The organism is Meiothermus sp. (assembly GCF_037443965.1).
Lineage (GTDB): Bacteria > Deinococcota > Deinococci > Deinococcales > Thermaceae > Meiothermus.
The window spans coordinates 56,126-113,310 of the sequence record NZ_JBBINI010000001.1; the positions used below are offsets into that span (position 1 = coordinate 56,126).

The 57,185-nt window shown below is 60.2% G+C and carries 52 protein-coding genes and 1 tRNA gene (2 of these 53 running past the window's edge); 31 read left to right on the forward strand and 22 right to left on the reverse strand.

What is annotated here, in order from left to right; translation table 11 throughout:
- A protein-coding gene (locus tag WKI89_RS00290; RefSeq protein WP_337867214.1) for a DUF815 domain-containing protein crosses the window boundary here: on the forward strand, positions 1-1,051 show its 3' portion. Its footprint begins 14 nt before the window's first position; the window shows 1,051 of its 1,065 coding nt (coding positions 15-1,065); its start codon lies off the left edge, out of view; the stop codon is at positions 1,049-1,051.
- A gap of 125 nt (positions 1,052-1,176) precedes the next feature.
- On the opposite strand, the gene WKI89_RS00295 is transcribed toward WKI89_RS00290, so the two are convergent.
- Positions 1,177-2,826, reverse strand: a complete 1,650-nt coding sequence (locus WKI89_RS00295; RefSeq protein WP_337867215.1) for a CTP synthase — start codon at positions 2,824-2,826, stop codon at positions 1,177-1,179.
- Positions 2,827-3,117: 291 nt separating this feature from the next.
- Between WKI89_RS00295 and WKI89_RS00300 the strand changes: the two genes are divergently transcribed.
- Positions 3,118-4,113 carry an MBL fold metallo-hydrolase gene (locus tag WKI89_RS00300; RefSeq protein ID WP_337867216.1) on the forward strand — a complete coding sequence of 332 codons (996 nt, stop codon included), beginning with the start codon at positions 3,118-3,120 and terminating at the stop codon, positions 4,111-4,113.
- A gap of 99 nt (positions 4,114-4,212) precedes the next feature.
- Positions 4,213-4,425, forward strand: a complete 213-nt coding sequence (locus tag WKI89_RS00305) for a dodecin (RefSeq protein WP_337867217.1) — start codon at positions 4,213-4,215, stop codon at positions 4,423-4,425.
- 1 nt (position 4,426) lies between these two features.
- Here the strand turns inward: WKI89_RS00305 and WKI89_RS00310 are convergent, their stop codons facing one another.
- The 3 genes from WKI89_RS00310 to WKI89_RS00320 all read right to left on the reverse strand — a co-directional run bounded on the left by WKI89_RS00310 (position 4,427) and on the right by WKI89_RS00320 (position 8,973).
- Complete coding sequence (locus WKI89_RS00310; RefSeq protein WP_337867218.1) at positions 4,427-6,016, reverse strand: gamma-glutamyltransferase family protein; 1,590 nt, start codon at positions 6,014-6,016, stop codon at positions 4,427-4,429.
- A gap of 15 nt (positions 6,017-6,031) precedes the next feature.
- Positions 6,032-6,796, reverse strand: coding sequence for a TIGR00282 family metallophosphoesterase (locus tag WKI89_RS00315; RefSeq protein ID WP_337867219.1), 765 nt, complete (start codon positions 6,794-6,796; stop codon positions 6,032-6,034).
- 158 nt (positions 6,797-6,954) lie between these two features.
- Positions 6,955-8,973 carry a thioredoxin domain-containing protein gene (locus WKI89_RS00320; protein ID WP_337867220.1) on the reverse strand — a complete coding sequence of 673 codons (2,019 nt, stop codon included), beginning with the start codon at positions 8,971-8,973 and terminating at the stop codon, positions 6,955-6,957.
- A 36-nt stretch (positions 8,974-9,009) separates the two neighbouring features.
- Here WKI89_RS00320 and WKI89_RS00325 point away from each other — a divergent pair, with 36 nt between their 5' ends.
- From WKI89_RS00325 to WKI89_RS00345, 5 genes are all read left to right on the forward strand, one after another.
- On the forward strand, positions 9,010-9,486 hold the full coding sequence (locus WKI89_RS00325; RefSeq protein ID WP_337867221.1) for an RDD family protein: 477 nt from the start codon (positions 9,010-9,012) through the stop codon (positions 9,484-9,486).
- 6 nt (positions 9,487-9,492) lie between these two features.
- On the forward strand, positions 9,493-9,789 hold the full coding sequence (clpS, locus tag WKI89_RS00330) for an ATP-dependent Clp protease adapter ClpS (RefSeq protein ID WP_337867222.1): 297 nt from the start codon (positions 9,493-9,495) through the stop codon (positions 9,787-9,789).
- 82 nt (positions 9,790-9,871) lie between these two features.
- Positions 9,872-10,516 (forward strand): hypothetical protein, encoded by a 645-nt coding sequence (locus tag WKI89_RS00335; RefSeq protein WP_337867223.1) that lies wholly within the window; start codon positions 9,872-9,874, stop codon positions 10,514-10,516.
- Between the two features lie 57 nt (positions 10,517-10,573).
- Entirely contained in the window at positions 10,574-12,814 is a 2,241-nt protein-coding gene (clpA, locus tag WKI89_RS00340; RefSeq protein WP_337867224.1) for an ATP-dependent Clp protease ATP-binding subunit ClpA, read from the forward strand.
- A gap of 38 nt (positions 12,815-12,852) precedes the next feature.
- Positions 12,853-13,818: an NAD-dependent epimerase/dehydratase family protein gene (locus WKI89_RS00345; protein ID WP_337867225.1), complete on the forward strand. Its 966-nt coding sequence runs from the start codon at positions 12,853-12,855 to the stop codon at positions 13,816-13,818.
- On the opposite strand, the gene WKI89_RS00350 is transcribed toward WKI89_RS00345, so the two are convergent.
- On the reverse strand, positions 13,807-14,967 hold the full coding sequence (locus WKI89_RS00350) for a Xaa-Pro peptidase family protein (RefSeq protein WP_337867226.1): 1,161 nt from the start codon (positions 14,965-14,967) through the stop codon (positions 13,807-13,809). The genes WKI89_RS00345 and WKI89_RS00350 overlap by 12 nt on opposite strands.
- 45 nt (positions 14,968-15,012) lie before the next feature.
- The gene (locus WKI89_RS00355) at positions 15,013-16,257 is read right to left on the reverse strand and encodes an amidohydrolase family protein (protein ID WP_337867227.1); all 1,245 of its coding nucleotides are present in this window, start codon (positions 16,255-16,257) and stop codon (positions 15,013-15,015) included.
- Between the two features lie 118 nt (positions 16,258-16,375).
- On the opposite strand from WKI89_RS00355, the gene WKI89_RS00360 reads away from it, so the two are divergent.
- Both WKI89_RS00360 and WKI89_RS00365 read left to right on the forward strand, forming a co-directional pair.
- Positions 16,376-18,199: a 2-oxoacid:acceptor oxidoreductase subunit alpha gene (locus WKI89_RS00360; protein WP_337867228.1), complete on the forward strand. Its 1,824-nt coding sequence runs from the start codon at positions 16,376-16,378 to the stop codon at positions 18,197-18,199.
- A 22-nt stretch (positions 18,200-18,221) separates the two neighbouring features.
- Positions 18,222-19,265: a 2-oxoacid:ferredoxin oxidoreductase subunit beta gene (locus WKI89_RS00365; RefSeq protein ID WP_337867229.1), complete on the forward strand. Its 1,044-nt coding sequence runs from the start codon at positions 18,222-18,224 to the stop codon at positions 19,263-19,265.
- Positions 19,266-19,314: 49 nt separating this feature from the next.
- Here the strand turns inward: WKI89_RS00365 and WKI89_RS00370 are convergent, their stop codons facing one another.
- Positions 19,315-20,100, reverse strand: a complete 786-nt coding sequence (locus WKI89_RS00370; protein ID WP_337867230.1) for a YdcF family protein — start codon at positions 20,098-20,100, stop codon at positions 19,315-19,317.
- 84 nt (positions 20,101-20,184) lie between these two features.
- On the opposite strand from WKI89_RS00370, the gene WKI89_RS00375 reads away from it, so the two are divergent.
- Genes WKI89_RS00375 through WKI89_RS00390 form a run of 4 tightly spaced genes read left to right on the forward strand, consistent with a single transcriptional unit; the run spans position 20,185 to position 23,609 of the window.
- Positions 20,185-21,306, forward strand: coding sequence for an acyl-CoA dehydrogenase family protein (locus WKI89_RS00375; RefSeq protein ID WP_337867231.1), 1,122 nt, complete (start codon positions 20,185-20,187; stop codon positions 21,304-21,306).
- A 43-nt stretch (positions 21,307-21,349) separates the two neighbouring features.
- A complete protein-coding gene (locus WKI89_RS00380; RefSeq protein ID WP_337867232.1) occupies positions 21,350-21,952 on the forward strand; it encodes an NAD(P)H-dependent oxidoreductase in 603 nt (200 codons plus the stop codon).
- A 23-nt stretch (positions 21,953-21,975) separates the two neighbouring features.
- Positions 21,976-23,016 (forward strand): serine hydrolase, encoded by a 1,041-nt coding sequence (locus WKI89_RS00385; protein WP_337867233.1) that lies wholly within the window; start codon positions 21,976-21,978, stop codon positions 23,014-23,016.
- A 32-nt stretch (positions 23,017-23,048) separates the two neighbouring features.
- Positions 23,049-23,609 carry a 5-formyltetrahydrofolate cyclo-ligase gene (locus tag WKI89_RS00390; RefSeq protein ID WP_297561124.1) on the forward strand — a complete coding sequence of 187 codons (561 nt, stop codon included), beginning with the start codon at positions 23,049-23,051 and terminating at the stop codon, positions 23,607-23,609.
- Here WKI89_RS00390 and WKI89_RS00395 read toward each other — a convergent pair.
- The 10 genes from WKI89_RS00395 to rph form a co-directional block, all read right to left on the reverse strand.
- Positions 23,596-24,006, reverse strand: a complete 411-nt coding sequence (locus tag WKI89_RS00395; protein WP_337867234.1) for a VOC family protein — start codon at positions 24,004-24,006, stop codon at positions 23,596-23,598. The two genes, WKI89_RS00390 and WKI89_RS00395, sit on opposite strands and share 14 nt — an antisense overlap.
- 12 nt (positions 24,007-24,018) lie before the next feature.
- Positions 24,019-25,524 (reverse strand): 4-alpha-glucanotransferase, encoded by a 1,506-nt coding sequence (gene malQ / locus WKI89_RS00400; protein WP_337867235.1) that lies wholly within the window; start codon positions 25,522-25,524, stop codon positions 24,019-24,021.
- Between the two features lie 175 nt (positions 25,525-25,699).
- The gene (locus WKI89_RS00405) at positions 25,700-27,040 is read right to left on the reverse strand and encodes an aminotransferase class III-fold pyridoxal phosphate-dependent enzyme (RefSeq protein WP_337867236.1); all 1,341 of its coding nucleotides are present in this window, start codon (positions 27,038-27,040) and stop codon (positions 25,700-25,702) included.
- A 175-nt stretch (positions 27,041-27,215) separates the two neighbouring features.
- Positions 27,216-28,250, reverse strand: coding sequence for a S1C family serine protease (locus WKI89_RS00410; protein ID WP_337867237.1), 1,035 nt, complete (start codon positions 28,248-28,250; stop codon positions 27,216-27,218).
- A 255-nt stretch (positions 28,251-28,505) separates the two neighbouring features.
- Positions 28,506-29,708 (reverse strand): maltose ABC transporter substrate-binding protein, encoded by a 1,203-nt coding sequence (locus WKI89_RS00415; protein WP_337867238.1) that lies wholly within the window; start codon positions 29,706-29,708, stop codon positions 28,506-28,508.
- Between the two features lie 419 nt (positions 29,709-30,127).
- The gene (locus WKI89_RS00420) at positions 30,128-30,829 is read right to left on the reverse strand and encodes an SDR family oxidoreductase (protein WP_337867239.1); all 702 of its coding nucleotides are present in this window, start codon (positions 30,827-30,829) and stop codon (positions 30,128-30,130) included.
- A 62-nt stretch (positions 30,830-30,891) separates the two neighbouring features.
- Positions 30,892-31,302, reverse strand: a complete 411-nt coding sequence (locus WKI89_RS00425) for a thrombospondin type 3 repeat-containing protein (RefSeq protein ID WP_337867240.1) — start codon at positions 31,300-31,302, stop codon at positions 30,892-30,894.
- Positions 31,303-31,314: 12 nt separating this feature from the next.
- The gene (locus WKI89_RS00430; protein WP_337867241.1) at positions 31,315-31,689 is read right to left on the reverse strand and encodes a hypothetical protein; all 375 of its coding nucleotides are present in this window, start codon (positions 31,687-31,689) and stop codon (positions 31,315-31,317) included.
- A 263-nt stretch (positions 31,690-31,952) separates the two neighbouring features.
- Positions 31,953-32,564 (reverse strand): RdgB/HAM1 family non-canonical purine NTP pyrophosphatase, encoded by a 612-nt coding sequence (gene rdgB, locus WKI89_RS00435; RefSeq protein WP_337867242.1) that lies wholly within the window; start codon positions 32,562-32,564, stop codon positions 31,953-31,955.
- A 556-nt stretch (positions 32,565-33,120) separates the two neighbouring features.
- Entirely contained in the window at positions 33,121-33,837 is a 717-nt protein-coding gene (gene rph / locus WKI89_RS00440; protein ID WP_337867243.1) for a ribonuclease PH, read from the reverse strand.
- A 100-nt stretch (positions 33,838-33,937) separates the two neighbouring features.
- Here rph and WKI89_RS00445 point away from each other — a divergent pair.
- Positions 33,938-34,012, forward strand: a tRNA-Thr gene (locus tag WKI89_RS00445).
- Positions 34,013-34,168: 156 nt separating this feature from the next.
- Here the strand turns inward: WKI89_RS00445 and WKI89_RS00450 are convergent.
- The gene (locus tag WKI89_RS00450; RefSeq protein ID WP_337867244.1) at positions 34,169-34,993 is read right to left on the reverse strand and encodes a metalloenzyme; all 825 of its coding nucleotides are present in this window, start codon (positions 34,991-34,993) and stop codon (positions 34,169-34,171) included.
- A 127-nt stretch (positions 34,994-35,120) separates the two neighbouring features.
- Here WKI89_RS00450 and WKI89_RS00455 point away from each other — a divergent pair, with 127 nt between their 5' ends.
- The 3 genes from WKI89_RS00455 (at position 35,121) to WKI89_RS00465 (ending at position 36,934) form a co-directional block, all read left to right on the forward strand.
- Positions 35,121-35,540 carry an OsmC family protein gene (locus tag WKI89_RS00455; protein WP_337867245.1) on the forward strand — a complete coding sequence of 140 codons (420 nt, stop codon included), beginning with the start codon at positions 35,121-35,123 and terminating at the stop codon, positions 35,538-35,540.
- A 201-nt stretch (positions 35,541-35,741) separates the two neighbouring features.
- Positions 35,742-36,296, forward strand: coding sequence for a sigma-70 family RNA polymerase sigma factor (locus tag WKI89_RS00460; RefSeq protein WP_337867246.1), 555 nt, complete (start codon positions 35,742-35,744; stop codon positions 36,294-36,296).
- Positions 36,293-36,934 carry an anti-sigma factor gene (locus tag WKI89_RS00465; RefSeq protein ID WP_337867247.1) on the forward strand — a complete coding sequence of 214 codons (642 nt, stop codon included), beginning with the start codon at positions 36,293-36,295 and terminating at the stop codon, positions 36,932-36,934. Before WKI89_RS00460 ends, WKI89_RS00465 begins: the two co-directional genes overlap by 4 nt.
- A gap of 104 nt (positions 36,935-37,038) precedes the next feature.
- On the opposite strand, the gene WKI89_RS00470 is transcribed toward WKI89_RS00465, so the two are convergent.
- Positions 37,039-38,640, reverse strand: a complete 1,602-nt coding sequence (locus WKI89_RS00470) for a succinic semialdehyde dehydrogenase (RefSeq protein WP_337867248.1) — start codon at positions 38,638-38,640, stop codon at positions 37,039-37,041.
- A 212-nt stretch (positions 38,641-38,852) separates the two neighbouring features.
- Between WKI89_RS00470 and WKI89_RS00475 the strand changes: the two genes are divergently transcribed.
- From WKI89_RS00475 to WKI89_RS00510, 8 genes are all read left to right on the forward strand, one after another.
- Entirely contained in the window at positions 38,853-40,205 is a 1,353-nt protein-coding gene (locus tag WKI89_RS00475) for an ABC transporter permease subunit (protein WP_337867249.1), read from the forward strand.
- Positions 40,205-41,533 (forward strand): sugar ABC transporter permease, encoded by a 1,329-nt coding sequence (locus tag WKI89_RS00480; RefSeq protein ID WP_337867250.1) that lies wholly within the window; start codon positions 40,205-40,207, stop codon positions 41,531-41,533. The genes WKI89_RS00475 and WKI89_RS00480 overlap by 1 nt, the downstream gene beginning before the upstream one ends.
- A 238-nt stretch (positions 41,534-41,771) precedes the next feature.
- The gene (locus WKI89_RS00485; RefSeq protein WP_337867251.1) at positions 41,772-42,161 is read left to right on the forward strand and encodes a HEPN domain-containing protein; all 390 of its coding nucleotides are present in this window, start codon (positions 41,772-41,774) and stop codon (positions 42,159-42,161) included.
- Complete coding sequence (locus tag WKI89_RS00490; protein ID WP_337867252.1) at positions 42,109-42,468, forward strand: nucleotidyltransferase domain-containing protein; 360 nt, start codon at positions 42,109-42,111, stop codon at positions 42,466-42,468. Before WKI89_RS00485 ends, WKI89_RS00490 begins: the two co-directional genes overlap by 53 nt.
- 32 nt (positions 42,469-42,500) lie before the next feature.
- Entirely contained in the window at positions 42,501-44,240 is a 1,740-nt protein-coding gene (locus tag WKI89_RS00495; protein ID WP_337867253.1) for a glycoside hydrolase family 13 protein, read from the forward strand.
- Positions 44,241-44,586: 346 nt separating this feature from the next.
- Entirely contained in the window at positions 44,587-46,839 is a 2,253-nt protein-coding gene (locus WKI89_RS00500; RefSeq protein WP_337867254.1) for an endonuclease MutS2, read from the forward strand.
- 111 nt (positions 46,840-46,950) lie between these two features.
- Positions 46,951-47,625: a response regulator transcription factor gene (locus WKI89_RS00505; protein ID WP_208015319.1), complete on the forward strand. Its 675-nt coding sequence runs from the start codon at positions 46,951-46,953 to the stop codon at positions 47,623-47,625.
- Between the two features lie 310 nt (positions 47,626-47,935).
- Complete coding sequence (locus WKI89_RS00510; protein ID WP_337867255.1) at positions 47,936-49,357, forward strand: HAMP domain-containing sensor histidine kinase; 1,422 nt, start codon at positions 47,936-47,938, stop codon at positions 49,355-49,357.
- A gap of 140 nt (positions 49,358-49,497) precedes the next feature.
- Here WKI89_RS00510 and WKI89_RS00515 read toward each other — a convergent pair whose 3' ends face one another.
- Both WKI89_RS00515 and yqeK read right to left on the reverse strand, forming a co-directional pair.
- A complete protein-coding gene (locus WKI89_RS00515; RefSeq protein ID WP_337867256.1) occupies positions 49,498-50,757 on the reverse strand; it encodes an LCP family protein in 1,260 nt (419 codons plus the stop codon).
- Between the two features lie 211 nt (positions 50,758-50,968).
- Positions 50,969-51,532, reverse strand: coding sequence for a bis(5'-nucleosyl)-tetraphosphatase (symmetrical) YqeK (yqeK, locus tag WKI89_RS00520; RefSeq protein ID WP_337867257.1), 564 nt, complete (start codon positions 51,530-51,532; stop codon positions 50,969-50,971).
- A gap of 473 nt (positions 51,533-52,005) precedes the next feature.
- On the opposite strand from yqeK, the gene WKI89_RS00525 reads away from it, so the two are divergent.
- The 3 genes from WKI89_RS00525 (at position 52,006) to surE (ending at position 54,306) form a co-directional block, all read left to right on the forward strand.
- Positions 52,006-52,212: a cold-shock protein gene (locus WKI89_RS00525; protein WP_119340863.1), complete on the forward strand. Its 207-nt coding sequence runs from the start codon at positions 52,006-52,008 to the stop codon at positions 52,210-52,212.
- 130 nt (positions 52,213-52,342) lie between these two features.
- The gene (locus WKI89_RS00530) at positions 52,343-53,422 is read left to right on the forward strand and encodes an acyl-CoA desaturase (RefSeq protein WP_337867258.1); all 1,080 of its coding nucleotides are present in this window, start codon (positions 52,343-52,345) and stop codon (positions 53,420-53,422) included.
- An 83-nt stretch (positions 53,423-53,505) separates the two neighbouring features.
- Positions 53,506-54,306: a 5'/3'-nucleotidase SurE gene (surE, locus tag WKI89_RS00535; protein WP_337867259.1), complete on the forward strand. Its 801-nt coding sequence runs from the start codon at positions 53,506-53,508 to the stop codon at positions 54,304-54,306.
- A gap of 364 nt (positions 54,307-54,670) precedes the next feature.
- Here surE and WKI89_RS00540 read toward each other — a convergent pair whose 3' ends face one another.
- Complete coding sequence (locus WKI89_RS00540) at positions 54,671-55,075, reverse strand: NADH-quinone oxidoreductase subunit 15 (RefSeq protein ID WP_337867260.1); 405 nt, start codon at positions 55,073-55,075, stop codon at positions 54,671-54,673.
- Between the two features lie 302 nt (positions 55,076-55,377).
- On the opposite strand from WKI89_RS00540, the gene uvrC reads away from it, so the two are divergent.
- Entirely contained in the window at positions 55,378-57,174 is a 1,797-nt protein-coding gene (gene uvrC / locus WKI89_RS00545) for an excinuclease ABC subunit UvrC (protein WP_337867261.1), read from the forward strand.
- Positions 57,175-57,183: 9 nt separating this feature from the next.
- On the forward strand, positions 57,184-57,185 hold a 2-nt sliver of the coding sequence (locus tag WKI89_RS00550; protein ID WP_337867262.1) for a site-specific DNA-methyltransferase. The gene runs 925 nt beyond the window's last position; only 2 of the gene's 927 nt are visible here; its start codon straddles the right edge of the window (only 2 of its three bases are visible, at positions 57,184-57,185); the stop codon falls past the right edge of the window.

Below are 57,185 nucleotides of genomic sequence, written 5' to 3' on the forward strand. Positions count from 1 at the left end.
TTCGCTCTACGACACCCCTCTGGCCGAACTTTTTCACACCAAACTGCCTGCGGGAGAGCCCTGGGCTTGGTTGCTTAGCCAGCGAATTCTAGCGGACGAAACCCTGGCCCGGCGCCTGCTGAGCGAGCGCTTGAGCCCTGGAATGGCCGATTGGATCAGCCAGGAGTTGGGACACTTGCGGCGGGAGTTGGAGCGCCTCAGAAAGCAGTACCCCTTTTCGGACTTTGGCAATCGTGCTCCCAGCGCGGCCGAAAGCGCTGCTCAAAGGGTACTTTTAGAGGGATCCCCTGCCAGCTTGCAAAACCTGTACCAGACCTACGGCTATGGGATCTACGCTCACCACACCGCCTTCATATACAGCGACCGGATGCAAGCCATCGAGAAGCCCGACCCCGCCCGCTTTGACGACCTAGTGGGCTATGCCCGGCAAATCCAGACCCTGCGCGCCAATGTGGAGCGTTTTTTGGCTGGAAAACCTGCGGTTCCAATGCTTTTGTATGGAGCCCGGGGTTCCGGCAAATCCACCTCGGTCAAGGCCCTGCGCACCCACTATGCCGACCAAGGCCTAAGGCTGGTAGAAGTGCTTTCGGACGGGTTGGAACAACTACCGGCGCTTCTGGAACTGCTGGCTCCCTTGCCCTTCCGGTTTGTGCTCTACATGGACGATCTGGCCTTTGCCAGCGATGACGAACGGTTCCACAAGCTCAAGGCTTTGCTGGAGGGTGCAGTCTACGCACGGCCTGTAAATGTACTGACCGTCGCCACCTCCAACCGGCGCAACCTGGTCGCCCAGCACTGGTCAGATCGGCCCGAACCGGGTGCGAGCGACCCCGCTTCTTGGGACACCTTGCAGGACAAGCTGGCGCTGGCCGATCGCTTCGGGCTGGTGCTGACCTTTCCCCCGTTTGACCAGCAGCTCTACCTGGAAGCCGTGGCCCACATCTTGGGACGGGAACTTGACGAAGCTACCCGAAAGGCCGCCCTGCAATTCGCTCTGGATGGCAGGGGTTTCTCGGGTCGCACCGCACGGCATTTTGCGGATCAGCAATAACCCTGATAGCCGATATTGAAAGATTTACGGCAGCTTTGGGCCTCGAGCCTGGGCAGACCCAAGGGCTCAGGCCTGCGAAAAGAGCAATCTCTGTTCAAGTATCTTTACGAGGTGGGGTTCCACCATCAGGAAGAGCTTTCAATGGACTGGAACAGGGCTTGGCGCTTGCGCTCGAGTGCTGCACCAATAAACCCGTTGAAGGGCGGTGAGACCCGCATGGGGCGGCTAGAGAGCTCGGGGTGGGCTTGCAGCCCGATGAAGAAGGGGTGGTCAGCCAGCTCGATGGCCTCCACCAGCCCTTCCCCCCGTCCCTGTACGCCGGGTGTGACCGCCGAGACCGTCAGGCCACCCTCCATCAGCCGCTGCACATACTCGGGATTTACCTCGTAGCGGTGGCGATGCCGCTCGTGAACCAGTTCCTTACCATAAAGCTTGTAGAGGAAGGTCTCGGGGTGAATGCGCATGGGCCAGTTACCCAGCCGCATGGTACCGCCCAACCCTTCGACCTCGAGCTGCTCGGGCATCAGGTCAATCACCGGGTGGGGGGTGTAGGGGTCAAACTCGGTGCTGTTGGCCCCCTCGAGGCCCAGCACATTCCGGGCATACTCGATCACCGCGATCTGCAACCCTAGGCAGATGCCAAAGTAGGGCAGCCGGTGCTCGCGGGCATAGCGGGCCGCCAGGATTTTGCCCTCCACGCCCCGGATGCCAAAGCCGGGCCCCACCAGCACCCCGTCCACATGGCCCAGCAGCTCGGCGGCCTTGGCCAGGTCGGTAATCTCCTCGGCGTTGACCCACTTGACATTAACCCGCGCGTCGTGGGCGATGCCAGCATGGCGGAAGCCCTCCAGGATACTCAGGTAGGCGTCGGGCATCTTCACGTACTTGCCCACGAAGGCCACCGTCACCTCGTCTTTGGGCTGCTTGAGCTTGCGCACGGCGTTCTGCCAGAAGCTCAGGTTGGGCTGGATGGGCTCGAGGCCCAGCTTTTTCTCCACCACCCGCCCCAGGCCCTGCTCCTCCAGCACCAAAGGCATCTCGTAAAGGTACTGCACGGTAGGGCTGCTAAACACCTCGCCCGCGTGCACGTTGGTGAACAGGGCCACCTTTTTGCGCACATCCTCCGGCACCATCTTCTCCGAGCGCAGCACCAGCACATCGGGCTGGATACCTACCCCGCGTAAGGTGGAGACCGAGTGCTGGGTGGGTTTGGTTTTGAACTCCTCAGAGGTGGCCAGATAAGGCACCAACGTCAGGTGCAGATACATGATGTCCTGATCGTCTTCGTCGAACTGAAACTGGCGGATCGCTTCTAAAAAAGGCAAGCTTTCGATATCGCCCACCGTACCCCCCACCTCTACCACCACAATCTCGGCGTTTTGCTCCTGGGCGGTGCGGCGGATGCGGTCTTTGATCTCGTCGGTGATGTGGGGAATGACCTGCACGGTCTGGGAAAGATACTCCCCACGCCGTTCTTTCTGAATCACCGACAGATACACCTGGCCGGTGGTGATGTTGTTGGCCCGCGACAGGTCAATGTCGAGAAAACGCTCGTAGTGGCCAATATCTAGGTCGGTCTCGGCCCCGTCGCTGGTGACAAAAACTTCCCCGTGTTCGTAGGGGCGCATGGTTCCCGCGTCCACGTTGACGTAAGGGTCAATCTTGATGGCGGTTACGCGGTAGCCCCGCCCCCGCAAAATGGCCCCCAGGCTGGACGTGAGGATGCCCTTGCCCAGACTACTCACCACACCGCCCGTGACAAAAATGTACTTCATACAAAACCCCCACACTGCGCCGAATAAGGCATATCCAACGCCAAAAAACTCACTCTTTCAAACGCTCAACCGAAGCCGGAGAGCGGCTCAACTATCACGGGATTTGATCGTACCATGACTTACCCTCTTTGTGTCCAGCAACGAGCACAATAAACCAGAAATCTGGAAGCATACCAGCTTCGCTTGCATGTGACGCTTGATGCTTGACCAGCCTTGCTCATAGTCTGCTGCTTCGACAATGAGCCGCTTTCACCACCATTACACAAAAGTTTGACTTGGTACAATCTCTTTATGGCTGGGGCTACTCGCTTATCTTCCAAAGTTGCACCAGGGATCTATGCCATTGCGGTACCGATCCCCTATCCCTTCAAGTTTGTCAACTGCTATCTCTTGCTACCCGGCCCAGGCACCACCGATAGCCCGGTGCTGGTAGACTGCGCGCTAGATACGCCAGAGGCTAGAAGCAGCCTCGAGGCCGCCCTGCAGGAGCACGGCCTGGGCTTTGGCGACCTCGAGCATCTGGTGGTGACCCACCACCACCCCGACCACTATGGCCTGGCCAGACTAATCGAGGCCCAGGGGCCTGCGGTCTGGATGCTGGACGTAGAAAAAGCTCGAGGGCACATCTTCTGGACCGAGCCCGAGGAGATGACCCGCATCGGGCAGGAGTTGTTCCAGCGGCACGGGGTGAGCGAGGCCTACCTGAGCGACCTGGGCAAGGAGATGACCAAAACCCGCAGCCGGGTGCATCCGGCCCAGCACCTTCAGACCTTCGGCGATGGCCAGAGCTTATCCCTAGCTGGCATGGCTTTTCGGGCGGTCTGGACGCCGGGCCACGCCGACGGCCACGCTATGTTGCTGCGGGAGTCGGATGGGGTGTTGCTGGCCGGAGACCAGATCCTGGAGCGCATCTCGCCCAACATCGGGCTCTGGGCCTATTCGTACCCCAATCCCTTGCGGCACTACTTCGAGTCGCTGGAGAAAACCGCCGCCCTGGGGGCTTCGCTGGCCCTGCCGGGGCACTACCGGCCCATCCGGGACATCGTCGGGCGGGTGGCCGAACTCAAAGCCCACCACCGGGAGCGGCTGGGGTTCTTGCTTGGCCTTATGGACAGTACGCCCCAGACCTGCTGGCAGCTATCGCTGGGGCTGTTCCCCGGTGACCTCAACCTGGCCCAGCGGCGCTTCGCCTGGTCGGAAACCCTGGCGCACCTAGAGTACCTGGTGGCCGAGGGGCTGGTGAAGCGGCTCGAGCTCGACGGAATCGTGCACTATAGCCGCTGCTAAAGCGTCACCCGACGCGCCAAAAAGGAAGCCGTTCGCCTAAACGGGTTATCATGGCAGTACGCCCTTTATCCGTCTACCCGTACGACAAGGAGGTCGGCTATGAGCAAGGTCTACAAGAAGGTGGAGCTGGTGGGTAGCAGTTCAGAGAGCCTCGAGGACGCTATCAAAGTAGCGCTGGCTCGAGCCCGCCAGACCCTGCGCAACCTGGACTGGTTCGAGGTCAAGGAGATTCGCGGCAGCCTGACCGACGGCTATGTGAACACCTACCAGGTCACGCTCCTGGTTGGCTTCCGGCTCGACGAGGGAGAATAGCTCACCAGGCTAGGGCCATGCCATCGGCACGGGGCTCGGTAGCGGCCAGGAAGGCTCCGGCGGGTTTCAGAATCATCTGGCCCCGGCCAAACGAGGCCCACTCGCTTTGCAGCACCACCTCGTGGCCGCGCTCCTTGAGGCCCTGCACCACGTGCAGGGGCACGGTGGGCTCGAGCTCCACCCGCAGGCCCTGCGTCCACTGCCAGCGGGGGGCGTCCAGGGCGGCCTGGGGGTTCATGTGGTAGTCTTCCAGGTTCACCACCACCTGCAAGTGCCCCTGGGGCTGCATATGCCCGCCCATCACCCCAAAGGGCCCCAGGGGCTTGCCCCCGTGGGTGAGGAAGCCGGGGATGATGGTGTGGAAGGGTTTCTTGGCCGGGGCGTACTGGTTGACGTGGCCTTCCTCCAGCACAAAGCCCGCCCCCCGGTTTTGCAGCGAGATACCGGTGCCGTCCACCACTATGCCGGCCCCGAAGCCCATGTAGTTGGACTGGATAAAGGAGACCTGTAGCTCGCCGTCGGCGGCGCACAGGTAGACGGTGCCTCCTTTAGGCGCACCGGCCTGCACCGGTCGGGCCTGCTCGCCTATCAGACTCCGGCGCTGGGCCAGGTAATCCGGGTTTAGCAGGTCGGCGGCCGAGACGGTCATGGAGCGGGGGTCGCCCACGTGCTTTTGCACGTCGGCGAAAGCCAGTTTGATGGCCTCGAGCTGCAGGTGAAAGCTCTCCACCGAGTCGCGCGGGTAGCGGCTTACCTCGAGGCCCTCGAGGATTTTCAGCGCCATTAGGGCCGCGATGCCCTGCCCTGGAGGGGGTATCTGGTGAACTTCTAGCCCTCGGTACTTCACCGAGAGGGGCTCCACCCACTCCGAGCGGTAGGCGGCCAGGTCGGCGCGGGTCAGGTAACCCCCGGTGGCTGCGGCAAAATCGGCGATCCGGTCGGCCAGTTTACCGCGGTAAAAACTCTCGCTGTGGGTACGAGCCAGCTCCCGCAGGGTCTCGGCATGCCGGGGGCTGCGCCAGATCTCGCCGGGCCGGGGGGCTCTACCGCTGGGCATGAAGACCCCCTTGAAGGGCTGAAAACAGGCATCCTGCAGGGGGCCGTACACCGCCTCGATGCGCCGCCAGTTACGCCCGGTCTCGGGGGTTACGGCAAAACCCCCCTCGGCGTAGCGGATGGCCGGCTCGAAAAGCCGCTCGAAGGGCAGCTTGCCAAACTTTTGGTGCAGGGTGCGCCAGGCATCGGGCGCCCCCGGCACCGTGACCGGTAGCCAGCCGCGGGTGGGCACCTCTCCGCCTGCGGCAAAGGTTGCAAAGTCCAGACCGGCTGGGCTCAGGCCGTTGGCACTCAGGCCGTGCAGTTTCTGTCCGTCGTGTACCAGGGCGAAGGCATCGGAGCCGATGCCGTTGGAGGTGGGCTCGAGCACGGTCAGGGCAATAGCCATGGCTATGGCCGCGTCCACCGCGTTGCCCCCGGCCAGGAGCATCTCCATGCCGGCCAGGGCGGCCTGGGGCTGGCTGGTGGCCACCGCGCCCCGCTTACCGGTCACCACATTTCGGCGGGAAGGATAGGGATACTGGTTGAGGTTCACAGACGCCAATATACGCTACACCGGTTCATCCCAGCGCATAGGCCGGATTGCGGTACACCGGCCCCCTTCCAAAACCAGCTCGGTCGCGCAGAGCATGGCCCGGCCCGGGGCAGCCTTGAAGGGGGTGGGCCGCTGGGTGATGAAACGTCCTAGGAAGCTCTCGACCTCACCCCCGATAATGGAGTGAATGGGGCCGGTCATGCCCACGTCGGCCTGGATGGCGGTGCCGTTGGCCAGAAAGCCAGCATCGGCGGTCTGGACGTGGGTATGGGTGCCCAGCAGGGCCGAGATTTTGCCGCCCAGGTAGTGGCCCAGGGCGTATTTTTCGCTGGTGGCCTCGGCGTGCACTTCGAGCAGCGCGTAATCGTGTTCGACTTCGGCCAGCACGGCCTCGCTGGTACGGAAGGGGTCGTAGAGGTTTAGACCCATATCCACCTGCCCCATCACCTGCATCACCAGGAGTTTTTCACCTTTGGCCTCGAGCACCCAGTGGCCTTTTCCGGGGGTGCCGGGGGGGTAGTTGAGGGCGCGGATGATCGGCTCGGTTTCGATGAGTTGGTAGATGTCTTTGTGGTCCCAGGCGTGGTTGCCCAGGGTGATCAGGTCGGCGCCGGCTTCGCGCAGCTTGCGGTAGGCGGGCTTGGACAGGCCTTTACCGTGGTGGGCATTCTCGCCATTGACGATGACCAGATCGTAGTGGGAGCGTAGGTCGGGAAGGTGCATCGCCACGGCCCGCAAGCCCGGCTCTCCAAAGACATCGCCGACAAACAAAACACGCATAGGCCCAGCTTATCGCGGCTGCCAGAATGACGGGGTGCAAAAGACCGCAGGCTCTAACTTACCCCACGGGAAGCTTCGCCCCTTGGCCTGTTGTAGTAAAAGGTGTTTTCCTGTTCGAGCACCTATTTGCGCTTCCCTGAATATCAGCAGCAGGGCACCTAGCTTTGGGTTGCAAGGCCTAGGTAGATGGCCTCGAGCTCCCCCCCAAGCTTTTCCGGGCTGTCCGCGGGAAGACGGCAGGCCCCGTGCTGGCACAGGTACGCCAGACCGGGCTCTCGGTTTTGCAGAACCGGGAGCGAATCGGGCGGGCCATAGGCCAGGGTGGTGAGGGGCAAAAACCACTGGCGAATGGGGTGGATCATCTCTGTTGGCGCTACCAGGGCCAGCTCGCTGCCGCGGGTACCCACCAGGTGGGCCTGGAGCAAGGCCGGAAAGCCAAAGGCGTTGTGTAGCAGGCGCTGGGCGTTGGATTCCACCGCTGCCAGCGCAGCCTGATGCCATTCTGGGCGTTCGTAAAGCGCTGCCAGCCGAAACAGCAGCTCGGTTGCTGCCGCATTTCCCGAAGGGTAGGGCCCATCGTAGGCATCGCGGGCCACCACTGGCAGGGTCTGGTCCAGCGAGTCACGGAAGGCGCCCGTGGGCTCTTTGAAGTGGGTCATGATGGCTTCGGCTAGTTGCCGGGCACCCTCGAGCCACCCCAGCTCCCCGGTGGCCTCATACAGTGCCAGCAGACCCAGCCCATAGTTGGCCTGGTCGCTCAGGTAGGCCTGGGGCTTGAGCAGGCCTTGGCGCCAGCTATGCCGCAGCAGGCCGTCTTGGTACATCTCCTGCATCACGAACGACGCATTTTTGCGGGCGACCTCGATATACTGGGGCTGCTCCAGCCAGCGCCCCACATCGGCCATGGCCCGCAGCATCAGGCCGTTCCAGTCGGCCAACACTTTGTCGTCGGTGAGGGGTGGGGTGCGTTGTTGCCGCGCAGCGTACAGACGGTGGCGCACGCTTTGTACCCAGTGCTCGAAGGCTTCGGGCCCCAGGCCCAGGTGTTGCATCAGAGCCGCATCGGGAATGCGCCGCTCGAGCACGTTGGTGTGCTCCCAGTTCCCGGCCTCCGAGACTCCAAATAAGAGCATGGCGGCCTCGGCTTCTGCGCCCAGAATCCGACGGAATTCCTCGGCCTGCCAGACATAGAATTGCCCCTCCACCCCCTCCGAGTCGGCATCCTGAGCTGACCAAAACCCGCCTTCTGGCCCGGTCAGCTCGCGCAGCACGTAATCCAGGGTTTCCTGGGCAATCCGCTGGTAGCGCCGGGCTTGCTCGAGGGGGGCCTGGGGCATCCGGCTAGCGGCGGCGTAGAGCCGAGCCAACTGGGCGTTGTCGTACAGCATCTTCTCGAAGTGCGGCACCCGCCAGATGCCGTCCACGGCGTAGCGGTGGAAGCCACCCCCTACCTGATCGTAGATGCCACCTTCGGCCATCCGGTCCAGCGTAAGCTGCAGGTGCTTCCAGGCGGTTTCGTCGCCCAACCAGGCGTGGGAGAGCAAATACAACAGGCCCGGTGATTGGGGAAATTTGGGCGCACCCCCAAAGCCGCCGTAGGCCTGGTCGAAGGCCCTAGACAACCCGGCCAGGGCAGCAGTGTGCAGTTCCTCTGGCAAGACCCCTGCCCTTGGTTTGAGCTGGTCTTGCAGGTACGTGGTGAGCTGCTCGGCGTTCTCCAAAACCTCTTTTTGCTGGTGCAGCCAGGCGTTGTATACGCCGGCCAGCACCCGCCGGAAGCTGGGGAAGCCCTGCCGGTCTTCCGGTGGCCAGTAGGTTCCACCAAAAAAGGGGCGCAGGTCGGGCATCAAGAACATATTCATGGGCCAGCCACCCGAGCCGGTCATGGCCTGCAGGGCCGACATGTAGACCTGATCCACGTCGGGCCGTTCTTCACGGTCTACCTTGATGGGCACGAAATGGGCATTCAGAAATTGAGCCACCTCGAGGTCTTCAAAGCTTTCTCGTTCCATCACGTGACACCAGTGGCAGGTGGCGTACCCCACCGACAAAAAAATGGGCTTGTTTTCGGCCCTGGCTTTGGCGAAGGCTTCCTCGCCCCAGGGGTACCAGTCCACCGGGTTATGGGCGTGCTGCAAAAGATAGGGGCTGCTCTCCTCAGCAAGTCGGTTTGGCACACCCCCAGCCTAGCCACTGGGCGTTAGAGTAAAAGTGTGGTGAGACGCAAGCCTACCCGCGCGACCGTGCGTTACCTGGCCCGCCGTTTGCTGGCTGGTTTGATTGACCTGGGCGTGCTGGCCGGCTTGCAGTTTGGCATTGTGCGGGCGGTAACCGCGCTGTTTCCGCCCACCCACCCAGGCCACCACTTTTCAACCGAGGGCCTGATTCTATTTGGCCTGTTCTCCCCGCTGGCTTGGTTTATCTATGCAGTTTTGCCGCTGGCCCGCAAGGGTCAGACCCTGGGCAAGGAGCTGATGGGGCTCCGGGTGGTGAACCAGGCCGGGCAGCCCCCCAGCTTGGGGCAGGCCTTTGTACGGGAGAGTCTGGGGCGCTGGCTGAACGTCATGGTGCTGAACCTTGGCCTGCTGCTGGTGCTATGGGATCGAGACCACCAGGCCCTGCACGACATGATGGCGGAAACTTTTGTAGTGACGCTCCGAGCGCGGCAGGGCGGCAGTTTGCTAGACTAAAAAACTGTGAGCGACACCGCTACCAAGACCCGCAGTCAGACCGCTGCCCGCACCCCGCCGCGGTACAAGGTGTTGCTGCTCAACGACGACTACACCCCCATGGACTTTGTGGTGGAGGTGTTGATGCGGTACTTCAAGAAGAGCGAACTCGAGGCCACCCGCATCATGCTGCAGGTGCACCACGCGGGGGTGGGGGTGGCTGGGGTGTACCCCTTTGAAATTGCAGAGACCAAGGTCAATCAGGTCATGGCGGCGGCCAGCGCCGAGGGCCATCCGCTGCAGTGCACCATGGAACCCGAGTAGAGCCGGTTTTTGATGCCGGAATTGCAATATCCAAGGTGCCAAACGTACAAAAGAGCGCTGGCGCTGGGGGTAGAGTTGGGTCATGCACCTTGCACCTTCCAACCAACGTTGGTACAGGCTGGCTTTTGCTCTGGCGATTCTGACCGTTGTCTACAACCTGCTCGAGGGCCTGGTCTCGGTCTGGTTTGGCGCCGCCGACGAGTCGCTGACCCTTTTTGGCTTTGGCCTGGATAGCTTCATCGAGATGATCTCGGGCCTGGGCATTCTGGCCATGGTGCTGCGCATCTGGCGGCACCCGGGGGCGCCCAAGGGTCGCTTCGAGAAAACTGCCTTACAGATTACCGGAACCGGTTTTTACGGGCTGACCGCGATTCTTTCGGCCATGGCCCTCTACAACCTAAGCACCCAGCACAAGCCCGAGACCATCCTGGCGGGCGTGGTGATTGCGGTCATCTCGATCTCGCTGATGTGGGCGCTGATTCACTATAAAACCCAGGCGGGTGTGGCGCTGGGCTCGGAGGCCATCCTGGCCGATGCCCAGTGTGCGCGGGTCTGCATGTATATGTCGGGCCTGCTGCTTTTGTCGAGCCTGATTTACTCCCTGAGCGGCATCTGGTTTGTGGATAGCCTGGGGGCTTTGGGCCTGGCCTACCTGTCCTTTACCGAAGGCCGCGAAGCCTTTGCCAAGGCCAATGGCGCTGAATGCAGTTGCCACGCCGGAAGCTAGCGGGCGACTTTTGGAACAATCTGCGCCCACCGGCCTGCTAGACTCGAGCCAGCAGGTATGGAGACCCCTCTGACCCCCACCCTTGAACGTTCGATTCGCCGCGCGCTGGAGATGGCCCTCGAGCGCGGGCACGAGTACGCCGGCCTCGAGCACCTGCTGCTGGCCCTGCTCGACGACCCCGACGCCAGCCGGGCCTTGCAGTCCTGCAAGGTCAACCTCGAGCACCTGCGGGCTTTGCTCGAGGAGTCGCTGCGCCAGTTTGAGCGCATTCCGGGCAGCGAACCCGAGCCCACCACGGCCTTTCAGCGGGTGATCCAGCGGGCGGTGTTGCAGATGCGCTCCGCCGGGCGCGACCAGGCCAACGGGGCCAACGTGCTGGTGGCCATCATGGACGAGCGGCAGTCGGCGGCCTATGCCCTGCTGGAGCAGCTCGGCGTGACCCGGCTCGACCTGACCTCGGCCCTCTCGAGGGGGGCCCTGCCGCGGGGGGCGTCGTCCAACATCGAGCCCGTGCAGGTGGGCGAGGAGGGCGCGGGCATGGCCCAGAACCCCCTCGAGGCCTACTGCACCAACCTGACCGAACGGGCCCGCAAGGGCGAGCTCGACCCGCTGATTGGGCGGGAGAAGGAGCTCGAGCGCATCCTGACCGTCCTTTCCCGTCGGCAAAAGAACAACCCCCTGCTGGTGGGCGACCCGGGGGTGGGCAAGACCGCGCTGGTGGAGGGGCTGGCCCAGCGCATCGTGGCCCCGACCGCAGCGCTTCCCCTGCCCAGCCGGCTGGTGGGGGCCGAGGTCTTCGCGCTGGACATGGGCAGCCTGCTGGCCGGCACCCGCTACCGGGGCGACTTCGAGGAGCGGGTCAAGGCGGTGATGAAGGCCCTCGAGGCCCATCCCAACGCCATCCTGTTCATAGACGAGATTCACACCATCGTGGGGGCTGGCTCCACCACCGGCTCTACGGTGGATGCCAGCAACCTGCTCAAGCCGGCCCTCACCGGCAAACTCAGGTGCATCGGGGCCACCACCTTTGCCGAGTACAAGCACTTCGAGAAAGACCGGGCCATCGCCCGGCGCTTCCAGAAGATTGACATCGGCGAGCCCTCCCACGCCGACGCGGTGAGGATCCTGGAGGGGCTCAAGCCACGCCTGGAGGCCCACCACCAGCTCACCTACACCAAAGCGGCCCTCGAGCGGGCGGTGGAGCTGGCGGCCCGCCACCTCTCCGAGCGCCGCCTGCCCGACTCGGCGCTGGATGTGCTGGACGAGGCCGGGGCCGCCCAGGCCCTGCTGCCGCCGGGCAGGCGCAAAAACCGCATCGGGGTGGCCGAGGTCGAGGCCACCGTGGCCCGCATTGCCCGCATTCCGGCCAAGAACCTGAGCCGCGACGACGAGACCGTGCTGGCCAACCTCGAGCAGGAGCTAAAACGCGCGGTGTTCGGGCAGGACAGGGCGGTGGAGGAGGTCGCCAGCGCCATCAAGCTCGCGCGCGCCGGCCTACGCGACCCGCAGAAACCCATCGGTTCATACCTGTTCGCTGGCCCCACTGGAGTAGGCAAAACCGAGCTGGCCCGCCAGCTTGCGGCCTCGCTGGGGGTGCCGCTGCTGCGCTTCGACATGTCGGAGTACATGGAGAAGCACTCGGTCTCGAGGCTGATCGGTGCCCCGCCGGGTTATGTGGGCTTTGACCAGGGCGGCCTTCTGACCGACGCGGTGCTGCAAAACCCCCACTGCGTGCTCTTGCTGGACGAGATCGAGAAGGCCCACCCCGACCTCTACGCCATTTTGTTGCAGGTGATGGACTATGGCCGGCTCACCGACCACAACGGCAAGACCGTGGACTTCCGCAGCACCATCCTGATCATGACCACCAACGCCGGGGCCGCCGAGGCCAGCGAGCTGCGGGTGGGCTTCCTGGGGGGCACCCGCACCGAGGCCAGCGAAGAGGCCCTCAAGCGCATGTTCACCCCGGAGTTCCGCAACCGCCTGGACGCCATCGTGCACTTCGACCCGCTCTCCCCGGCCATCATGCAGCAGATTGTGGGCAAGTTCCTGGGGCAGCTCGAGGCCCAACTCAAGGAGCGCAAGGTGGTGCTCGAGGTACAGCCCGAGGCCACCGCCTGGCTGGCCGAGCACGGCTACGACCGCCTGATGGGGGCCCGCCCGCTGGCCCGGCTGATCCAGGAAAAAATCAAGAAACCCCTGGCCGACCTGCTGCTCTTTGGCCCCCTCAAGCAGGGGGGGCGTTTGCAGATTGTGCGCCAGGGTGAGGAGATCGCGCTAAAGGCCCATCCGGCCTAAGCACGAAGAACCAACGGCCCATAGGGTATGCTCGGCCCATGAACATCCTGCTTTTGGGGGGAACCCGCTTCGTGGGCCGGCACATTGCCGAAGCGGCTTTGCAGCGCGGCCACCAGGTGAGCACCTTTACCCGTGGCACCAACCCCCTCCCCGGCACCGAGTCGCTGGTGGGGGATCGCAAAAAAGGTGACCTGGGGGCGCTCGAGGGCCGTACCTGGGACGCCGTGGTGGATGTCAACGGCTACCTGCCGCGGGAGGTGCGGGAGGCGGTGGGGGTGCTCCAAGGCCAGGTGGGCCGATACGCCTTTATCTCCACGGTCTCGGTGTATCGGGAGTCGGCTGCGCCGCTGGACGAAAACGCACCCTTGCAAACCCTGGCCGACCCCACGGTGGAAGAGGTGACCCCCGAAACCTACGGGGGCCTCAAGGTGCTGTGCGAGCTCGAGGTCGAGCGGGCCTTTGGCGAGCGCAGCCTGGTGGTGCGCCCCCACCTGGTGGTCGGGCCCCGCGACCCCACCGACCGCTTCACCTACTGGCCGCGCCGTTTTGCCGGGGGAGGCCGGGTGCTGGTGCCGGGCAAGCCAGAAAATACCTTGCAGTTTGTGGACGCCCGCGACCTGGGGCAGTTTGTGATTCTGGGCCTAGAGAAAGGCCTGAGCGGAGCCTACAATGCCGCCTCTACGCCTGTGACCTGGGGCCACCTGGTGAAAGCCTGCCAGCAAGCCACAGCCAACCCTGCCGAGGCGGTCTGGGCTGATGAGCAGTGGCTTTTGGACAACCAGGTTACGCCCTGGGCCGACCTGCCGGCCTGGATTCCTTCCTTTGCACCGGGCCGCGGACTCGGCCAAATTCAGAATGCCAGGGCCCAGGCTGCTGGTTTCAGCATGCGCCCCCTCGAGCAAACCGTGCAAGATACCCTGGCCTGGGACAAAACCCGCAGCGAATCCCTTCGGGCCGGTATGAGCCGGGAACGGGAGTTCGAGCTCTTGCAACTACTGGTCTAGCACGTATATTTCATTCTGTCGCCTCGAGAGCCACTTCACCCCCTCAGCCCGTACCACCACATCCTCTTCGAGCCCCACATAGCCTATACCCTCCACCATCACCCCCAGTTCCAGGGTATACACCTCGCCCTCCTGCACGAGGCCTTCGGGCGTCTGGCCGTAGCGCGGCCAGCGTGGCCCCAGCAGGGTTCCGCCGTCGTGGGTGGCCCGGCCCAGCCCGTGTCCGGTGGCGTATTTGTACTCGGGGTAGCCCGCGTTCACAATCACGCTGCGGGCCGCCGCATCCACCTGGTAGCCCCGCGCACCGGGGCGAAGGGTCTGGGCGGCGGCCTCGATGGCATTCCACACCGTTTGAAAAGCGTGCTGCAACTCGGGCGGAATCCCCTCCCCTGGTCTGGGCCAGTAGTAGATGCGCTGCAGGTCGGAGCAGTAGCGGTCTTTTTTCACGCCGTAGTCGGTGTGAATCAGCATGCCCGGTTCCAGCCGTTTGTCGGTAGGGCCAGCGTGGGCGGGCATCCGGGCAAAGCTCACATTGGGGCAGCCCGACCAGCCCCAGGCCGGTTCCAGCCCGGCTTCTCGGATTCGCCCGTGCAGAAAAGCCGCTACCTCGGCTTCCGAGATTCCATCCCGAATGATGCCGGTCATGGCCTGCAAATCATTCTCGGCTGTCTCCACCGCAGCCCGGATGCGGGCCTGCTCGGCGGGGGTTTTGACCGAGCGCAAGCTGGAAAGAAAGCTCGAGGCCGATGTGAACTCGAGCCCAGGCAAAGCCCGCTGCAGGTTCAAAAACATGCCGTGGGTCAGGCCATCACATAGGGGGTTGTCCGGGGCAAAGTTGAGCAGTATGCGCCGGGGTTGCAAGGCCTCGACCTGGCTTTTCAGCAAGGCGTCGTAGTCCTCGTCGTAGCTCAGAACCCGCCAGTCGGCAGGTATGCTAGCCGCATCAAAGCGCCCAACAATGGCCACACAGGTCTCGCAGGTCAGCAGGAAAAAGGCGTCCCAGGTTAGGTGAGCATCGCTAATGAGCGATAGAGCTGGCTCGGGCTGCTCCAGGTTCTCCCGCGTGGCAATCAACCAGAGATCTCCCGGAGCCAGCAACCGCTGGGCCTGGGCCCGCTTTTCACGGTGAATTTGCGCGTCGCTTGGCACAGCTTTAGCCTATCCGGCCCGCGAACCGGGCGCAACGCAACCCCATCACAAGGCTCGATGGTGTGGGGTTCCGCCCTTCATCACCAGTTTGAGGTGACGCTCTGGGTTGGTGAGGACGCGGATGTCCTCGAGCGGGTTTCCATCCACCACAATCAGGTCGGCGTATGCACCCGGCGCCACCACCCCCAGCCGCCCCTCGGCCCGTAGCAGCCGGGCCGCATACAGGGTCGCGCCGCGGATGACCTCGAGGTTGGGCTGCACCTGCGCCCGGATGGCAAACTCCTCGAGCTGGTGCCGGTGCATGGCCCCCAACAGGTCGGTGCCGTAGGCCAGGTTCACCCCGGCTTTATAGGCCATCTCCAGCGCGGCCAGCCCCTTGTCGAGCACCAGGTCAATTTTGTAGGCCACCTCCTTGGGCAGGCCCGCCGCCACCCCCTCCTGGGCCAGGGCCTGATAGGTGATGAGGGTGGGCACCATCCAGGCCTCGTGCTGCAAGAATAGCTCGACGCTGGACTCGTCAATCAGGTTGCAGTGCTCAAGGCTCCGCACCCCCGCGCGCAGGGCCCGGTTGACCGCGCGGGCGGTGTAAGTATGGGCCATCACGTACAGGTCGGCCATCTCGGCCTCCTCCACCGCGGCCCGGATCTCCTCGAGGGAAAACTGGTCGTTGGTTAGGCGGTCGGTGGGCGAGGCGATGCCGCCCCCCAGCATCAGCTTGATCTGGTCGGCCCCGCGGCGGATCTCCTCGCGGGCCGCCCGCCGCACCTCGGACACCCCGTCCACCACCCGGCCAAAGGCCACCGGGGTGCTAACGGTCTCGACTGCGATCTCGCCCGCCGCCCGGCTGTCGGCGTGGCCCCCGGTCTGGCTCAGGGCCCGCCCGCAGATAAAAAGCCGTGGCCCCATTATCAGCCCTTCCTCGACGGCCCGCTTGAGGCCAAAGTCGGCCCCAGCCGCGTCCCGCACGGTGGTAAAGCCGCGCAGGAGCATGGCCCGCATAATCTCGGCGGCCTGCAGAGCGTTGTAGTGCGGGGAGGCGTTGTGCAGTTCGCGTAGGTTGGCCGTCCAGGCCAGCACGTGCACGTGAGCATCAATCAGCCCTGGCAGGAGGGTTTTACCCCCTAAGTCAATCTGTACCACCCCGGCGGCCCGGGCCTCGGGGGCTTCTAGGTGCATGGGCTCGAGGCGCTCTATCAGGCCGCCCTGCACCACCACCCGCTGATTGGGCAAAAGCACGCCGCTCTCTACGTCCAGCACGTTGGCGTTTTGGAGGAGGGTTATAGGCGACACGGGCAAGTCTAACATCCTAATGCGTTTGTACTATTTTTCCCATGAAATAGGGCTTAAAGTCACTCAACTACCTCATGGTTTTCCGATAGGATATGAGAACCAAGCACTAGGAGGTGCTATGAACGTTCTGGAACGACAGCAGGAGGCGGGCCTGGCAACCCCTACACCCATCATCAACGACTTTTCTCTAGTGGTAGCCACCGCCAACGGAACCGGTAGTCAGACCGCAAACCTTACGCTGTTGCGGTCTTTTTTTAAGCTGGGCATACCGGTTCATGGCAAAAATATCTTTCCTTCCAACATCCAGGGGCTTCCCACCTGGTATCACATCCGGGTGAGCCACGAGGGCTACATCGCCCGCAAGCCCTCGGAAATACTGGTGGCCTTCAACCCCGCCACCGCCCACGAAGACCTGCAGGAGCTACCCAGCGGCGGGGTATGTATCTACAACGCCGACCTGAAGAACCTGCCCCAGCGCAACGACATCACCTATTACCCGGTTCCGGTCGGCGAGCTGATCGCTGGAATTGACGTGCCGGTCAAACGCAAACCCTACATCGCCAACATGGCCTACGTGGGGGTGGTGGCCTGGATGCTGGGGGTGTCGCTGGAGGTGGTGGAGGAAGCCCTGGGTGCGCAGTTCGACTACCGCCCAAAGCTGGTGGAAAGCAATATGCAGGTGGTACGCCGGGCCCACACCTGGGCCACCGAGAACCTGCACAAGCAAGACCCGTTCCGCCTCGAGCCCATGAACCAGACCGAGGGCCTGGTCATCATGACCGGCAACGAGGCCGGGGCCTTAGGCGCAGTGTTCGGCGGGGTGAGCGTGGCCGCCTGGTACCCCATTACCCCCTCCACCAGCTTTATGGATGCCCTGCGGGAGTTTTTGCCCAAACTGCGCAAGGATGAAAACGGCCATCCCACCTACACTGTGATTCAAGCCGAGGACGAGCTGGCCGCGGCGGGCATTGTGATGGGGGCGGGCTGGGCAGGGGCCCGGGCCCTCACCGCCACCAGCGGCCCCGGCATCAGCCTGATGGCCGAGTTTGTGAGCTATGGCTACTTCACCGAGATTCCCGCGGTGATCTGGGACATCCAGCGGGTAGGCCCCAGCACCGGCCTGCCCACCCGCACCAGCCAAGGGGATGTTGCCTTTGCCTACACCCTGGGCCACGGCGACACCAAACACCCCATCCTGTTCCCCTCCTCCATCGAGGAATGCTTCGAGTTTGGCTGGAAGTCGCTGGACCTGGCCGAGCAGCTCCAGACGCCGGTGTTCGTGCTCTCCGACCTGGATCTGGGCATGAACAACTGGATGGGCCAACCATTTGAATACCCCAACCAGCCTATGCAACGCGGCAAGGTGCTGAACGCGGAAGAGCTCGAGGCCCTGGGCGGCTTTGCCCGCTACAAAGATGTGGACGGCGACGGCATCCCCTACCGCACCCTGCCCGGCACCCCCCACCCCCTGGCTGCCTACTTCACCCGTGGCAGTGGTCACAACGAGCAGGCCCAGTACAGCGAGCGCGCCGACGACTGGGCACGCAACATGGCCCGTCTGGCCCGCAAGTTCGAGACCGCCCGCAACCTGGTGCCCGCCCCCGCCATAGATCACCACCCCTCGGCCAAGGTGGGCCTGATTGCCTACGGCACCACCCGCTACGCCATCGAGGAGGCCCGCGACCGGCTGGCCTCCCAGCTCCCCACCAGCTTTTTGCGCCTGCGAGCCCTGCCCATCAACCAGCAGGTGCGCGATTTTGTGGCGGCCCACGAGCGGGTCTACGTCATCGAGCTCAACCACGACGGGCAGATGTGCGGCATCCTACGGGCCGAGATGCCCGATTACGCCGCGCGGATTCACTCCATCGCATACCTGGACGGGCTACCCCTCACGGCCCGCTGGGTGCAAGAGCGCCTGTTGCAAGCAGAAGCCAACGCATAAAAGCAAGCCAGAGGATGATCCTATGGAAAACCTCAACCCAGCCTCCACCATCAAGCTCAATGCGGTGGGTCTGAGCAAAAAAGACTACGACGGCAGCCCCAGCACCCTGTGCAAAGGCTGCGGCCACAACTCCATCGCCAGCCAGATCGTGCAAATCGCCTTCGAGCTTAACCTACAGCCCCACCAGATCATCAAGCTCTCGGGCATCGGCTGCTCGTCCAAGTCGCCGGCCTATTTTTTGGGCATGTCCCACGGCTTCAACGCCCTGCACGGGCGGATGCCCAGTGTGGCCACCGGGGCCCTTTTGGCCAACCACACCCTGAAGGCCATTGGGGTCTCGGGCGACGGCGACACCGGCAGCATCGGGATGGGCCAGTTCAAACACCTGATGCGCCGCAACGTGCGGATGGTTTACATCGTGGAGAACAATGGCGTATACGGTCTCACCAAGGGGCAGTTCTCGGCCACCGCGGAAGAGGGCCTCGAGCTCAAATACGCCGGCCACAACGAGTTTCCCCCGGTAGACCTGTGCATGGAAGCCATCATCGCCGGGTGCGGCTTTGTGGCCCGCAGTTTTGCCGGCGACGCCAAACAGGTGCGCGAGCTGCTCAAGGCCGCCCTCTCCCACCGGGGCACCGCCCTGCTCGACATCATCAGCCCCTGCGTGGCCTTCAACAATGAGGACGACAGCCCCAAGAGCTACGGCTACGGCACCAAGCACGAACAGCCCCTGCACGAGCTGGGCTTCATCCCCTACGCCGAGGAAATTGCCATCGAGCCCTTGCAGCCCGGCGAGTTCCGCACGGTGCGGCTGCACGACGGCTCCCTGATTAGCCTGCGCAACCTGGACCACGACTACGACCCCACCAACAAGCTAGCAGCCCTGGAGCGCCTCCAGCGGGCCCAGGAGACCGGGGAGTTCATCACCGGCCTCATCTACTACAACCCCGAGCGGCCCAGCCTGGCCGAGGTAGAAGAACTCAACACACCGCTCTCCCGCTTAAGCACCGAGCAGTTGCGGCCTAGTCAAGCAGCCTTGCAGCAGTTTTTGCAGAGCTACCGATAGCATCGAGCGGCGGGCCGAAGAAGCCATCGGAAAAGCGCAACCAGACTTGCTATAACCAGCCGCGTAGGCCATATGTCAACAGACCCAGGTATTCCCGCGTCACTGGGGTGAGGGCGCGCAGCCGGTCAGCGGACTTGGTGAGGGTCATATCGAAACGGGGCTCGGTGGAAACCACGCTCACCACTTCCAATCCCAGCTTGCGAAAGGCCCCCACCGCCCGGCGGCTGTGGGTGGGCGTGGTCACCAGGAGCACCCGGCGGTAGCCTCGAGCCCTGACCAGCTCGGCCACCGCCAGCGCCTCGGTGCGGGTGGTGCGCATCTGGGGCAAAAAAAGAATCTCCGGGCCTTCGTCCCCGTGCAACGCCTGCACCCGCTGGGCGGCCACCCGGCCCAGCGAAGGGCAGCGGGCGTCGCCAAAAATCTCCCCCACCGTGTCGGAGAGGGTGATGCGGGGGGCATACCCGGCCCGCCAGAGCTCGAGGCCCTTCTCCAGCCGGGCCAGCGAGGAGGCCTCGAGCTCCCCCGCCCCGCAGTGCATCCCACCCCCCAGCACCACAATCAGGTCGGCTTTTTGCGGGACTTCGTTCACAATCAAGCCCTCTGTCAACACCCTGGTGAGCGGGGTAAACACCACCGCCGCAATAAGCAGCGCACATAACACACTGCCTCCAAGCAAAACCCGGAAAGTGGGGCCCCACCCTCCCAGCAGCGTTCCGCCCAGCCAGAGCCCCACCAGCGGCCCCAGGCCCAGCTCGGGGTTGATCACCAGCCCTAGCGGCAAAAGCAGCAGGCTCAGTCCCCCAGCAATTAGCAGTCGCACCGATAATCCTGGCATCGCGACCATCTTATCGTTCCGCTACCGTTCCCATTCTCGTTTTATGACGCTTTTTATGCACGAAACGCATGATACGATATATTCATGGCCGTTTTGACCACCGATCAGAAGATGGTGCTGGACATGGTACGGGCCGTCTCCCGCGAGGTGCTGTGGGCGATGGCCCCTGAGTACGACCGCACGGGGCAGTACCCCTGGCCCCAGCTCAGACAGCTCGCCCAGCTCGGCCTTTTGGGCATGACCACCCCCGAGGCCTGGGGTGGGGCCGGGCTCGACGCGGTCACCTGGGCTTTGGCCATGGAGGAGATCGCCGCTGCCGACCCCAGCGTGGCGGTGATTCTCTCGGTCACCTCCGGCCTGCCCCAGTACATGCTGAACCGCTTCGGCAGCGAGGCGCAAAAAAAGAAGTATCTGGTGCCCCTGGCCCGCGGCGAGTGGATTGGGGCCTTCTCCCTCACCGAGCCCCACGCCGGCTCCGACCCGGCCTCCCTCAAGCTCTCGGCCCAGAAAGTGCCCGGCGGCTGGGAACTCAACGGCCTCAAAAGCTGGGTCACCTCCGGCGGACAGGCCCAGGTGTATGTGGTGATGGCCCGCAGTGAGGCCGGCATCAGCAGCTTTATTGTGGAAAAAGACACCCCCGGCCTCAGCTTTGGCAGCCCCGAGGAAAAAATGGGACTGCACGCCGCCCACACCTGCGAGCTGCGCTTCGAGGGGGTTTTTGTACCCGAAGAGAACCTTCTGGGCCAGGAGGGGCGCGGGCTGGCCCAGGCTTTGGCTGGACTGGACTCGGGGCGCATCGGCATTGCCGCCCAGGCGGTGGGGATGGCCCGCGCGGCCTTCGAGATTGCCCGGCAGTACGCCGATGAGCGCACCCAGTTCGGTCAGAAGATTCGGGAATTCCAGGGGGTGGGCTTCAAGCTGGCCGAGATGCACACCCGCATAGCCGCCGCCCGGGCGCTGGTGCTGGAAGCCGCCACCAAAAAAGACCGGGGCGAAAAGTACACCCTCGAGGCCTCCACCGCCAAGCTCTTTGCCTCCGATGTGGCCGTGTGCGTAACCCGCGAGGCCGTGCAGGTGCTAGGGGGCTACGGCTACCACCGCGAGTACCGGGTAGAGCGCTACTACCGCGACGCCAAAATCACCGAGATTTACGAGGGCACCAGCGAAATTCAGAAGCTGGTCATCGCCCGGGAACTTTACCGCTAAACCCGTTGCAGCCCTGGGGCCCTTGGCCGTAGGCTTTGTGCCGATGAATGTCTTGATCATTTATGCCCACCCCAACCCCAACTCCTTCAACGCCGCCCTGCGCGACCTGGCGGTGCGGGCCCTGAGCCAGGCCGGGCACAGTATTCTCCTTTCCGATCTTTACACCATGCGCTTCAACCCGGTGCTGAGCGCCCAGGAACTGCAGGGCGACCTGCAAGACATCCAGCCCGAAATCGAGAAGGTGCGGCGGGCCGACCTGCTGTTGTTTCAGTTTCCCGACTGGTGGTACGGGATGCCGGCCATCATGAAGGGCTGGATTGACCGGGTTTTTGCCTACGGGTTTGCCTATGATGACGAACACAGTTTCGAGAACGGCCTTTTGCGGGGCAAAAAAGCCCTGCTCAGCCTGACCGTGGGGGCCCGCGAAGACTACTTTCGCCAGGCCCCCCAGCGCGACCTGATGCGGGTGCTCGAGCCCATCCACTACGGCATTTTTGCCTACTGTGGCCTGGAGGTACTGCCCCCCTTTATCGCCTACGGGCCGGGCGAGATGAGCGAGGCCGAGCGTAAAGCCACCCTCGAGGCCTTCCGCGAGCACCTAAAAAGGCTCCCCGAGCTCGAGCCCCTGCGCTTCAGCTCGACTTAAGCCATCGGGCCTAAGCTACCCCCATGCACCGCCGCACCGTGCTCAAAGGCCTGGCCTCGGCCCTGCTAACTGGCCCCTCTGCCTTTGCACAGGCCACCCCAAACCCCAGCAACCCCCGCCACCACAAACTGGCCGCTTTATACTCGGCCCAGAACCGCGGCATCGCCCTGCTGGTGATGGTGGACGGCCAGATCCTGTTCGAGGATTATCCGGGCCGGGGCCGCCCCACCCGCGCCCACGAACTGGCCAGCGGCACGAAGAGCTTTAGCGGCGTCATGGCCGTGGCCGCTGTGCAGGACGGCCTCCTCTCGCTGGAAGAACCCCTGGCCCAGACCCTGACCGAGTGGCAGGGCGACCCCTGGCGTTCGCAAATCAACCTGCGCCAGCTCTTGCAGCTCACCAGCGGCATTCCCGGCGGCGAGCTGGCCCGCCCCCCCACCTACCAGGCCGCCCTCGAGACCCCCGCCGAGGCCCCGCCCGACACCCGCTTTTCCTACGGCCCCATCCCCTTTCAGATTTTTGGCGAGTTGATGCACCGCAAGCTCAAGGGCGACCCCCTCGAGTACCTCACAAACCGCATCTTCAAACCGATTGGCCTGGAGTACGCCTTCTGGCGCCGGGGGCCCGACGGCCACCCCCACCTGCCCTCCGGAGCCTTCCTGACCGCGCGCAACTGGGCTAAGTTCGGTGAGCTGGTGCGCCAGGGCGGGCGCTGGCAGGGCCAGCAGGTGGTGGACAAGGCGCTGCTGCAAAAGTGTTTTGAGCCCTCGAGGGTCAACCCCATCTACGGCCTGACCTGGTGGCTGGGACGCCCCATCAGCCCGGCCCAGCGCGCGGCCATTGGACGCGTAGGACAGGACATTGACTCGCTGGCCGACACCCCCGGCCTCCCCGACGACCTGGTCATCGCCGCCGGCGCGGGCGACCAGCGCCTCTACATCAGCCGCCAGCTCAAGCTGGTGGTGGTGCGGCAGGCCGAGGGCATTGTCGAAAGCCTGGCCGGGCGCCGAACTGCCTTCTCCGATGCTGTTTTTTTGCGCCTGCTCTTGACCGGGCAGGGTTAGCCCAAAGCCGCCGGATGCGCTAGACTGCCGCCGTGACGCAAGGTGAAGTACGCGAACTGGTCTGGAACGCCCTGGCCCAGCACCGGGCCGCCACCTACCCCACCCCACCCCACGGACACCATCCCAACTTTGTGGGGGCCAGCCGCGCCGCCGAGCGCTTGATGGGCCTCCGGCTGTGGCAGTTGGCCACGGTGATCCTGGCCGGCCCCGACCAGGTGCTTAAGCCGCTGCGCGAGGCAGCTTTGAAGTCCGGCAAAATCGTCCTCATGCCCCACCCCGACAAAGCTGGGCGGTACTTGAGCCTCGAGGGCCTCTTACCCCACCAGCTCAAACGGGTGCGGGAAGTGGCCCAACTGGGCAAACCCATCGAGCTAAAAGAAACCACCATAGACCTGGTGCTGGTGGGGAGCGTGGCGGTGGACGAAGCGCGCAACTGGCTGGGCAAGGGGTACGGCTTCCCCTACAAAGACCTGCAGGTGGCCGCGCCCTGGGTCACCCTGGCCCATACCCTGATGATTTTTGATGAGCTGCCCTGCCAGCCTGAACGAAGGGTAGACCTGATCGCCACCCCCCATCAGATCATTGGGGTTTGAGGTGGCCGTCGGGCAGGCCCCATATTGCGGCAGGGGCCAGCTCCACCAGGTTGCCGGCAGGGTCGCGCACGTACAGGCTGGGGCCGGCTTTCCACTCGGCCCAGGTGACGGGGTAGCCGTGGGCCTCGAGGCGCTCGGCCCAGCCTGGCAGTTCCTCGGCTGCTACCCGGAAACACACATGCACGCTGCCCTCGGCCCCATGCGGCGGCAGAACGGTTTCCTGCTGGGTGGCCTGGGGGTTGAAGACCAAAAAGACCCCCGGCCCGGCCCGAAAAAACAGATGCCGGCCCGGCTGCTCGGCGAAAAGCTCCATACCCAAAAGACCCTGGTAGAAGCCTCTGGCAGCCTCGAGGTCGGTCGCATACAAGCAGGTCTCGAGTACCCCTGCAATCTTCATCCACACCCCCGGCTACAAGCGGTTATTGGCTTGGGCCAAGGCCTTAAGTCCGGCAGCAACCCCTGCGTCCAGATCGTTTTCAGCATAGCGCCACGACCAGTTACCTCCCAGTTTTCCGGGAAAATTCATACGGGCCTCAGTGCCCAGGCCGAACACATCCTGCAGCGGCGCTACCGCCAGATGGGCCGGACTTTTGAAGGCCAGCTCGATAAAAGCCCCAGCCACCTCATATTCCGATAAACATCGAATACCGTAGCGGGTCAGGTAGTCTCGCATGAACACCAACTCGGCTTCTGGCGCAGTGCGGAACCAACCCAGGCTGGTGTCGTTGTCATGGGTTCCGCTGTACACAATCACATTGCCATGTTTGGGGTAGTTATGCGGCAAGAAGACGTTGGCTTCATCGGAAAAGGCGAACTGGATGATCTTCATACCCGGAAAACCAAAGCCATCCCGCAAGGCTTCCACCTCGGGTGTGATGACCCCCAGGTCTTCGGCAATAATCGGCGCATCCCCCAAGGCTGCCCGCACCGCTCGAAAGAGCTTTTCTCCTGGTGCCTTAACCCACCGACCTTTGATGGCATTGGGCATGCCAAAGGGTATTTCCCAATAGGCCTCGAAGCCGCGAAAGTGGTCAATCCGCACCAGATGGCACTGTTTGAGGGACTGCTGGATGCGCGAAACCCACCAGGCAAAGTTCTCCTGCTCCATCACGTCCCAGCGGTACAGCGGGTTGCCCCAGAGCTGGCCGGTCTCGGAAAAGTAGTCCGGCGGCACACCCGCCACCACCGTAGGGTTGCCATCTGGATCGAGGTAGAAGTACTGCGGGTTGGCCCAGACATCCGAGGAATCAAAGGCCACAAAGATGGGCATATCTCCGATAATCTGAATCCCTTTGGATTCGGCATAGGCCTTGGTTTTACTCCATTCGGAGTAAAACAACCACTGAATCCACTCGTGCAGGGCTACATCATAGGCTAGCTCTTCGCGGGCTTTGGCCAGGGCGGCTGGCTTGCGATCGCGCAGTTCGGGGCTCCATTCGTTCCAGGGTTTGCCACCAAAGCGGGTCTTGAGGGCCATGAACAGTGCAAAGTCTTCCAACCAGCCCTGCTCGGCCTGGATAAATGCCTCCAGTGCAGCCTTGTCCTGGGCAGAAGCCTTGGCCTGAAACCCGGTGAATGCCCGTCTCAAGAGGGGCCAGCGGGTCTCGTAGAGCCAGCCATAATTCACACTACCAGCAGGGTAGGCAGGTGGCTCCTCACTTTTTTCCAGCCAACCCTTTCCAATCAGCATCTCTGGGTCTACCAGGTAGGGATTGCCCGCAAAAGCCGAGAAGGACTGGTAGGGCGAGTCGCCATAGCTGGTGGGACCAAGGGGCAACACCTGCCACCACTTAGCCCCGGTAGAAGCCAACCAGTCTAAAAACCGCTCCGCTTCCCGGCCCAATGCCCCAATCCCCCACCGACCGGGAAAGCTGGTGGGATGGAGCAGAATCCCAAACGAACGCTCAATTTTCATAGCAGGAGTAGCTTATCCCACCCATTCCAATAATGGAAGCGCTTCTATCAAGATATCCCACCGGGTTTTAGAAACACCGCAGATAAAGTCAAAAGCAGCCTCACTCTAAGCGAGGCCGCTTTCTACAGGATTTTTGCCTTGCGGTGCTGTTGCCTGGAAGCCCCCGATCCTGCCTTCAGTCTGCGGCAGCCCCCACCACCCCTAGTTCCTTGTCCACCAGCGCCAGCGCTTCTTCGATGATGGCGAGACCGTAATCTAGCTCTTCCCTGTTGATGACTAAAGGCGGGCAGATCATCACGGTGTTGAAACGAACGAAGGTGTAAAGGTGCTTGGCCTTGAGGTGCGCAGCCAGCTTGGTCATCTCGGGGCTGGTGCCGTTGAAGGGAGCCAGGGGTTCTTTGGTGGCTTTATCACGCACCAGTTCGATGATGCTGAAAAGACCCTTGTAGCGCACATCGCCCACGCAGGCATATTTGCGTCGCATGGCTTCCAACCGCTGGGCCAAGTAAGCACCTTGAACTTCTACATTTTCAAAGAGGTGCTCCTCCTCGTAGACGCCGATGTTGGCCACCGCCGCCGCGCAGGAGAGGGGGTGTCCGGAGTAGGTCAGGCCGCCCCACAGCATGTTCTTCTCGAAGAACTCGGCGATGGGGGCGCTCACAATCACCGCGCCCAGCGGCATATACCCACTGGTGAGGCCCTTGGCGGCGGTGATGATGTCGGGCTTGATACCGTAGTGCTGCGTGGCCAGCCACTTGCCGGTGCGCCCAAAACCACTCATCACCTCGTCGGTGATCAGTAAGATGCTGTACTTGTCACACAGCGCCCGCAGTTTGGGGTAGTAGTCGTCGGGTGGCACCAGCACCCCGTTGGAGCCGGTGATGCCCTCGACCAAAATTGCCGCGATGGTGTGCGGCCCCTCCATCTGGATAATCTCTTCGATGTGGCTCACGCACTCGCGCTTGCAGGAGTCGGGGGTCTTGCCAAAGGGACACCGGTAGCAATAGGGATCGAAGGCCCGCACGATGCCCGGAATGCCCGGCTCCACCGGCCAGCGCCGCGGATCGCCGGAGGCGGTCATGCTACCCATGGTAGCCCCGTGATAGCTGCGGTAGCGGGTGATGATCTTGTCGCGCCCGGTGTAGAGTCGGGCCATCTTCATGGCGTTCTCGTTGGCCTCGGAGCCACCCAGGGTGTAGAAGGCCTTGGCTAGGCCCGTGACCTCGGCCAGCTTTTTGCCCAGCACACCCCTGGGCTCAGTAGCGAAGCTGGGGCCGGCGAAGCACAGTTCGTCCACCTGACGCTTAATGGCCTCGAGCACCTTGGGGTGCTGGTGTCCTACGTTGATGTTGATAAGCTGGCTGCTAAAGTCAATCCACTGGTTGCCGTCGCCGTCCCAAAACCACACGCCCTTGGAGCGGGTCATGTGGATGGGATTGGCGGCGCTTTGCACCGACCACGAAAACAAGGTGTAGTCGCGGTTTTCCTGAATGACTTCCCTGGTCGAGCGTTCCATACCGAAGCCTCCCCTACGCGTTTAGATAGTCTCAATGGTAGCCCTCTGCTCAGGCAGAGGCAATGGTCAAAGTGTCAAAGAACATAAGTCTTTTGTGTTAGATGTAAAATATTTTTTATTTATCTGCAACCATCAGGGCTCGTTATAGTTTTATCGGTGACCAATGAGGTCTGACCTAGCTACGCCGCGTGGGATTGGGGGTCAACCGCAGTTCTACCTTGAGAATCTGCTGCCCCCGCCGCACCGTAAGGACAACGGTGTCACCCACCTCTTTGCTACGTATGTAGCGCTGGAGCTCGGTGACATTGTTAAAAGGACGCCCATCGGCCTCGAGGATCACGTCAAACTCGTAGACTTCCCGACCGTTCTCACGCCGAATGGCAAAGCCGCGCAAACCCGCCTGCTCGGCGGCCCCACCGCGCAGCAGACCCTGGATCAAAACCCCTTCCCTGGGGATGCGCAAGGTAGCTGCGGTTTCGTCGTCTATCTGAAAAAGCTGCACCCCAATATAGGGCACATCGCGTTTGCGGCCTGACTGAAGTTGCGTAATCACATCGCTTAGACCCAGCAAGGGAGACAGATAGCTCTCAAATACCCCGTTGGGCTGACCAATCGCCACCACCACTGCAACCACCCGCCCAGCTTGGTTGACCACCGGGCCACCCGAGTCGCCCGGGGCAAGCGGGATGGTAGTGGAGATCGCGATAGAGTTGAAAAATGGGAAAATATCGCGATCGACGGTATTGACCAGCCCGTAACGTGGTGCAATAAAATCGCCCCTCGAGTTCCCTACGGCCAGCAAAGGCTCTCCCATGCGGGGGCCCTGGCCAGTCTCGAGCCCTAAAAAGGACACTGGCCCATTCACCCTGGCCCGCAAAATAGCGATGTCGCGGAACTCATCGTAGCCCACCAGCTCGGCGGCGAACGATTGGTTGTTGGAGTTGATCACCCGGAAGCTGCGGGTGTCTTCAATCACGTGGTAGGCGGTCATGACCAGTCCATCGGCACTGATAAAAAAGCCGGAGCCAGTGCCTTCTGGAACCGTTTCGATACGTACTGCAGCCGGGAGGGTGCGGGTATAGACTTGCTCGAGGGCAGTTCTGATTTCGGCGGTCAGGGTACGGGGAGCCTGTGCCGGTTGAGCCTGGATCACCGCAGCCAAAGTGCCCAAATAGGCCACCACCGCAAAGATCAACCATGAACGCCGCATTTGTAATCTCCTTTGGATGCGCCAGTGCGCAGCTATAAAAAAAAGAGTAGCTTATCCACGCCGGATTTCGATGTTGGAATGCACACTTTTTGCTCTCATATTTCCCAACAAAAAGACCTCCTCCACTTGGAGGAGGTTTTGGGCAGGAAGACTTATCGTGCTCTTCACAGACGTTGCCTCCCATCCGGGAGGCAACTGTGCTGTGCAGAACCCAGCAATTGGGTTTTGAGCGGCTCAATAATTGTGAAGAGCGCTCTAGCGGCCTGAAAGACCCCGGTTAATTTCCGCCACCATTGCGGTCACGATTTGAGCTACGTTGGTATCGGTTCTTTGAACTGCCTGGGAAAGCGCATTGCCCCAGGGCCCCCAGACCTTACCCATCTCGGGGATGTTAGGCATGGGCGAACCCAACGCGATGGTGGCCGAAAAACCAGCCACAACCGGATCGTTGCGCAGTTGCTGTACGGCCTGCTTGGAAACCGGTAGACGGCCACCGGCCTTGTTGAAGGCCACCTGGTTCTGGGTGCTCACCAGCAGCTTGGCGAAGTTGGCTGCCGCGGTCTTGTTGCGCGAGTAGGCGTTCATGGCCACACCCTGCACACCCACAAACGGGCGCCACTGCCCACCACCAGGCGGGTTGGGCATGGGCGCGATGCCGAAGTCAATGTTGGCTTTTCTGTAGTCGCCAATCGCCCAGGGGCCGTTGAGAATCATGGCCAGGGCACCTTCTTTGAAGGCGCTATCGGCCACGCCGTAGTCCACTCCCTCGGGAATCAGGCGGTAGCGGTAACGCAGGTCCTTGATGAAGCTCACTGCACGGTTGCCCGCATCCCCACCTAGGCGGGTCTGGCTGGCATCCACGCCCTGGGCCGTGCGGCCAAATACGCTGGCCCCATAGGCCGTAAACCAGCCATAGTTGAAGTAGGGGTTGGCCAGGTCGTAGAGGAAGCCAAAGGAGTTACCCTTGGTGTTTTCCTGGGCGATTTTGAGGAACTCGTCCCAGGTCTTGGGGGCTTCCTTGACCAGCTTTTTGTTGTAGATCAGGGCCACCGACTCGGCGAACATGGGCAGCGCGAAAAGCTGGTTGCGGTAGGTGAGCGCATCCACCGCCACATCCGAGAGGCTTTGAATGTAGCTGCTGGTTGCGTACTTGCCCATAGGCTCCAACACACCCGCTGCGGCCATAGCACCTACCCAGTCGTGGGGGATGCTTACCACCAGATCGGCAGCCTGACCCTGGGGTGCTCCCAGGATGAACTTGTTCTGGATATCGCCAAAAGGCACTTCGACGATATCCACTTGAGTTCCGCTGCTCCTTCTAAAACTGTCAGCAGTTTGCTTGAGCCAGGCCAACTCGGGGCCACCGTAGTGCGTCCAGACGGTGAGCCTGCCCTGGGCCATCGCCGAGCCCACCAAACCGAGGGCCGCCACGGCTGCAATCAAGAGACCTTTTTTCATGTCCTCCTCCTAGTTTCAAGCCATCGCCTCGACAGTGGGTCAAGACATGGCTTGCTTTGCACCTCGACAGCAGTCTCTGGCAGCGTTTCCATAGTGTTCTAAACGTCACTTTTAGACCTTCTGCCTTCTGCGTCAATAGGTATCTTACTACAATCTCGGACTAAGTAAAGCGTCTGGAATCACCCCAAAACACAACTAAAGGTCATGTCAAGACTTGCGTCTTGGATTGGCTTTTGATGAGTTGGCCATGAAGGCCTCGAGAAACCCGCATCCAGGACAATTGTCCACTGCTACCAAAAACCCATCGGTACGTCCGATATCACTGCAACACGTCCGTAGCCAACAGAGTAACTTCGGGAGCTTACTACAACTCGCCGAATACTTCTGGTCACATCGCATAATTAGGGAATACAAACAACTTACTTCCTGGGGGGCTGACTGGGGCGCAGATCGAGCTGGCTCGGAATGACGCGGGGATCACTTTGTAGTAAATACAGCACCGCCTGGGCAATATCCTGAGGTTGAATTTTCCAGGGGGCACCCATGGTGTTTCCAGCAAAGGGCGTGTCTACTGAACCAGGCAAGATGCTGGTAACACGAATACCGTAGTAGCGCAAATCGAGCATAGAGGCCTCGGAAAAGCCCAGCAGACCAAACTTGCTGGCATTGTAGGCCGCGCCGTTGGCAAAGGCATTCTTCCCGGCAAGGGAACCGATGTTGATGATGTGGCCCCCGCCCCGCCTCTGCATCGTCGGTACGGCCGCCCTGGTTGCAAAAAAAGGCCCGGTTAGGTTGGTTTGCAGCACTTGCTGCCACTCTTCCGGGGTAAGCTCGTGCACGGGCTTGAAAATACCCACCCCGGCATTGTTGATAAGATAGTCCAGACCGCCAAAATGGACCTCGAGCTGCTGTACGGCCCGCTCCAAATCCTCGTAGCGGGTCACATCGCCGGGCAAAGCTATACTGCTACCCAATTCCCCTGCAAGGCGAACCAATTTGGCTTGGCTACGGGCAAAAAGCCCCACCCCCACGCCATTAACAACCAGTTGCTTAGCAATCTCGAGGCCAATTCCAGAGGAGGCTCCGGTGACGAGAGCCACTTTCCCACGGAGTTTTGACATAGATCAATACTGCACAAAAAATGCAGGCGAACACAAGGTTCGCCCACACGATTCACCTGCCTTTACTTGGGTTTGTAAATATCTACCCCACCAGCCTTTTCCAGGCTCTGCATAAGGAACTGTGCGGTCACTAAGGGCTTGCTGTTGGCATCGCCGGGCAAGGTTCCGGCAAACACCTCGAGCACATCGGCATAGCCATCGCCATCGGAGTCTTTCATGGCTTTGAGCGTTTCGTATAGGGCTTCGCCGATGTTGCCCTTGAAGTTAGACCGAACTTCATTGCCAAATCCATTCCACGGGGCCCCGCCATTGGCATTGACGTGGCAATACTGACAACTAACCGTGCGTACGTCCCCACGATCGGCAACAAGGTTGAACTGCGTAATGGCTTGCAACCGATAGGGCCCTCGAGCCTGCACCAAAGGCAACAAAGCCACTGCCAACACCAGTACCAAAAAACCAACCTTACGCATTGTAGCCTCCTTTTAGGGCTGCACCGTGATTCTACCGTTCATGGTGGTAGCGTGGCTACCAACTCCACAGATATATTCAATCTCCCCCGCGATATTGAAAAACACTTTTTGACTTTCACCGCGTGCCAGAATTGGCGTGTTAAAGGCTAGGTTGTTAGGTATACCTGGACGACTCTGGGCATTGTGCACACTATTTGGATCGTCGTTGACAAACTCGATGCATCCTCCAACCTTAGTGATCACATTCGGGCTGTTGGTGTTGGCAAGCCTAAAACCGGTCTGTGTGCTGACCATCCTAATCACCTGACAGGAATCGGGGCTGGGATTGCTCGACTCGGTACACGACGCCAACAAAATCATCAGGATCACGAGGCCGATAATTCGCATAGCCTTAACTTACAAAAGCCCCTCAGGCCAAGTGTGGGTTTGGACAAGGAAAACCCTTGAGCTCTCCTTAACCCCGGTGAACCGATGACCCAACCAGCCTCTAGCCTAAAACCAACAAAGCACTGGTATCCGCTAACATCGTCTCATGTTGTGGCCTCCAACCCAAGCTACGCATGCGTAGCGGCTTTGGATTCATGTCGGCTACGTAGATCACGGCCAAGAGGCCAGCAGTGGACTGAAGAGCTGACTGGGCGGCTGTAGACCTATTCTTGAATCGGCTGCTCTTTGCGGGGAAGTCCAAACCTATGGGCCTCTACCAGCATCCGCAGGGCCTTGCCCCGGTGGGAGTGCACAGCTTTTTCCTCCAGGGTCATCTCGGCAAAGGTTTTGCCCACCTCGGGCAGGTAAAACAAGGGATCATAGCCAAAGCCCCATTCCCCCCTAGGGGCCTCGAGAATCTCTCCCTCGGTCTCGCCACGGTAGAGCTCCATGTAACCATCGGGGTAGGCAATCACCACCACGGCCACAAACTTGGCCTTGCGCTCGCCGACAGGAATTCCTTTGAGGCGCTCGAGCAAATACACATTGCGCTCGGTGTCGGTTTTTTTGTTGCCATAGCGGGCCGAGTACACCCCCGGCTCGCCCCCCAGGATCACCACTTCCAGCCCCGAGTCATCAGCCAGGGTGGGCATGCCGCTGTGCTTGGCCGCAAAAGCTGCCTTCAGCACCGCATTATCTTCGAAAGTAGAGCCCTCCTCAGGCGGCATCTTGAAGGGATAGTCGAGCAAGGAAAACAGCGTCCAACCCAACGGAGCAAGCCCTTCCTTGATCTCGCGGTACTTGCCTGGGTTGGAAGTGGCAATCAACAGACGCATCTAAATCATCTTAACCATAGATTGAATAAAAAGGAGGGATTATGGGCAGTTGGCAACGCCCAGAGCTGTGAACCAATGGCAAGCAGCCACGACCCACCCCCTCTTCCCTACCCCACATCGGCCTGCACTTCCAAGATATGTTTTTTACTGATTTCGGCCCTGCGCACATCTGGGGTACTGCGCCGCCAAAGTGAGGCTGGGCAGACGGGCCTCGGAGATTTGACAAACTGATCACAGTTGCTACAACTAGAGCAGTTTTCGGAAAGAATCCTGCAATCCTCAAAAGTCAAAGAACTGTGTTGAACTCGTTTTTTGCCGCTAGTCCTAGCGTCAAAAATAGAGGGAACCGCGATACGTCGCACAGCGTGCAGCGTAATTTACCCAGCACAACCAAAACCGTTGTACTGGGTATTCGTGGAAAGCGCTCTTGCTACAAGTTAAGGATTGATATGCAGTGAAGTTCCCAAAATGACGCGCTCAAAGCAACTACCATATATTAAGGGAGGCAAATCCATCCCAGGATTACCGGAGAACTAGGACACAGCTTAGCCTCCCATCAGCCACGGTTTCGTAGCTGTCCATGCACCCGTCGCACCATCTCGGGAATTTGGGTCAGTCCCAGTTCCAGCATGGCCTGATAGGTTGCCTTGGGCACCGGGCGGCCCTCTCCAGCCCCGTGCAACTCGATGATGTCGCCGGATTGTGTCGCAACCACCGTCAGATCGGCCCAGGCATTCTCATCTTCGATCTGGGTCAGGTCGAGCAACAGCGAGTTTTCGCCCATCCAACCCACGCTGACGGCAGCAAACTCGGTCAGGGGCCATTCATCAATCTTGCCCTGGTTCACCAGCCGATCCATGGCCATGTGCAGGGCTGCATAACCCCCCAACAACGAGGCCACCCTGGTTCCGCCATCGGCTTGGATGACATCAGCATCAATCACTATCGTCTTGCCCGGCAGCAAGCTCAAGTCCAGCGCAGCCCGGAAGGCCCGGCCTAAAAACCGCTGAATCTCTGCGGTACGGCCCGAGATTTTCTGCCGCTCGCGCTCCTTGCGCTCTTTGGTAGAACGGGGCAACAAGTTGTACTCAGCCATCAACCAGCCTTCGCGCCCCGAGACATGCCGGGGTACACCTTCGGTGAGTGAGACGTTCACCAACACCCGGGTATTCCCCAGTTCTACCAGGGCCGAGCCCTCAGGATAGTGAACATAACCCACCCGAACCGACAGGGGGCGGAGTTCGTGGGCTTGTCGTCCGTCTTTCCGGCTCATCGCCGTGACTTTACCACCAGAGAGGGGCTTAAGCCATAGCTGCTGTCGCTAACTCGAGGGGTTGTGCCCCCGGCCCTTTGTCGCTAAAATAACCCAGCGTGCCGGTGTAGCTCAGCGGTAGAGCACTCGATTCGTAATCGAGCGGTCGTCGGTTCAAGTCCGACCACCGGCTCCAACTAGCCCACGCCCCCTGTCTCGTTCTTCACATAGGATGCCGCCCATCCAGGCAGCATCTGTTCCATTCAAGATAGGCAAATCCCAACTCCGGGTGGCCCTGTTATTTTGAAGAGTCTCCCAATTTTGGGTCTAAGCCGCCTTTATTCTTCCCAGCCTATGCCAGTTGTTGCTTGATCCAAGGCACCAAGCTGGTCAGCGAATTCATAGCTGGAACCGAGTTTGCTAGTGGGCCGTAAACGACGAGGGGCACAGGATTATAGGTGTGTTGGGTGTGCCAGGATTCTTCAGCATTGCCGTGGTCGGCAGTAAGTACCAGTGTGGCCTGTGGATTGGCATTTAGAAAGCCGTCCAAAAAACGGTCTAGTTCAATAAACCGATCCTCCAGCTTGTCCTGCGCCCGGTGGGCCGAGTAGTCGAGAGCCCAGTTTTCGAGAATGGTGAGGTCATACTCTTCGGCAATCCGGGCAAAGCGTTGGCCCTCGGCTTGGGGTTTGGGCCAAAAAGCAGGCAATAGGGCCTGGGGATGATCTAGGGGCAGGAGCTCGAGTTCGGCCACCTTGGCGGCGAAGCCAAAGGCTGAAAGCAGATTACGACGGCTGCCCATCACCCTTCCCAGGTATTCCTGCCGGTAGCCGTTGGCGTGCAAAATCCTCAAGCCCTGACGGGCTGCCCAGATCTGGATACTATCCTGCCGCAACAATATCTGTAGCTTACTCAGGGGATGTGGCCCCTGGTGGTAACCCAGAATTTGGGCTGCATTGAGCCCGGTCAGCAAAGCAGTCTGGCCGGTTCCCGACTGGGGCAGGCCCTCTACCCCAAGCCTTGCATCCAAAACGCGATAGGCCAAACTGGCTTGGCTAAAGGATTGACCACTGAACCCACCACTCAAAGCCCGCAGGTTGGGCAAATTCAAGCGCAGTAGTGGGCTTCTGGGATCATGGGAGAGCCCTAACCCATCCACAAACAAGAAAGCCAGCACCAGGGCATTGTGCGCTTTAGGACAGGAAAGGTCAAATGAGCATGTTCTGCTCTTCTGCACTTGCAACCTGTAACACAGCTTAGACGGCGTTGGTATTGGCAGAATAGTGGGTGAAAGGAGCCATACTATGCCAGTACGTTCGGCCAACGCAGTCTGGAAAGGTACTTTGAAAGAAGGTAAAGGCCACCTGAAGCTCGAGAGTGGGGTGTATGAAGGGCCCTATACCTGGGCCTCGCGTTTTGCAGACGGTACTGAGACCAACCCCGAGGAACTAATCGGGGCGGCCCATGCGGGCTGCTATGCCATGTTTTTATCGGCCCTTTTGACCAATAACAATACCCCCTCCGAAGAACTCGAGGCTACCGCCAAAGTGCACCTAGGAGATGGCCCCACCATCACCAAAATCGAACTGCAGATGGTGGCCAAGGTACCGGGCATCAGTGCGGACAGGTTCCAGGAACTGGCCCAGGAAGCCAAGGCCAAGTGCCCCATTTCCAAAGCCTTGGCGGCAGTACCCGAGATTACCCTTGAAGCACGCTTGGTCTAAGCGGGAACCTGAATTACCCCATCTGGGCGGCCTAGAGGAGGAATGATCGGCCCGAACCTCCCGATATTGGGCTTGGTAAATGTCGGCAACAAAACGCTAGTCGTACAGCAAATGCCCATGAACTCTGCCAGCTCTAGCTTGGGTATTTAACTTGCTTGAACATCTATAGCGCCAGCGCTCGGCGTAGTGTTGAATAGAGGCGTGGAGTCAGACATTGCCCTGATGTCGCGCCTCGCCCAGGGGGATGAGCGTGCCTTGGAAGAGCTATATCGTCGCTATAGCCCCTCGCTGTACGCCCTTCTCCTGCGGATGCTCCAAAGCCGTGAGGAGGCCGAAGAGATCTTGCAAGACAGTTTTGTTCAGCTCTACCGGGAAGCTGCCCGCTACCAGCCTGAGCGCGGTGGCGTGACGGCTTTTTTGTTTACCATCGGGCGGAATTTTGCCCTGTCGCGCCTGCGCAGCCGGGGTGCCAGACCACAAAAAGTTGAAGATCACGACCTGCACAACCCCGAACAAGAGTTGGGGATATGGCGTGAGGACGATCCCACCGACCGGATTCTGGTCAGCCGGGCGCTTCGTAGGCTCGAGCCCACCGACCGCAAATTGCTGGAGGAAGCCTTTTACGACGGCTACAGCCATAGCGAGTTGGCCGAGCGCCACCACTTGCCTTTGGGTACGGTCAAAACCCGGCTGCGTCGGGCCCTGCTCAAACTGCGCGAGTACCTGGGGGGGACAGCGGTCTCGGAGGAAACATGACAGGCCTACGTGAACTACTACCCGACTACGCGCTGGACCTCCTGGAAGGCGAGGAAAAAGTCCGGCTCGAGCAGGCCTTGCAAACCTCTCCCGAGCTTCAAGCCGAGCTTGCCGAGCTTCGGGCGGCGTTGTTCAAGCTGCCCGAAAGCCTTCCGCCGGTAACACCGCCTCCCCGGCTCTGGGCCCAGGTGCGGCGTAAGGCTTTTCCCAGGCGGGATTTCTTGCGCTGGGTTGCAGTGGCGGTGGTGCTGGTGGGGCTGGGTTTAGGTGGATGGGGCGTTGAGCAATACCGCCGCTATCAGGCTTTGGCTGAAGAGCAGGCCAAGCTGGCCCGCTGGCTGAGCGACCCCGAGGTAAAGTGGCAGCCCATCAAAAACGACCAAGGCCAAGCCTTTGGCACCATGCTCTGGCGGGAAGAGGGGCCATGTCTAATGGTACTGCGCGAGCCACCACCCCGCGGCAAGGTTTATCAGGCCTGGGGCCGCAAAGGCGGCGAACCACCGGTTTCACTGGGGGTGTTCTCGGGGCGGGTTTTTGAGACCAACTACGAGGGCTTCGACCTGATGGGGGTGAGCCTCGAGCCCCCTGGCGGTAGTCCCCAACCTACCCAACCGCTGGGCCGGGTACCCACCTCATAGAGCGCTCTTCACAATTATTGAGCCGCTCACAACTCAATTGCAGGGTTCTGCACAGCACAGTTGCCTCCCGGATGGGAGGCAACGTCTGTGAAGAGTGCGATAATCTACACCCGATACCACCAACGGGTGAGCCACTTGAAGCTTTTGAGGGCTACCGTTACGATGCGCCCGTACCAGCCCCTGGGAAGCCAGGTTGGCCCAGTGATGGGAATCAACCGCTCGATGGCGATGGTCTGCACTTCAGTAAAGCGGTAGAGTCCCTCTTTGCCGTGCCGACGCCCCAGGCCAGAAGCCTTGAAGCCCCCCATGGTCGCATCCATCGAGGCCCACGCAGCGGCATAGCTCTCGTTGATGTTGACTGTTCCAGCCTGGATGCGCGAGGCCACCTTGCGGCCTTTACGAAGGTCTTTGGTCCACACGCTGGCGTTGAGGCCATACTCGCTGTGGTTGATGAGGGTGAGCACCCGCTCGAGGTCGCTAAACTTGTACAAGCTCACCACTGGGCCAAAAGTTTCCTCGCTGTGGACGCGCATTTCTGGTGTGACATTGGTCAGAACGGTGGGTTCGAAAAACAGAGAACCCAGATCGGGTCGCGCCTTGCCGCCTGCAAGGAGGGTTGCGCCTTTGGCCAGGGCATCCTGTACATGGGCTTGTACGGTGTCGAACTGCCGCTGGACGGTCAGGGAACCCATCTGTGAGCGGTGGTCGAGGGTGGCTCCCAGGCGCAGGGTCGAGGTTTTTTCAGCAAAGCGTCGGGCAAAGGCATCGAAAACTTTTTCGTGGATATAGATACGCTCGAGCGAGACACAAAGCTGCCCGGCATTGGCAAATGCCCCATGGATAGCGCCATCCACGGCGGCCTCGAGGTTGGCATCCTCCAGTACCAGCATGGGGTTCTTGCCGCCGAGCTCGAGGCTTACCCCAATCAACCGCTCACCCGCTTGGCGAGCGACTTTGCGCCCAGTGGGGGTGCTGCCGGTAAGGGCGATAAAATCTGCCGAAGCTACCAGAGCTGCGCCTACTTCGCCACTCCCAGTCACAATTTGGAAAAGTTCGCCGGGCAGACCAGCTTCCTCCATCAGAGCCTGAATCCAGAGGGCCGTAAAGGTGGTCTGGGGGTCGGGCTTGAGCACCACCGCGTTGCCCGCCATCAGCGCGGGAATGGGCTCGCTCACCGCCATCACCAGCGGATAATTCCAGGGCGAGATAACCCCCACCACCCCGACCGGATGGCGATGTTCCCAGGTCTGGGTCAGGCCTACAAAGGTTCCACCTGTGCGCCTTGGGCGCAGCCAGCCTGGGCTCCTGGTCGCATAGAACTGCGCCACAATGGCCGAGTCCAGCAGTTCTTCTTGGGCATCGCGGCGGGCTTTACCGGTTTCGTACTGGGTCAGATCGAGGATCTCGGCTTGCCGCTCCAGCAGCAGATCGTGGAAGCGCAGCATGATGCGGGCTCGAGACCTGGCATCCATTCGGGCCCAGGCCGGCTGGGCCTGCCGGGCACGCCCCACGGCCTGGCGCACGTCCTCGGGACTGCACAACGGTATAACCCCCAGCACTTTTCCATCGAAAGGAGAGTACAGGGTATGCGGAGTGCCCTGACCCGACACAAAGACCCGCCGGGCCAGTTGTTCCAGCAGCTCAGGGGTAAACTGAGGGGTCTCCCGTGGGGGATTAATTACCCGCAACCGTCCAGTTTCAATCATCTTAAAACCCATGGTGGGCCGAAAAAATCCTCGAGTCAATACCCCTCCTACACCCAGGTCGGCAAAGCATAAAAGCGCTTCCACATCGACCAAATGGGGACATTTGGGTATCAGCGGACTTACAAAATGGGGCCTTCGAGTATATGCTAGGGGCGTTCAAAAAGGTACGTTGGTTGGGCCATCCCAAGCAACGCCCACGACGGAGGTTTGCAATGTATCGTTCTCCACCTGGCGCTCGAGGTTTTTTGATCGCTATTGGGCTGTTGGGCGGGGCCCTGATGGTGGCTGCGCTGGCGGGGCTCCTGCTGTTCTGGGCCCTGCAGGCGGCTTTCCCCAGGCCGGTAGAAGAAGGTTATCCGGGCTACCTGACTCTGATTTTTGGCACGCTCGTCCTGATTCCCATTCTGGTTGTACTGGGGCGCAGGGTGCCCTACCTCACCGACTGGTACTATCTGCTTCCGGCCATCACCTTCTTGCTGGCTTTCACCGTATTCCCCATCATCCTGACCATCTACTACGCGTTTACCGACTACACCGGTATTCGCAACGGCAAACCCGACCGCTCCACCGAAACCGCCATCGTGCGGGTAGAGGGGCGGCAGTTATTCGTGGAGGGCAACGCCCACGACCTCTTGCGCTGCGACGAGCCCGACTGTGCCGGCCAGGCCCTGGAGATCACCACCCGTACCCAGCGGGCCCGCGTTCGGGTCGAGCAGGCCAGCGGCAATACCATCACCCTCACCGCACTCCCACCCTTCGCACCCGCCCTCGTCTACAAGATCAACGAGTTCAGGTTCATCGGCTTCCGCAACTTTGTGGAAATCTTCAGCCGTGCCGGTACGGTGCTGATTCCCGTTCTGGTCTGGAACATCATTTTTGCGGCAGGGGCGGTTGTGGTGGGGGCCATCCCCGGTCTCATCCTGGGCCTGATGCTCAACAACAAAAACCTGGCCTTGCGGGGTTTTTATCGCACAGCCCTGATTATCTCCTGGGCCATCCCGGTGGTCATCAGCGTGCAGATCTTCACGGCCATGCTCAATGTGCAGTTTGGTCCTATCAACCGCCTGCTGGGACTGCTGGGCGCTTACCCCATTCCCTGGCTCACCGACCCCGAGTGGTTCAAGATGTCGGCCCTGCTGATTAGCCTGTGGCTGGGCTTCCCGTACTGGATGACGGCCACCCTGGGCGCGCTGTCCACCATCCCGGACGACGTCTACGAAGCAGCTAAAATTGACGGAGCCAACGGCCTTCAAACCCTCACCGGCATCACCCTGCCCCTGCTGCGCCAGCCCTTTATCCCGCTGTTGCTGGGCTCTTTTGCTTTCAACTTCAACAACTTCGGCCTGATCTACCTGATGGGCCCCCAGCCAGGGGTCGAGGGGCGGCCTTCCACCGCCCAGGCCGGCGACATCCTGATCACCTGGGCCTATAAAACCGCCTTCCAGGCCGATGGGGGGCAGGCGTATGGCCTAGGCGGGGCCATCTCCATCCTGATTTTTTTCCTCACCGTAGCCATTAGCTTAATCAACTTCCGCTTCACCGGGGCTTTGCGGGAGGTGCGCTGATGGCCACCCTTTCACGTTACCTTGGCTGGGCCCTATTTGGGCTGCTGGTGGCCTGGGTGCTGTTTGTCTATTTTCCCGGCCTGTTGGCCCGCATCCAGCCCAACACCCCCCCTGGCTTCGTCCGTATCGAGAACGGCTGGGTCTATGCCCTGGGTGGCCTTCTGGTGGTGATGGGCCTGATTGTGCTGTACGCCTGGCTGGCCACCCTGCTGGCCAACCGGCGAACCCAGCGCAAGCGCAGTTTCTGGCCGCTGGTGGGGCAGGGGCTCACGCACCTGTTTATGTTCCTGGTGCTGGTCTTTGCCTACTACCCGGTGCTGCAGATTCTGGCGGCTTCGTTTGACCCCCGCAACACCCTGTACCGCATCCTGCCCCCCGCCAGCGACAACCTGCTGGTGCGGGCTCGAGTGATACCGGACTTTTCCCAGCTCAGTTGGGAAAACTACGCCAAGCTATTCGATGGTTTTATCCTCTACCCCTACCAAGCCGTCTTGCTTGTGGTAGCGGTGCTGTGCTTGTTGTTGGTGCTGATGCTGGCGGGCTACCGTCGCTTTATCGGCGATACCGATAGCGACAGCAGTCTGGGGAAGCTGCAGGGGCGCAGCCTGACGGCCTTTGCCCTCCTGAGCTTCATCCTGGTCATTTTCCTTTCCCCTGAGCAGTTTACCGGCCAGGGCACCGAGGCCAAGTTTGTGCTCTGGGTGCGCAATACCCTGTTTGTCTCGGGCATTACCGGCATCCTGGCGGTGCTGCTCACGGCCACGGCGGGCTATGCCTTTGCCCGTTTTAGCTTCCCAGGCCGTTATTCCATGCTACTGGTCTTCATCTTCATCCAGATGTTTCCCGGTTTTTTGGGGTTGGTGGCAACCTACGTTTTGATCTCCAACCTGGGCCTGCTGAACACCTTTACCGGCCTGGTACTGGCCTACTCAGGCGGAATTATCAGCTTCGGCACCTGGGTGTACAAAGGGTTTTTGGAGAGCATCTCTAAAAGCCTGGAGGAGGCGGCCCTGATTGACGGGGCCAGCAAGTGGCAGGTGTTTACCAAAATCCTGATGCCGCTTTCGGCCCCCATGTTCGTGTTTATCTTCTTGCTGCAGTTTGTGGGTACTTACTCGGAGTTCATCGTGGCCAACCTGTTCCTCACCGGTGTGGACTCCTGGACGGTGGGGATGGGCCTGCGCAACTTCACTACCGGGCAGTTCTCCACCCGCTGGGGGCTGTTTGCGGCGGCCTCGGTGCTGGGTTCGCTGCCCATCCTGCTGACCTTCTATGGTTTCCAGCGCTACTTTGTTTCGGGGTATACCGCGGGCTCGGTGAAGGAGTGATCCGTATTTCGGCAGTATCGTTCACTTCGGCAAGCCTAAACGATACTATCGAAATACTTTTCTACTCCCTTCGGTCGGCTTGAATCCTTCACCTCTGACTGCGTCCTACGGTGAAGGATTCAAGCGGAAACGGTATGATACCGGAATGGCCGTCACCAAGCTCAAGCGGTTGTACTGTTGAATCGTGCTCGCCAGATAAAGCGAAGCGACTATGTTGGGTATGGCATAAAATGCAAGGGTGAATCGCGCACACGACTGGTTTTTACAAGCCGAGCAGGATCTCAGTATGAGCCAGATCGCGCATGAGGCCGGACGACACGAGTGGGCCTGCTTTGCAGCCCATCAAGCTGCCGAGAAAGCCCTCAAGGCACTTCACTTGTGGCACGGGCAGGAGGCCTGGGGGCACATAATTGCTCGTCTGTTGCGCGAACTGCCCCTTCAGGTACCCACAGATTTGCTGGATAAGGCCCGCTACCTCGATGCGCTTTACATTCCGACGCGATACCCCGATGCATTTCCAGAGGGTGCACCGGCGGAGCACTATGGTGCATTGCAAAGCAAGGAGGCAATCTTGTATGCCCAAGCGATCCTTGGATACGTCCTTACTGAGATGGCCGGGGCGGGATGAGGTAGAAAAAGCCCTGAAACAATGGATCAACCGCCTCGAGCTGCCTGGACTACTGGCAATTGGCTACTTTGGTTCCTATGCGCGAGGCGAGTCGGGCCCCGGCAGCGACCTGGATCTGGTTTTGATTGTTCAGCAAGCCGATGCCCCGGCCTGGGCGCGGGTGCTGGAGCTTCCGCTCGAGCAGCTGCCCGTCCCGGCTGAGGCCCTGGTTTATACGCTGGCGGAGTGGAACTCCCTGCCCAAAAGTAGACCCCGCTTTGCGAAAACCTTAGCGCAGGAAACTTGCTGGCTGCGACCCCCACCCTAGCTTTTTGGGCGCAAACCGCCTAGTCTTGGGCCATGCATTATCACGACTGGGAGCCTTTTTGCGTAGACCCCCTGAAGCCTGAGCTGGGGCAGGAAATCACGCTGCGCCTGCGCACCCCGGCCCAGGCCGGTTTTCTGATCCTCGAGCGCTACGGCGAGGTAGAGCGGCGGCCCATGAAAGCCGTGCCGGGCGGGCTGGAAATCAGGCTCCCGCTTCACACCTCTCCTTTGCGGTACTGCTTTTTTCTGACCGAGGGAAAGGCCTACCTCGCAGCAGATGGGCTACAGGGCCCCATGCCCCGCTACGACAAGTTTTTTCATTTGCTGGCCCAGCCCACCGTGCCCGACTGGGCGGTGGGGACGGTGTTTTATCAGATATTTCCCGACCGTTTTTGCAACGGCAACCCCAGCAACGACCCCCAGACTGGCGAATGGGTGTATATGGGACAACCCATCGTGCGCAAAGAATGGGACGAACCCTTGAGTTACGGGCCGGGCGAGGGGCCTATCCAGCACTATGGCGGCGACCTAGAAGGTATCCTCGAGAAACTCGACTACCTGCAGTCGCTGGGCATTGAGACCATCTACCTCAACCCCGTCTTGCCTTCCCGCTCTAACCACCGCTACGACGGGCTGGACTATCTGAATGTGGATCCACACTTGGGCGGCAACGAAGCCTTCAATAAGCTGGTGGAGGCTATGCACCAGCGTGGTATGAAACTGGTGCTGGACGGTGTGTTCAACCACATCGGCAACACCCACCCCGACTTCCAGAAAGCCCTGCAAGACCCCACCGCCCCCGAGGCCGGACAGTTTACTTTTTACGCCGACGGCTCGTACGCCGCCTTCTACGGGGTCAAAACCCTGCCCAAGCTGGATTACGCCAACCCCCTCACGGTAGAACGCTGGATTGACGGCTACCACGCTCCGGTGCGGCACTGGATCCGTAAGGGCGCCGATGGCTGGCGGCTGGACGTGGCCCACCAGATGGGCGAAGGGGGCACCGACCGTCGCAACGCGGAAATCCTGCGGCTAATCAAACACAACAGCATGGAGGAGAACCCCGAGGCCTTTGTGTTTGGCGAGCTGTTCTTCGACACCCTGCCCACGCTGCGGGCCCACACCCTGGATGGCTCCATGCACTACGCCGGGTTTGCCAACCCCGTGATGGAGTGGTTATCGGGCAAAAATGTGTACGGCTGGGAGGTGGAGGTCTCGACCGAGCAACTTTGGGAGACCCTCTGGGATCACTACACCGCCCTGCCGCTGCAACTCCGCCAAAGCATGTACACCCTCATCAGCAGCCACGATATACCCCGGGCCTTGTGGCGACTGCGGGGGAATGTGGAGCGGTTCAAACTGGCGCTTGGCATTCTATTCACCTTCCCTGGCGCACCGGGGCTCTACTACGGCGACGAAATTGGGCTCGACCAGACCAACCCCTACGACGATTGGAATGGTGACCCCATGTGCCGGGGAACCTTTCCCTGGAATGAGCAAAAGTGGAACCAGGATGTGTTGGACTGGACCAAAAGACTCATCCACCTCAAGCAAACCATTCCGGCTCTACGGCGCGGCGGATTGCAACCATTACAGGTTTCAGGCAAACTGCTTTCCTTTAAGCGGATCTATGCCGGGGAAGAAGTATGGGTGTATGTAGCTTTAGAACCTACGCAAGTTCAGCTTCCACCTAGCGAAAACCTGCTTTCGAGGCAGTCTACTGCTGGCTGGGTAACGCTACAGGGTTTAGGGATCTTCCGACTAATGAAGTAATCGGCAGGGCCGTGTTCAAACAACGCCCCGCGCATCTCACAGAGCAACCCAGCAGACATACCCCAAGCTAGACAGGATCATACCGTTTCCGCTTGAATCCTTCACCGCCATGCGTAGTCAAAGGTGAAGGATTCAAGCCGACCCAAGGGAGTAGAAGTGCATTTCGGCAGTATCGTTTAGGCTTTCAATAGTGAACGATACTGCCGGAATGCGTATCAATGGTATGAACTGCCCTAATGTGGAGATCCTCGGCCGGTATTCGAATTCCTGACTCAAACCGCAGACGGGTACCCCAAGCCTGCTACACTGGTTGTTTGGAGTTTTGGCCTGTTTAGGCGTACCTCTTATGCACAAAATTGTGGAATCCCTGGACTTCGACCGCATCCGCCGAGCTTTGGTGGAACGTGCTTCAACCTTTATGGGGCAAGAAGCGTTAGCATCGCTGCTACCCAAAAACTCCATCGCAGAAGCATTGACCCTGCAAGCCACGGTGGCCGAGGCATTGGCTTATCCATATCGGTTGGGGGGTATTTCCGATTTGCGGCCCGCGCTGGCCTCCGCGAGGGAGGGATTACGTTTGGAGGGGCTGCAACTACGTGAGGTGGCTGGAAGTCTGGAATCGGCAGTTGCGCTCAAGCATGAGCTGTTGGAAATTGGCGACTACCTTAAGGCCCTGGCGGTTCGCATTGGCGAGCACACCTTCTTCCTGAGGCGCATCCGCGAGTGTCTGGACGAGGCTGGGAACGTCCGCGACGATGCCACCCCCCGCTTGCGCGAGATTCGCCGCCGGGTCAATCCGCTGCGCGAGCAGATTCAGGACAGGCTGCAACATCTGATGGATCGCAATCCGGAGGCTATCCAGGAACGCTTCATCACCATTCGGCGCGATCGCTATGTGGTTCCGGTCAAGGCCAGTTTTCAGAACAAAATCTCGGGCATCATTCTCGACCAGTCCGATTCGGGTTTGACGGTCTATATGGAGCCAACCTCGGTGGTTCCACTCAACAATCAACTGGCTAGCCTGAAGTTGGAAGAGGACGCCGAAGTCAACCGGGTGCTGTTTGAATTGTCGGCGATTTTGGGCAATGATGTCGAGCTGGACGAAACGTTGCAATCCCTCACCGAACTCGATATTGCCAGGGCAGCAGCGAATCTAGCAGAAGACTGGCAATTAGCCCGACCCCGGTTGAATCAGGATGGGCTCTACAGATTGAAAGCTGCCCGTCACCCCCTGATTACCAACCCCATCAGCAACGACCTCGAGCTTTCCCAAGAGCATAGAATCCTGCTCATTACCGGCCCCAACATGGGGGGCAAGACCGCATTTCTCAAGACCCTGGGCCTCGCAGTGCTGATGGCCCAGTGCGGGCTCTTTGTGGCTGCGGAGAGGGCAGAGATCGCCTTCCCTGACCAATTGTTCGTAGATATCGGCGACCAACAGTCCATTCAGGAGAGCCTCTCCACTTTTGCAGCCCACGTATTGCAGCTCAAGGAGGTGCTGATCTCGGCGACCCCGCATAGCCTGGTGCTGATTGACGAGCTAGGCTCCGGCACCGATCCCGAGGAGGGTGCAGCCCTATCCCAAGCTTTTGTAGAGGGGTTACTGGCCAAGGAGGTGCGCGGTCTGATCACCACCCACCTCTCCCCCCTCAAGGCTTTTGCCCAGGACACCCCAGGTGTACGGAATGCCTCGATGCGCTTTGATCTGGAAAACCTGCGCCCTACCTACCAGTTGGTAGTCGGAGCGCCGGGACGTAGCTATGCCCTTTCGATTGCCCAGCGGCTGGGCTTTCCACAGGCCGAGGTGGAACGGGCCAAAGAACTGCTGGGGCCAGAAGGGGGACGCCTCGAGCGCCTGCTGGCCTCGCTCGAGGCCGAGCGGGAACGCCTACGTACCCAGAGCCAGGCAGCCCAAACCCAGCAGCAAGAAGCCGCCCGTCTTCAGCAAGAGTTAACCCAGCAACTCGCCGAGCTAGCAAAGCACAAGGAACGGTTACTGGAAGAGGCCCGGGTCGCAGCCGAACAGGTGGTACAAGAGGCCCAGGAGCGGGTGCGGCAAACCCGTGAACGCAGCAAAACCCAGGGGCAGGGGCAGGTCTTGCAAGAACTCCTCCTGCTTCGCAACCAATACCAACGCCCCGAAAAAACCGCACCACTCAAGACGGGTTTTCGGGTGGGATCGGTGGTGGACGTACCCGAGTATGGCGGTCAGGGCACCATTGTAGAACTGAGAAGCCAGGAAGCGGTGTTGCAAATGGGAGCGGTGCGGCTCACCGTGCCATTGGCGCGGCTACAGCTCAAAGAAGAACCCAGGCCCCCAAAATCTGCGGGGCGCGTTCAACATAAAACCAAAATTGCTACTGAACTCAATCTGCGGGGCCTTACGGTTGAGGAGGCCTTGCTGGCCGTTGACGATTATCTGACAGAAGCCAAAGCTACCGCCACGACCCCCGTGCGCCTCCTCCATGGCAAGGGTACCGGAGCCTTGCGCAATGCTCTACGGGATTCACTCAAACGCGACCGGCGGGTGGAAAACTTCCACGACGCTGTGCCCCACGAGGGCGGCCACGGGGTAACGGTGGTGCATTTGAAAGTTTAGAGGCCGATGGTTCGCTATGCAATCTCACGTAAACCAACAACATGAGTTGATTCTTAGTTCTTGAGCCATGATTCTCATGAGAAGTCCGGCTACCCTGCTAGCATGGAAGGCATGGATCAACCCCTGATCCTAATCGTCGAAGACGAGAAGGACATTGCCCGCTTTATCGAACTCGAGCTCCAAGCTGAAGGCTACCGTACCGAAGTGGCTTATGACGGTATCACGGGGCTTTCACGTTTTCGCGAGACCAACCCCAATCTGGTGGTGATGGATCTTATGCTACCCGTAATGGATGGCCTCGAGGTCGCCCGCCGGATTCGCAAGACCTCCAATGTGCCCATCGTGATCCTGACCGCCAAAGACCGGGTAGAAGACAAGGTGGAAGGGCTGGACGCCGGGGCCGACGACTACCTGGTCAAGCCCTTCAGCATCGAGGAGCTTTTGGCCCGCATCCGCGCCCACCTGCGCCGGGTAACCCCGGCCATTACCGGCGAGATTCGGGTCTCGGATCTGATCATTAACCTCGAGGGGCGTGAGGTGTATCGGGGTGGGCGGCGCATCGAGTTCTCCAACAAGGAGTTCGAACTCCTGGAGCTGCTCGCCAAGAGCCCCGGCAAGGTCTTTAGCCGCTTCGAGATCGAAGAAAAGGTCTGGCCCGGCTACCAGGGCGGCTCCAATGTGGTGGATGTGTATATCGGCTACCTGCGCAAGAAGCTCGAGGGCACCGGCGAGCGCCGCCTGATTCATACCGTGCGCGGTGTGGGCTACGTGCTGCGCGAGGACTAAGCCACGGCAACAGTCCGAGGCCAAATGCACTAGACTGTGTCGCTCTGAGATGCCAGCATTACCCCTGAACCGAGCCCTGTCCGAATCGAGCAAGCGCTCTATCATGGAAACCGGGTGGCGCGTTCTCTAGGCCATCACCGGCTGCCCCAAATCAGGGATTTGGAGGAAGGTTGCGCAACCTGTGCATTTTCCCTAGATTGGGTCTGAACTGGGGTACGAGATGCTCGATAAGAACGACGTCGGCATATTTCTCAAGCCGCAGCATCTCCGGCATATTGGCCTCTGGGTACGACCCTGAAGACACAAAACCATGACCCTTCGCACCCGAATCACCCTGCTCACGCTGGCCCTGCTGGCATTTTCGTTGCTGTTGATTGGGGGCTCCGTGTATGGAACCTTGCAATTCACCCTTTACGACAGCCTCCGGCGGGAGCTAACCGAGACTTCGGTAACTGCCCAGCGGCTTATTCAAGAGCAGGGCAATCTCGATGGCCTACCTCTTACGGTCTATGGACAGGCCCTGTGGGTGCCTTTCCCCAATCCCACCGCCAACGACATCTTGCAAGGAGCCGCCATCCCCATCGCCCAGTCGCTGGCGCTGGGCAACGCCACCCTGACCCTATCGGAAAAAGGTTTGCAGGAGGTTTTGCGTTCGGGTGGTTTTTACACCCAGACCATTCTCACCCGCCCCGATGGCAGCCAGATCCCGCTGCGGGTGCGGGCAGAACGCCTCGAGACCGAAATCGCCGGGATTCCCCGAGGCAAACAGTTGGTCATTCTGCTGGTGGGCAAGTCCACCGAGAGCATCGAAAGCACCCTGGCCGACTTTGCCCGCACCTACACCGCTACAGCCGTTCTGGTCCTTATTTTTGGTGGGCTGCTGGCCTTCCGGCTGGTGCGGCAGACCCTCGAGCCCCTCGAGTGGGTGGCCAAAAAGGCCGAGCAGGTCAGCAGCAAGCCCGATAAGCTACCCGAGCTCGAGGGCAACGACGAGGTGGCCTCGCTGGTCAAGTCGCTCAACCGCATGCTCGTACGGCTCGAGAACGCCTGGGAAACCCAGGGCCGCTTTCTGGCGGATGCTTCCCATGAGTTGCGTACCCCCATAACCGCTATCCTGGGACATATCAGCTATCTGATAAGGCGCACACAGGTGTCGGATCAGCAAAAGGAAAGCCTCGAGATCATCAAGCGTGAGTCCGAGCGGATGCAAAAGCTGGTGGGGGATCTGCTCGAGCTCTCCAAAACCGGCGGCGGTTGGAAGGTCGAACTGGGAGCCGTGCACCTTCGGACGGTGTTGAACGAGATCGAGGAGGAGTACGGCAAGAGCTTCGAGGGCCGCATCGAGATGTCGGCCCCCGACAACGTATGGGTACTGGGCGACCCCGAGCGTTTGCATCAGGTCATTGCCAATCTGGTCTCCAACGCCATCAAAGCCAACTCCACCCTAATCCGCCTGGTGGTGCTCGACCTCGCGGAACGGGTGGTGGTTCGGGTGGAGGATAACGGCGAAGGCATCAGCCGAGAACACCTCCCCCATCTGTTCGAGCGTTTTTACCGGGTAGACAAAGCCCGCGACCGCGAACGGGGTGGCAGTGGGCTGGGGCTGGCCATCGTACGTTCGATTGTCGAGGCCCACGGCGGCAACGTGTGGGCCGAGAGCGAACCCGGCAAGGGATCGGTATTCAGCATCTCGCTCAAACGGGCCGCTGCACCGCATCCCCAACTGGCCTGAGGCTAGTAGACAAGGACTCTACGCGTGAGTGGCATATTGCGCCCCTCATCGGGTTTCCCACAAATACGCTGCACGCGGTGCGGAGTAATTCACCCAGTACAGGAAAAAACCCCTGTAATGGGTATTCGTGGGAACCGCTCTCAAGGCGTCCCCAGTACGATGACCACATCGTAGCCCCTTGGCTCGAGGCGGATGCGGGTCTGGAGCGGCAGATGCAGCAGATCGGCGTAGTCTTTAGCCAGCACGAAAGCCGGGGATTCGCGGCCCACCACCGAAACGCCGCTGCGCACCAGCACCACGCTCGAGCCCCCGGCCTCCCCCACCTGCACTTCGGGTGGGGGAATGCCTATCTGGATAAAGCCTTGCCGGTAGCGCTCACCTTGCCCGGTTCCGCTCTGGTCGAGCAGCAGGGTTTTGAGGCCCAGGGCTTCGGCTTGTACCAGCCGGACCATTACCTCAGCATCAGCCGTGTAACCCAGCAGCCCTGCGGTGAAGGAAGCCATGGCGGCCTGGTCGGGTATCAGATAACTTCCCTCCTCCAGGGTGGGCAGGGTGGCGCTTTTTAGGGTCAGACTCTGCAGGTTGGGCAACAAACGCAGGGCTTCGCTGGAGGGAAGGCTGGTCTCGAGGGAGTTCCACACCGTACTGGCGACCCCCGGCAAACCCGACCAATAGCGGGGATTTTGAGCTTTGCGAAGCGCCAGCCCCATCACTTCCTTGATGCGGTCCAGGCGGCCCAGGTCGGAGCCCTCCCAGCGGCGAAAGCGCATGTATTTGACAGCATCTTTCCCATCCAGATGCACCGGGCCAGCAGGAAAATCAATGTACAAACCAGCCGCCCGGTCGGTGTACTTCATCGGATAGGGCAGCACCACATCCACCCCATCCACCGCGTTGACCAGCTTCATCACCGCTTCAAAGGTCAGGATGACGTAGTGCTGTACCGGCACCCCCAGAAGGTTTTCCACCGCCAGCCGCAAACCCTCTGCACCGCCCCCCCGCTCGTAGACGGCGTTGATTTTGCCTTCGTAAAAGCCGTTGGGGGTTTCGCCGCTGTAGCGCAGGTCGCGGGGAATGGCCACCACGGTAGCCTCCGAGCCACGCAAGCGGATGTAAAAAATGGTGTCGGTGCGGAGCCCTGGCCCACAGGCGGTATGGTAGCCGCAGTATTCGGTGTCGCGGGCAGCCACCACCAGGCTGAGTTCTTCGGAAGGGCTGTTCCCCTGATACGCACCAAACAACCCGGCCCGCACCTCTCCCAGTTGCGGCCCGTAGGCCAGCGCCCCCGCGAGGGTCAGGAGGGCCAGCCCCAGCAAAATTAGCGAAAGACGCGGCCCGGTTCGGCGTCTCTTTGCCGACGACCCCCGTTGGGCTCTGCGGGGCGTCTGTAGTTGCGCCATGACCACTAGATTACAAAATGAGGTGAACCGGAAGGTAACAGACCCCCCAAAAGCATTGCGGGGGTCGGTTGTTTTATACGCATTTCGGCAGTATCGTTCACTTTTGAAAGCCTAAACGATGCTGCCGGAATGCACTTCTACTCCCTACGGTCGGCTTGAATCCTTCACCTCTGACTGCGCATGGCGGTGAAGGATTCAAGCGGAAACGGTATTACTGGTTTTTTTGTTGCATCACGGCCCGATAAGCGGCCATGGTGCGGGGATGCGGTTCGATACCCTTGCTCTGCAGGTAGTTCACCTTACAAATTACCGCCTTGTGGTAGGCCTCCTCGAGCCTTCCGCCAAGCGCCATCTCGCGGATTTCGTGGTTGACCCCGCGGCCCGGCTCCGAGACATCGGCAATGTAGAGGGCCATGCCGATTTTGTGCTGGGGGCTGACCCCGTAGACGTGGCCTTCGATGGCCTCGAGCACTTCCTCGTCTTCCACACCCCATTCCTGGGCCAACCGGCGGCCTGCCCGCCCATGCAGGGCCAGGGGATGCTTGCGCTCCAACTCGTTTTCGGGGGGGGCCAGCTCCACCAATTGCTCAACGCTAAAATCGCGTGCAGCATCGTGTAGGATCCCGGCTAGATAAGTTTTTTCCGCGTCAAGCCGGTTGGCTCTGGCAATTTCGGCCGCCAGATCGGCCACCCGCAAAATATGAGCAAAGCGCTCAGGTTTGACCTGATCGCGTACCTTTTCGGATAAATCAACGACAGAGATTGTGCTTATCAAGTGAAGCCTCCGCCGAGGGCGGGAGCAGGTTTGGAAACTCCTGCCCATCCGCAAAGCAGAGATTACCATATCTTTGGAAATTTCCAAGTCGGATCTTCATGCAACTGTTTAATTGAGCTGACCCGAAGTCCTCGAAAAACCACATCCTCAGAGCACTTCCCACCATTACAGCGTATGTGGTGCGCATAGCGCCATAATGTATGCCGCATCGCCAAAACGCTGTACGGCGTATTCGTGGGTACTGCTCTGGATGTGGGTCTTGTGCCCAAAGCAGCCACCGGTAAAGCCCTTCGGCTCACACGGTTGCAAAGGCAAGATAGTGCAACTAAGACCACAGCGATTGCCACTGGGATAGCTAACATGATGCAATCGTTCCAACTGGTTTGGCTGGATTTGACTTTTGCCTGTAGCCTGTGCTACTCTCAATTGTCCCCTAAAACCAGCAGGTTTCAGTTGGACATTAGGAGTAGTAAATGAACAAAGGTACTGTCAAGTGGTTCAACGCGGAAAAAGGTTACGGTTTCATTGCCCAGGAAGGTGGCCCCGATGTGTTTGTGCATTTCACTGCCATCCAGGGTCAGGGCTTCAAGAGCCTCAATGAGGGAGATCGCGTAGAGTTCGAGATCGAACCCGGCAAGAATGGCAAGGGCCCTCAAGCCAAGAATGTGAAAGTGGCCTAATAGTTCCGCCAGCCAAAGCTCCCCTGTTGGGGGAGCTTTTTTGTATTACATCCAAACTTGATGGTGGAGATCATGGGATCGCTTTGTCGTATACTGCCTCCATTCAAACCCCAAGCAGCGAGGAGCATCTATGACTGAAGAACAGCATCTGCGCGAGTACACCAAAGCCCTAAAATCACGACTTCCACGTCACTTTTTCGAGCCGGTTCCGTCTCGTCTAATCTATCTGCCCATATTTCTGACCCTGTTTGGCCTATGCGTTTGGGGGATTGTGGCGACGCCCTATGTCTTGCTCAAACTGCTGCTGTCATTTGGGGTCGGATACGCGTTTATTGGCATGGGGTTTCTGGCCCACGAGATACTGCACGGTGCGGTCACCAAGAACCCAACCGTGCGCTCCGTTGCTGGAACCATCGCGTTTATGCCGCTGATGGTGGGAGCCAGACTATGGCGCAAATGGCACAACGTTGAACATCACTCCCATACTCAGCACCCCGAAGATGACCCTGATGCGATGGGGGCCTTGGAGTCGGCGATCCAAAAACCTTTTGTGAAATGGATGTTCCGCCAGGTGCCTGCTTTACGCAGCTTTTTCTTATTTTTCTCCTTCAACTTCTGGTTTACTTTGCACGCCCACATGATGCTCCGGCGTTTCCTGCCGGACTTCAAACCTGCAGAACGGCCCATTGTAATTTTCCAGGCGGTTTTGCCAGTTATGGTTTGGCTCTTGGTACTGGTGTGGATGGGGCCGCTCAACTTCTTGTTTGTGTTTGTGATTCCCTGGCTGATGGCTAACTTTATCGCTATGAGCTTTATTGCCACCAACCACCTTCTCAACCCCATCACCGAGACCAACGACCCCTTAATGAACAGCCTGACAGTGCGGAATCCAAGATGGCTCGAGTGGCTCACCCTGGGCTTTGGTTACCATATCGAGCACCATGTATTTCCAGCTCTTTCGCCCAAGTATGCCCATGTGGTAGCGCAGAAAATCAAAGAACTCTGGCCCGAGCGCTACAACGAGCTGCCCCACTGGAAAGCCCTGTTCTACCTCTGGAAAACTCCCCGCCTCTACCGCGACCACCGCAACCTGATCGAGCCTACTACCGGTCATGTATTTGGAACGTTGGGGTTCGGGCTGAACGACAGCAAGATCAAGCAGCCCAAATCCTCCAAACGGGGGCTGGGTAAAAGAGGGCTTGGAAAGTAGAAAAGAGGAAAAACAAGGGCGACGAACCGGCTGACAGGCCTAGCGCTTTCCGCTTTAGCTGTTTGGCGTTAGGCTAGTCGTATATGCGTATTCTTATTGCCAACGACGACGGTATCTTCTCGCCGGGAATCAAGGCTCTAGCTTTTGCTTTGCGGGAGATAGCGGAAGTGAACGTGGTGGCCCCAGATGTAGAGCAATCGGGCGTGGGGCACAGCATCACTTTTCGCAGACCCCTGCGGTTCAAACACACCGCCTCGGCAGGGTTTGGCGAGATTCCAGCCTACCGAGTTGACGGTACGCCTGCTGACTGTGTGGTGTTAGGCAGCAGGTTGTTGGGACGACCCGATTTGGTGGTTTCAGGGATCAATATCGGGGTCAATATGGGTCTGGATCTGACCCACTCGGGCACGGTAGCGGCGGCCCTGGAAGGGGCTTCGTTGGGGATTCCTTCCATTGCTTTTAGCCTGGATGCCTCAGGCGAAGAACTAAAGTTTGAGGAAGCTGCCCAGAGTGCGGTGCCGATTGCGCAGTGGGTGCTGAAGCACGGTCTGCCACACAAAACCCTGCTCAATGTGAATTTCCCCAACCGTGCCCCTCGAGGGGTCAAGATCACCCGACTCTCCACCCACCGCTACGAAGACTCCATTGTCGAGCGGGAAGACCCCGATGGGCGGCCCTACTACTGGGTGGCGGGCAAGCCTACGGCCGAGCTGGAAGAAGGCACCGATTTCTGGGCTGTTCAGCACGGTTTTATATCCGTGACCCCCATCTCGCTGGACTATACCAACCTTGCTTTTGCCGCTGAACTCGAGCGGAAGTTCAGGCTGCAAGCCACGAAAACCAAAGTTGGCACCAGTACAAAAGCCAAAGCCAAGCGACGTTGATGCAGTTCCGTTCCCATTTGGGTGGAATCTTTACCTACTGCCGTTCCCGAAAAATAACCGGTACCCCGAGAGGGTCGGCTTCGACAAGCTCAGCCGACGCCCACACCGGATAATACCGTTTCCGCTTGAATCCTTCACCGTAGGACGCAGTCAGAGGTGAAGGATTCAAGCCGACCGAAGGGAGTAGAGAAGCATTTCGGTAGTATCGTTTAGGCTTGTCAAAGTGAACGATACTACCGAAATGCGTATAAAACCAGGAAGCGCTGTAGGTTAGAGCGGTTCCCACGAATACCCAGTACAACAAAAAAACGTTGTACTGGGTAAATTACGCCGCATGGCGCGCAGCCTAAATGTGGAAACGCGATCAAGCCCTGGCCAGGGCTATTCGAGCACGGTCGGCCATCTGATAGAGCTTTTCCTTGGTGACGGGGAATTTACCCTCCAAGGCCAGTCCTTTGCCGTCTTCCCAGTGGGCATGGTAGTGGACATGGCCCCCCGGAACCCGGAAAGCCACGTGCTTGAGCTTGGCATGGCGGGGCGAGACCGAGGCAAAAAAGAACGGTTCTCCCCGGCCATCCGATAAAGAGACCGCCATCATGGTAGTGGGCACTTGATAGGGCCGCTCCATGCGGTAGATAAAGTCGGGGAAATCAGATTCCTTGGTGAATTGCACGCCTTTTTCGGCAGCATATTCTTTCATCCATTCAATAACCTGTACCCAGGATTTGTACAGCATCTCATCATGGTGGTGATCGTGGCCGGCACTCATAGCATTTAGTTTATCGGGTTGGAGCGGGAAAGTCTAAACTGCCCCATCTTGAGTTTGATAACCCCCAAGGCTCACCGACCCAACTGCATGGTTTTGGGTGCAATACCCAAAGGTCTAAGGTGAAAAACACACTGTGACCACGCTAAGCGGTAGAGGACAAGAAGCAGGCAGCGACTTACAAAAAACTAGGCTCTCACAGGCTGCTTTGGGCTGTGATCTCCAATCTAGGCTTTCTGCTTGTGCAAACCCCGCAACCCCCCTCACGTTCAAATTCAAACCCAAAGCGCTACGATAGAGTTCACATGCGTCAGAACGACCTACCCCCGCTGCCCGAGATGCCAGGGGTCTACCTGTGGAAGGCTGGCGAAACCATTATCTATGTGGGCAAGGCCAAAAGCCTTAAAGCCCGCGTAACCAGCTATTTTCACAGTGAAGGCAAAAGCTTGCGGGTGTCTAGGGAAGCCACCCATCTCGATTTCATCGTGGTACGCGACGAGGTGGAAGCCCTACTCCTAGAAGCCAACCTCATCAAACTCCACCGCCCCCACTACAACGTCCTGATGAAAGACGACAAACACTACCCCTTCCTGAAGCTAACCCATGAAGAATGGCCCATGCTGATGGTCGTGCGGCGGGTACAAGACGACGGGGCGCGCTACTGGGGGCCGTTTCCTGATGGGGGCGCGGTACGACGCATCAAACGACTGGTGGATCGGGTTTTTCCCTTGCGACAAAACTCTGGGTTCCCCTTCAAAAAAAGGCGCTATCCCTGTCTCAACTACTCAATGGGGCGCTGCCTGGCTCCTTGTGTAGATAAAGCCGACCAAGAGCAATATGCTACCGTGGTGCGACAGGTAGAAAACCTGCTGGATGGCAAGGTCGAAGAGCTGTACCAGAGCCTGGAAACACAGATGATGGAAGCTGCCAAAAACCAGGACTTCGAGCGGGCAGCCGAAATCCGCGACCAAGTGAGCGCAGTGCGCAGCTTCTTTGGCACCACCCAGCAGGCCTACGACCCCGAGTTGGGCGATCTGGATTTTCTAGGTTTTGCCCGCGCTGGCGACTATGCCCTCATTCAGCACTACCAGGTGCGCGGGGGCCAGATGCTGGGGCGCATCAGCCGCTTCGTGGAGGGGGTGAAGGAGGCCAGCGACGCCGAGTTGCTGGAAGCCTTCCTGCGCGACTACTACCTCGAGGCCACCCCCCTACCCCCATTGGTGCTGCTCCCCTTCGAGCTGGAAGCGCAGGAGGCTTTCTCGGCTTTCCTGAGCTCCAAAGGGCGCAGGGTGGAGGTGCGCGTCCCCCAGCGCGGCGAAAAAACCCGCCTGATCGAACTGGCCCAGCACAACGCCCAGACCGCCTTGCAGACCGAACTCAAGCTGCTGGAGCGCAAGGGCGACCACCCCGGCCTCAAGGGGCTGATGGAGGTGCTGGGGCTCACCCGCCGCCCCTACCGCATCGAAGGCTACGACATTTCCAACCTGCTGGGCGAAAGCGCGGTGGGTTCCATCACGGTCTTTGAAGGGGGCCGCCCCAAGAAAGCCGAGTACCGCCGCATCAAAATCAGGGGCCTGAAGGGCCAGCCCGACGACTTTTTCTCGATGGAGCAGACCATCCTCCGGCGCTTTACCGGCAGCCTGGCCGAGCAGATGCCCATCCCCGACCTGATTCTGATCGACGGCGGGCTGGGCCAGGTGCGGGCCGCGCAAAAAGCCCTGCAGCAGGCCGGGCTGGAAATTCCGCTGGTGGGGCTGGCCAAGCGTGAAGAAACCCTGGTCTTGCCCGACGGAAAAACCATCGCCCTGCCCCTCAATCATCCCGCGCTGCAACTGCTCATCTACCAGCGCGACGAGACCCACCGCAACGGCCTCGAGTTCCACCGCAAGCTGCGCAACCAGAAAGCCCTCAAAAGCATCTTCGACGATATAAAGGGCATTGGCCCGGCCCGCAAGCTGGCCCTGATGAACCACTTCTCGACCCTGGAAGAACTCAAAGCCATGAGCGTGGAGGAGCTGGCCAAGCTGCCAGGCCTCGACAAGCGCAGTGCCCAGGCCGTGCTGAAGGCCCTGAGCAATCTGCCGATGGAAACCAAGGTATGATATATGGCTAT

Bases quoted from the DNA above. Each gene is read 5' to 3' on its own strand.
- WKI89_RS00470 (WP_337867248.1), bottom strand. From the start codon at position 38,640: ATGATTGAAACTGGACGGTTGCGGGTAATTAATCCCCCACGGGAGACC.
- WKI89_RS00370 (WP_337867230.1), bottom strand. From the start codon at position 20,100: ATGCCAGGATTATCGGTGCGACTGCTAATTGCTGGGGGACTGAGCCTG.
- WKI89_RS00430 (WP_337867241.1), bottom strand. From the start codon at position 31,689: ATGCGAATTATCGGCCTCGTGATCCTGATGATTTTGTTGGCGTCGTGT.
- WKI89_RS00395 (WP_337867234.1), bottom strand. From the start codon at position 24,006: ATGAAGATTGCAGGGGTACTCGAGACCTGCTTGTATGCGACCGACCTC.
- WKI89_RS00295 (WP_337867215.1), bottom strand. From the start codon at position 2,826: ATGAAGTACATTTTTGTCACGGGCGGTGTGGTGAGTAGTCTGGGCAAG.
- WKI89_RS00495 (WP_337867253.1), top strand. From the start codon at position 42,501: ATGCATTATCACGACTGGGAGCCTTTTTGCGTAGACCCCCTGAAGCCT.
- WKI89_RS00360 (WP_337867228.1), top strand. From the start codon at position 16,376: ATGAACGTTCTGGAACGACAGCAGGAGGCGGGCCTGGCAACCCCTACA.
- WKI89_RS00530 (WP_337867258.1), top strand. From the start codon at position 52,343: ATGACTGAAGAACAGCATCTGCGCGAGTACACCAAAGCCCTAAAATCA.
- WKI89_RS00540 (WP_337867260.1), bottom strand. From the start codon at position 55,075: ATGAGTGCCGGCCACGATCACCACCATGATGAGATGCTGTACAAATCC.
- clpA (WP_337867224.1), top strand. From the start codon at position 10,574: ATGGAGACCCCTCTGACCCCCACCCTTGAACGTTCGATTCGCCGCGCG.
- WKI89_RS00525 (WP_119340863.1), top strand. From the start codon at position 52,006: ATGAACAAAGGTACTGTCAAGTGGTTCAACGCGGAAAAAGGTTACGGT.
- WKI89_RS00465 (WP_337867247.1), top strand. From the start codon at position 36,293: ATGACAGGCCTACGTGAACTACTACCCGACTACGCGCTGGACCTCCTG.
- rph (WP_337867243.1), bottom strand. From the start codon at position 33,837: ATGAGCCGGAAAGACGGACGACAAGCCCACGAACTCCGCCCCCTGTCG.
- WKI89_RS00505 (WP_208015319.1), top strand. From the start codon at position 46,951: ATGGATCAACCCCTGATCCTAATCGTCGAAGACGAGAAGGACATTGCC.
- uvrC (WP_337867261.1), top strand. From the start codon at position 55,378: ATGCGTCAGAACGACCTACCCCCGCTGCCCGAGATGCCAGGGGTCTAC.
- WKI89_RS00475 (WP_337867249.1), top strand. From the start codon at position 38,853: ATGTATCGTTCTCCACCTGGCGCTCGAGGTTTTTTGATCGCTATTGGG.
- WKI89_RS00300 (WP_337867216.1), top strand. From the start codon at position 3,118: ATGGCTGGGGCTACTCGCTTATCTTCCAAAGTTGCACCAGGGATCTAT.
- WKI89_RS00420 (WP_337867239.1), bottom strand. From the start codon at position 30,829: ATGTCAAAACTCCGTGGGAAAGTGGCTCTCGTCACCGGAGCCTCCTCT.
- WKI89_RS00415 (WP_337867238.1), bottom strand. From the start codon at position 29,708: ATGAAAAAAGGTCTCTTGATTGCAGCCGTGGCGGCCCTCGGTTTGGTG.
- WKI89_RS00405 (WP_337867236.1), bottom strand. From the start codon at position 27,040: ATGGAACGCTCGACCAGGGAAGTCATTCAGGAAAACCGCGACTACACC.
- WKI89_RS00455 (WP_337867245.1), top strand. From the start codon at position 35,121: ATGCCAGTACGTTCGGCCAACGCAGTCTGGAAAGGTACTTTGAAAGAA.
- malQ (WP_337867235.1), bottom strand. From the start codon at position 25,524: ATGAAAATTGAGCGTTCGTTTGGGATTCTGCTCCATCCCACCAGCTTT.
- rdgB (WP_337867242.1), bottom strand. From the start codon at position 32,564: ATGCGTCTGTTGATTGCCACTTCCAACCCAGGCAAGTACCGCGAGATC.
- WKI89_RS00425 (WP_337867240.1), bottom strand. From the start codon at position 31,302: ATGCGTAAGGTTGGTTTTTTGGTACTGGTGTTGGCAGTGGCTTTGTTG.
- WKI89_RS00490 (WP_337867252.1), top strand. From the start codon at position 42,109: ATGCCCAAGCGATCCTTGGATACGTCCTTACTGAGATGGCCGGGGCGG.
- WKI89_RS00375 (WP_337867231.1), top strand. From the start codon at position 20,185: ATGGCCGTTTTGACCACCGATCAGAAGATGGTGCTGGACATGGTACGG.
- WKI89_RS00315 (WP_337867219.1), bottom strand. From the start codon at position 6,796: ATGCGTGTTTTGTTTGTCGGCGATGTCTTTGGAGAGCCGGGCTTGCGG.
- WKI89_RS00365 (WP_337867229.1), top strand. From the start codon at position 18,222: ATGGAAAACCTCAACCCAGCCTCCACCATCAAGCTCAATGCGGTGGGT.
- WKI89_RS00410 (WP_337867237.1), bottom strand. From the start codon at position 28,250: ATGCGGCGTTCATGGTTGATCTTTGCGGTGGTGGCCTATTTGGGCACT.
- WKI89_RS00500 (WP_337867254.1), top strand. From the start codon at position 44,587: ATGCACAAAATTGTGGAATCCCTGGACTTCGACCGCATCCGCCGAGCT.
- surE (WP_337867259.1), top strand. From the start codon at position 53,506: ATGCGTATTCTTATTGCCAACGACGACGGTATCTTCTCGCCGGGAATC.
- WKI89_RS00515 (WP_337867256.1), bottom strand. From the start codon at position 50,757: ATGGCGCAACTACAGACGCCCCGCAGAGCCCAACGGGGGTCGTCGGCA.
- WKI89_RS00305 (WP_337867217.1), top strand. From the start codon at position 4,213: ATGAGCAAGGTCTACAAGAAGGTGGAGCTGGTGGGTAGCAGTTCAGAG.
- WKI89_RS00335 (WP_337867223.1), top strand. From the start codon at position 9,872: ATGCACCTTGCACCTTCCAACCAACGTTGGTACAGGCTGGCTTTTGCT.
- WKI89_RS00380 (WP_337867232.1), top strand. From the start codon at position 21,350: ATGAATGTCTTGATCATTTATGCCCACCCCAACCCCAACTCCTTCAAC.
- WKI89_RS00480 (WP_337867250.1), top strand. From the start codon at position 40,205: ATGGCCACCCTTTCACGTTACCTTGGCTGGGCCCTATTTGGGCTGCTG.
- WKI89_RS00345 (WP_337867225.1), top strand. From the start codon at position 12,853: ATGAACATCCTGCTTTTGGGGGGAACCCGCTTCGTGGGCCGGCACATT.
- WKI89_RS00385 (WP_337867233.1), top strand. From the start codon at position 21,976: ATGCACCGCCGCACCGTGCTCAAAGGCCTGGCCTCGGCCCTGCTAACT.
- WKI89_RS00510 (WP_337867255.1), top strand. From the start codon at position 47,936: ATGACCCTTCGCACCCGAATCACCCTGCTCACGCTGGCCCTGCTGGCA.